Consider the following 54,397-nt stretch of genomic DNA (forward strand, 5'->3'; position numbering starts at 1 on the left):
GGAGCCCATCGCGCAGGCGAACCCTCTCAAGGCTCATGATCTCAACCTCGTACAGGCCCTAGCTCGCCCGTTCACTGCCGCGTCGTGGACCGCCGGACGGGCGCCCTGTGCCGGTTGCCGACCCCATCCCAGGACGTGTTCGGCCGATCAGCGGCCGGCCAGGCGGGAGACGCCGGCCGCGTGTTCCAGGATGCGGGCGTTGACCAGGTCCTTCCTGTACGGCGCGCTGACCGCGCTCCTGCCCACCGACGAGGAGAGCCGCCGCATCGTTCTGGCCTACACCGCCCACGTCACGTTCACCCTGACCGGCCCCGACCAGGCGGCGGCAGGCGTGTCGTACGCCAACGCCCTGCGGACGTCGTGACAGAGCGCGCTCGCGCAGGCGATGCCGGAGGCGGTCGAGGCTCAGGCCGCAGGCCTGGATGGCCAGCCGCAGCGCGACGCTGAACGGCCCGGCGGCCAGCGCCTCGTCGCGGGACCTGCGTAACTCGTCAGGCGACCGCTGGTTCACCGCCGCGCTCCCTTCCACCGTACCGGGCTACAGCCAGCCCCGCTGCGCGGCCGCGACGGCCAGCTGGAACCTGCTGGTCGTTGCCGTCATGGCCATGAGCTGCTCCAGCCGACGGTAGAACGTCCTACGGCTCATGCCCAGGCTCTGGGCCGCCCTGGCGTCGCTGACCCCGGCGTTGAGCAGGACGAGCAGCCTGCGATCGGCCGCTCTGATGGACGGTCCTGTCCCGGCCGCCAGATGCAACGGGATGGCCGCCTTCCAGCAGATCTCGAACAGGCCGACCAGCGCCTCCAGCAGGCCTCCCGAATAGACGATCGTCAGCGTCGCGTCCTGCCCGTCTTCGGGCCTGGTCAGCCACGCCAGATCCCTGTCGAGAATGGTCATGTTCACCGGCAGTTCCACCGCGGCCCGCGCCTGTTCCCCTGCCTCCACGCACGGCGTGACGTTCTGCTCCAGATACCCGGGCAGTTCCAGCGACTCCCTCGCGTAGACCACCCGGTAGGCGACACCCCTGCCGAGCTGCTCGATCTCGGCCCTGTTGACGGCCCCGAACAGGTGCGGCGGGCGGTCGAGCCGCCGGATCTCGTGCCGGACTCCGTTGACGAGTTGGCGGATGCGCAGTTTCACCGCCGGGCCGGTGACCACCTCGACCGGCGACTCGACGTCCGTCCTGCGGACCGACCTGCGATGGGTCTCGAAGGCGTGACCCACGGCGATGCGCGCCCGCTCGACGTCGGCCTGCCGCCGCCGTACCAGGGCGTCGAGGCCCACCTCGGGCACGACCGCGCGGAAGCAGTCGCCCGCGTCGTGCCGTCCCACCAGGCCCCAGGTGGTGAGCTCCTTGAACGCGGACCGCGCCTGCTCGGGTCTGATGTCCAGAGCTTCGGCCAGCGATGCCTCGGTCGCGTGCCGCATCGAGAGCAGGTGAACATAGACCCGAGCCACTTGGGGCTGTAAGCCGAGAATGACCAGGTGACTGCACAGATCATCCGGTTCCACGCGATCACTATAAGTAGTCCGATGGTCATATGTCGGCTATTTCAGCCGTGAGAGGGTGTGCCGTACCGCCTCGCCTGCCGTCGCCGTGGCCGGCGGTGGTCCGCCAACGCCTGGTCGGCCGCATTCAGGGCGAAACGCCTGGAGGCGCTCCAGCCTGGGCCGGGCGACCGCGGGGAGCCGGTGGTGGCGCTCGGAGATCCCGGGCAGCGGCCACATGGCGCGGGCGAGCGCGACAGGGTCGCCCCAGGGCTGAGCAGCACCTCATGAAGATCACCCCGTCCCGGAATCGCCGATCAGACACAGCGGCAGATGCTTGCGGCGTCGCGGCCGGGGCCCTGGCGCTCCCGCTCGGTCCCCTCTGACGCTCGTCACCGCGTCCCTCGGGATGCGGTGACGCAGGTCGCTCCGCGCGTCGGCAGGCAGGGCGCGAGGGAGGCACGTTCCGGGGGATCCCGGCGGCCGGCCGCCGGGGATCGCCTCCGGCGTGCCACAGCTCCTCTCACAGCCTGGGGGTCGAACCGACCGAGCACCGGACGCGCCGCCACCCGGACGGGCGGCCGTTGTTCACCGGGGCGATACCGACGCCGCCACCTGGGCGCCGGGGATTCTCCCGTCGCCGAACGTGGCCGTCGGCGATGGGCCGCCGCAGGCGTGTCCGCTGCGGCCTGCCCCAGGCGTCTCAGCGGCGGGCCGCCACACGCGTTGGCGGCGGCCACCTCGCGTGTGCGGCCCATGCCGGTCGACCACGTGCGCGTGCTCGCGAAGTAAAGCTCGCTTGACATCCGAGCGGTGTCAAGGATACTTTCCATCAGAGGGTCGAGGTAAAGGGAGCTTTACGTTTGTGGACAACGACATCAGAGAGTTGCGCAACGCCGCCGGGCTCTCCCAGCAGGCCCTCGGGGAGCGTCTCGGTGTCTCCAGGCAAACGATCAATGCCATCGAGCAAGGCCGATACGACCCTTCGCTTCCGCTCGCCATCCGATTGGCCCGGTTCTTTGGCCGATCCGTCGAGGAGATCTTCCACTGTGACGACTAACCGCTGGTTCTTCCCGGTGATCTGCCTCCTGCTCGGCCTGCTGATGGGCGTGCCGGTCATGGCCCGCGGTGACGTCGTCGTCGGGCTCGCGCTCGTCGGGGTCATGGTCGGTTACGCCACCTTCCTGCTGCTGACGCGCAAGCGCAGCGAGACCACCGCCATGCTGAGCGGGGAGTTGGGCGACGAGCGGCGCAGGCTCAACGAGCTGCGCGCCCGCGGCGCCATGGCCCATGTGCTCAGCACGGTGCTGATCGGCGGGTTCTTCGTACAGCTCTGGCGCGGGGAGGATGCCACGCCGTTCGCCCTCCTGGCAGCCGTCGCGGGGGTGTCCTATGTGGTCGCGCTCGTCTACTTCTCCCGTCGCGGCTGACCGCCAGAGCTGACCCGCCGCGTCCCGGCTGCCATCTCCCGCCGCGCCCTGGCGCTCCCCTGTGGCCGGTATCCGCCGAGCACGCATACCGCCTGGCCGGGGTGGTCAGGCGGGCGACCCCGCGCCGCCTGCTGGGAGGAGTCGCTGTTCCCGCGCCGCTCACCGGGTGAAGGTCGCGGTTCCGTCGCTCGCGGACCGGCTCCGGTGGCGAGCCGTGCCGCGTGGCGCGGACCGTGCGGTACCCCCTGGGGCCGATCACAGCAGCCGAAGCGATTCGATCCGATCTTGAGAGGGGATGCGTTCCATGTTTCAGCGGAGTGGCCGTGGGCTGACACCAGGCCGGCTGACGTCCGCCCTTGTCGCGGCGGGGCTGGCCGCCGTCGTGGCCTTCGCCGCCGCGCCAGCGCCGCCGCGGCTGGGGTCCGCGATGACCGGCGATCAGGCGCTGGGCGAGGCAGTACGGCGAGCGGCCGGATCCGACGGCTACCGCGCGCTGTCCGTGGCGCTGATCGAGAACGGTGTCGTCCGCACGGCGGGCGTCGGCGACATGGGCGGTCCCGCGCCACGCCCTGTTGACGCGTCCACCCTGTTCGAGATCGGCTCGGTCGGCAAGGTGCTCACCGGCATGGTCCTCGCCGACATGGTCGCGAGAGACGGACTCGACCCGCGTTCTCCGGTAGCCGGTCTCAAGGGCTCGATCACCTACGAGGAACTGGCCAGCCACCGTTCCGGCCTGCCCAGGCTGGCCGGTGGTCTCGGCCCGCTGGTACGGGGGGCCGCCGCGAACTACACCCACGGCAACCCCTACGCCGGACAGGGCGTCTCCGACGTGCGCGAGGCGGCCGGCACCGCCGAGCTCTCCGGGCGCGGCACGGTCGCCTACTCCAACCTCGGCATGTCCGTGCTCGGGCACGCGCTCGGCGAGCGAGCGAGGCTGCCCTATGCCGATCTGCTGAAGCGGCGGGTGCTCGAACCGCTCGGCATGAAGGCCACCACCACCTCCACTCCGCCGGCGGGCAGGGCGCACGGGTACGTGGAGGCCGGGCACGAGGCGGCCCCATGGACGAGTGACGGCTACGCCCCGGCGGGCATCGGCGTCTGGTCCACGAGTGCCGACCTCGCCCTCCTGATCGACGCGATGCTGAAGGGCGGCGCCCCGGGGGCCGACGCGGCGACGCCCCGCTTCACCGACGACGACACCAGCCGCATCGGCTACGGCTGGTACACGACGACGACCGCGAAGGGCCAGGTCACCTGGCACAACGGCGGCACCGGCGGCTTCCGCGCATATGTCGGATTCGACCGCGCGGGCGGGCGGGGCGTGGTCGTGCTGGGCAACACCGACAAGGACGTCGACCACGTGGGCCTGCGGCTGCTCGGCCACGACGGGCCCCGGCCCGCGTCCGGCGATCCGCTCCTCCTCACGATCACCGCCGGGCTGCTCCTCGCCGCGCTCGTGACCTCGTGGGAGTTGGCGACCCGCCGCACGCCCACCCGTAACCGCCCCCAGGCCGACCGGCTCGGGATCGTCAGCGCGACGGCCAACGCCGCCCTGATGCTCTGGGTGGCCTGGTTGGCCGGAGCCTGGGGCACGGTGCCTTTCGCCCTGTTCATCCTCGTGGCGGCGGCCACCGCGGCGGGCACGGCCCTGCATGTGGCCCGCTGGCGAGAGCTGCCCACGGCAAGGCAACGCGGTCGCTGGCTGCCCACCGCCTTCGGCCTCGTCCTCAATGCGGTGATCGTCGCGCTCCTCGTCTTCGTGACCTGACACCTGCCGCCCGGGCGATGTCCCGGCGATGTCCCGGAGCGTCTGGACGGGTCCACGTGGAACAGGCCGGAGGCTCGTATCCCCTGGCGTGGCGGCGGGCGATGGATATGGAATCTCGACAGGGTCGTGGGGGTGTCTGCCGAGCCGCCCCTGATGGTCTGTTGGAGCGAGCGACACCCTCCTGCCGCTGTCGGACAGGGTCAAGCCGATCCGCGGCGCCCCCACCGCGAGCCCGGCGGCCGTCATGCCGACCGCGGCCACGACCACGACCACGACAAGTACCGCCGCCTGCCGCGGCACCGCGGGATCAAACCGGTCATCGCCTGCCGCGGCAACCCGCACGGATCGGGGTCGAGGCGGACTGCGCGCGGGGTCGTGCCGCCGACCGCGACGAGGATGCCGACCGTGTTCGGCGCACACCCCAGCCCATCCTGCAGAAGGCGAACGGGCGTGTCAGGTCGGCGGCGGTCCCCACCAAATCGTAGGCATCCTGGCGGACGAGGCCGTCGACGGCAGGCCCGAGCCGAGGCCCACCGTAGGAAGGCTGAGCAGGAGCCAGGCACGATGGCTCGTATCGTCGCCGGCGCACGGCCCGACCGGCACGCCCCGTCACCGCCGACGGAAGTCGACATCGATCCGCTCAGCCGCGGCCCGGCCTCTGGTGCCGGTCGTGGCGGAACAGCGCGCAGAAGCCGGTCCGATGGCGTCCGACCCCGCGCGGCGGCGGCCCCGTCCACAAGACGGCGGCGCTGACGAACGCGGAGCACACCAGCAGGATGCCGAGCAGGATCTCGGGCAGCACAGCGAGCGACATCACGACTCTCCCTTCGCCTCGCGGTGGCATGCGATCACGAGGACGAAGGTCTTCCCGCACCCTGCGCTTCAGGCGGCAGGGCCACCCCGCCGGGCCCTTGGGAAAGGCCGTGGTGACGATCGGGGTGACGATCGGCTGTCGGACGGCGGGTACTCCCCTCCGTGCTGTTTTCCACTATCCGCCCGGCCCCCCGCGGGGTCAACGCCGCAGAGGCCGGATGGGCTGCCACGTGACGTCACGCCATCGCGGCGGCCGCGAAGCCGAGATCAGTGTTGGTCCTGCGCGGAGACGCGCCGGACAGAGCGGCCGTTGGCGTACACGCTCGTGACCGTGACGGTGACCAGGACCGCGACGATCACCGTCAGCGAGGCCATGGTCGGGATCTCCGGTACCCAGGTCCAGATGCCGTGGGCCCAGTGCAGGACGAGCTTGACGCCGATGAAGGCCAGGATGAGGCCGAGGCCGTGATTGAGGTGGCGCAGCTTGGCCAGAACACCCAGAAGCACGAAGTAGAGCGCGCGCAGGCCCAACAGCGCGAAGGCGTTGGTGGCGAAGACGAGGAACGGGTCTTCGGTCACGCCGTAGACGGCTGGCACCGAGTCGACGGCGAAGACGATGTCGGTGGCGAAGACGGCCACGATGGCCAGCGCCAGCGGGGTCAGGGCGCGGCGGCCGCCAACGCGGACGATCAGCTGGGAGCCGCGGTAGTCGTCGGTGACCGGCATGAAGCGCCGCAGCAGCCGGATGGTGCGCATGGAGCCGATGTCGACTTCCTGCTCCTTCCCTCGCAGCGCCTCCTTGAGGATCTTGCCGGCGGTGACGATCAGGATGCCGCCGAACAGGAGGAATGCCCAGGTGCCGCTCTGCAGGACGGCCGCGCCGAGCGCGATGAAGATCGCGCGCAGCACCAGGGCGCCGATGATGCCGTACAGCAGGACGCGCTGGGCCAGCTCGGCCGGGACCGCGAAGGCGGTCAGCAGCAGCATGAACACGAACAGGTTGTCCACCGACAGCGACTTCTCCACCACGTACCCGGTGAAGAACTCCACTGCCACCCCCGACCCGAACGCCTGCCACACGTAGAGGCCGAAGACCAGGGGCAGCGCCAGGTAGAAGACCGACCATCCGAGCGCCTCCCTCATCCGCACCTCGTGCGGCCGCCGCGTCAGCGTGAAGTCCATCGCCAGGAGCAGCGCGAGTGCGGCCAGGGTGACGGCCCACAGGAGTGGTGAGCCGATGGTTTCGAGCTCGGTCAGTACAGTCGTCCGCCCGGACAATGGAGCCTCCTCGAACGCGTTTGGCTGTTCGAGGTCTCCTTCACCCACATCAGGCGGGCGGCCGTCCGGGGACGCTGCTGGAGGTCCGTATTGACCGGGCCGGCGCTTGGGAAGTACTCCCCTCGCCTTTCAGGTTAGGCCAACCTTCGGGCACACTCCAACCGTTCGTGAAGGATGGGGATCGTCGACCGCGGTCCGCGACATGCCGCGGACGTACGTCCCAGCAGCAGTCCGATGGTCCTCACGCCTCCGTGCTGATCATGGAAGCCGGGGACGCCTCGACGTGTTGTGCGTTCGCGTGAGGGAAGGCCTCCGCCGATCGCAGAGCCGGGGCACGACCGCGCCGTCGACCGGCCCCTCACCCGGTCACTGATGGCCTACGAGCACTGACCGGGCTCAGGACTCACTCGCCGTCGACGGAAGCCGCGTTGTGGCCCCGTCACAATGAGCTCGAGCCCTCTTGTGGCTGACCATCTTGGCCGGTGTTCGAAGGCGGGACATAGTCGTGGTCATGTGGACTCAGAACGACGGACGTGACCGTGCGACACAACAGTGACTATCTGCTCGACGACGATGAGAGGATCAGGGCCTTCGTCCACGACCATCCGTGGGCGACACTGCTCAGCGGCACGCCGCGCGGCGGCCTCGTCTGCTCTCACCTGCCGGTCGGAGGATCCAGCATCAGCGTGTCCACCAACCAGGGGGAAGTTCCAACCCTTCCCTCATCCGTGCGGACCGCCAGCGTCCGGGAGTTGTACGGTTGATTGATCGACAAGCGCCGCTTTTGTTCGGCCCTATGCCATCGAGGCCGTCTCTCTGGCGAGACAGCGACTTCCGCCGCTATCGACTCTCCCGGACCTGGCCGCGATCCGTGCAGAGCTCATATGCGGGGCACCTGGCCGTGTTCGTAGGCCCATATGACCGCCTGGACGCGGTCGCGGAGCTGGAGCTTGGCCAGGATGCGACCGACGTGGGTCTTGACCGTGCCCTCCGAGAGGAAGAGGCGCCCGGCGATCTCGGCGTTCGTCTCGCCCTGCGCGATGTGCTGGAGGACCTCCCGCTCGCGGTCCGTGAGGGGAAGGGACGGATTGGCCTGCAGCGGCAGGGTGGGGGCGACGTGGTCGAGCAGCCGCCGCGTGGTGGAGGGTGCGATGACCGCGTCACCCTCGTGCACGGTCCGGATGGCCGCCACGATCTCCTCGGCGGGCGCGTCCTTGAGCAGGAACCCCGAAGCGCCCGCACGGAGCGCGGCGAAGGCGTATTCGTCCAGGTCGAACGTAGTGAGCATGATGACCTTGGGCCCAGCCCCGGTCCCGGCCAGGAGCCTGCGGGTGGCTTCCACACCGTCGAGGACAGGCATCCGCACGTCCATGAGCACCACGTCGGCGACGACCTTCCCGAGCCTGGTCAGGGCGTCGAGGCCGTCGCGCGCATCCCCCACGACAGTCATGTCGCCCTGAGCCTGGATGACCATGATCGTACCGGTACGGACGAGGTCCTGATCGTCCACCACAAACACCCGGATCGTCACACTGCGCCCTTCTGGTACGGCAAGCGGGCCGTCACCACGAAGCCCCGCTCCTCTGCGGCTCCGGCGAAGAGCGTGCCACCGACTGCCAGCACTCTCTCGCGCATCCCGGCCAGCCCGTTGCCCGGCGCCGTGCCCTCGGTCGGCACGGGAGCCCGGCCGTCGTCCGCCACGGTCACTTCCAGGTTCACCGGCGTCCACGACAATCTGACCGACGAGCTCGCTCCGCCGCCCGCGTGCTTGAGCGTGTTGGTCAACGCCTCCTGGACCACCCGGTAGAGCGCCAGCTCCGCCCCCGGCCCGATCGGCCGGGCCCTACCGGAGGTGGTCATGGTCACCGCGAGCCCGGCCGCGCGAGTCCGATCCAGCAGCTCCGGGAGTTCGGGCAGGCCCGGTTGCGGCCGGAGATCGCTGGCCTCGGGGCCGGCGGCGGTGTCCGCGCGGAGCACACCGACCAGGCCGCGCATCTCGGTGAGCGCTTGGCGTCCGGTCTCTTCCACCGTGGCCAGCACCTCGGTGGCGCGGTCGGGGATCAGTCGCCCACCTCTGGCCTGGGCGACGATGACGGCCAGGGCGTGGGCCACCACGTCGTGCATCTCGCGGGCGATCCTGGCCCGTTCCGCCAGGGTGGCCTGAGCGGCTGACACGCTGGCCTGTTCCTTGAGGAGCTTGACGTAGGCGAGCTGAGTCCTGCGGTACAGGCCAAGCCCCCAGGCCGCCACCACGATGGCCACCAGGAGACCCAGCAGCATCCACGGATTCGGTCCCAGATGGGCGGCCGCGACGCTGGAGTCTGTGGCGAACCTGGCCGCGGCCAGTCCCGCCCCCGCCAGTCCCACGACCACGGGTAGGTACGACCTGCCGTACGCGGTGCAGGAGTAGAGGGCGAGCGGGAAGATCACGACGGTCGGCAAGACGATGAAGAGCCCGGTCACGACTGCTTGTACGGCCAGCGCCACGGCGATCACAAGGAATGCGCGCAGGTCCCGGCGGAAGGCGAATGCCACATGCGCCAGCAGGCAGGCCGCCACCAGGATCGCTGCCCGCTCCCCTGGCAGCGACAGCACCGCCACCACGACCGAGAGCAGGAACAGCGGTACCCCGACCACGAACGCGGCCACAGCGTCGAACGTGTGCGCCCCCGCCACCCACCGCATCACCGCGTGAGCACCCTGGCGGTCTGCCGCTGGTAGGCCAGGGTGGCTCCGGCCACCGCGAGCCCGAACAGCAGCCAGCTCCCGTATACGCAGGAGACCATGACGACCGCTGAGGCGTCACCGAGCGGCACCGGCCCGTCGGTCACGCCCATGAGCTGCGAGAGGGTGCCGAACACGGACATGCTCCCCATGGTGCTCAACATAGCGGCTCCCGTCCAACCGCCGAACAGCACCAGCCTGCGCGGAAGCCGCCTCCCCCATGCCTGAACAAGGGCCAACGATCCGATCGCCCCGATGGCCAGCATGATCAACTCGCCGTACGGAAGTCCCTCGGAGTAGTCGGCGGGGCGCAGGAACGACCCGCCCAGCGACCAGTACAGCTTGACCGTCGGATAGATGAACCCGAGCGCGAATGCCGTGTAGCCGAGCCACGGCCCGCTCGGCAGCTGGGTGCGCCGCAGCACCAGCGTCCCAACGAGCCCGGTGGCAGCGAGACTGAGTGCTCGTCTCGCCATCCCAGGCCCGTCCACCCGGGCGAACTCCCCGGCCGGTATCTCGGTCACCACGAAGAATGCGCGGAAGCAGTCGAGCACCAGGCCACCCGCCGACCAGAGCAATAGCACCGACGAGAGCCAGCCCACGACGATCGGCCGTTCGAAGACAGCGAAGCCCGCACCGGCCAGGGCTGCGGCTGCCGTCACCCAGTGCGGTGCGAACCCGGTGGTGTAGGACAGAGTCGGCAGCGCGTCTGTGGCCAATGCGGCGATGAACGTGAACACGGACGCCGTCAACGCCGCCATTTGGAGTCTGGATAGTCGCATGCCTCCAACGATTCCGCCCGGGAACGGCTGCCGCGTCTGCACCGAGTCCACCAAGGAGGTGACTTGCGAGGTATTGACAGATCCGTGTTACAGCTCCAGGACCCCTGGGTTCGTCGACCGTGACGACCTGGCCGTAGCGACAGGGCCTGATGTGGCCGGTGCTCGTTGTAGTGGCGCCCGTATTCGGCCAGAACCTTGTCGCAGGTGCCGCTCACCGTGAACTAGCAGGTGATCGAGGCACTCCCGCCTGAGCCTGCCGACGCACCGCTCGGCGAAAGCGGTTGCCCATGGCGAGTGCGGCGGAATCTTGAGGACGTGTGCACATCCGCGCCGGCGAGCACCCCGTCACATCCCCAGCCGAACTTGCCATGCCTGCCGTGAGCATGCCTTGCTCGCGTACCGGCACCAGCTGCTCGATGGTGTCGATGCGCCGCTTCAGGTCCTGGTGCGCTTCGTGGTAGAGGGCCCAGGTCCGGTGGATCGCGGCGGTGCCCTGGCGGCCGACCCAGTCCTCGCCCGCCTCGGCGATGGCCGCGTCGAGCTCGGGGCGCGTCCTGGTCAGGGCCTATTTCCCGCCTCCATCCGGCGGATCAGCTCATGTGCGCCTCAGGGGTCGATCCCCACGAACTCCCCCATGAACCCTCCCAGAGGGTGTGGTTACGGGGCGGAAGTCAAGCACACCGGCGGTTCGGGGTAGACGCGTTCGAGATTCCCATAAACAACCGGAATCACGGGCCCTCAGCGGAACAGGGAGCGGAAGTTGCGGACCAGCGGGTTCGGGTCGCCGGTGCGCCAGGTCAGGTCCAGCGTCACCACCCGGGTCGGGGGGGCCAGGGGGCGGAAGGCCACGTCGCCACGGCGCAGGCGGGCCACCGACTCAGGCACGACGGATACGCCGATCCCCGCCGCCACCAGGCCCACGATGGTCTGCATCTGCACGGCCTCCTGCACGATCCTGGGCTCGAAGCCCATTGCTCTGATGATCTGGTCGTGTAGTGCGGGTCCGTGCCGGCGGGGGAACATGACGAACGGCTCGCCGGCGAGGGCGGTGGGCGGGAGTGACGCGCGCGGGGCGAGGGGGTGGTCGGTGGGGAGGGCGGCGAGGAGCAGTTCGCGAGCCACGGTGTGGGTGGTCAGGACCTCGGCGGCGGGTCCGGCGAGCGGAGCGTGCAGGAGGCCGACGTCGAGCAGGCCCTGCCGGAGCTCCTCGGCCTGCTGTGCGGTGGGCAGCTCGCGTAGCTCGACCTGGACGCCGGGGTAGCGGGCGCGGAAGCGGCGAAGCACGCGCGGGAGAGTGAGGTTGGTCGCCGAGCCGACGAATCCGATCAACAGCCGGCCTGCCTCTCCCCTTCCGACCCGGCGGGCCGACTCGGCTGCGAGGGCGGCGTGGGTCAGGCTCGCACGGGCCTCGGCGACGAACGCCTCGCCCGCGGGGGTGAGGCTTACCTGCCTGGTCGTGCGTTCGAACAAGCGCACGCCCAGCTCGTCCTCCAGCTTGCCGATCTGCTGGCTGAAGGGTGGTTGCCGCACGCCCTCGCGGAGCGCGGCCCGGCCGAAGTTGAGCTCCTCGGCAAGAGCGACCGCGTAGCGCAGCTGCTGAAGGTTCATATGTCACTGATATTAATCGGCCCGGATTTAGCTCTGGGTCGGGTCTAATCGTGTCGGGTGGTGAGGATGGCTGTCATGAAGTCGATGATTGTCGGAGGCGCTGCCGTACATCTCCTCCTCGGCACGTTGCATCACGGGTGGGAGGACTTCAGGACGGAGCGGCCACTGTACGTGTCCGGGACGGTGACGGAGGTCAGGTGGGGCAACCCGCATCCGGAGGTGCGGCTGCGAGTGGCCGCCCCGGTGCGGTTGCCGTCCGGGCTGGCCAGGCGCTCCATCCCGCCCGAGCTGGAGGAGCTCGGTGGTCGGGACGTGTTGCGGCGTGCCCAGCCGTTCGACGGTCGGGATGCGGAAGTGGTGCTGGTCCTCGCGCCGGTGGAGCGGCTGACCGCGTGGGGTATGCCGGACGAGGTGGAGGAGGGTGAGCGGCTTGAGGCCGTCGGGTATGTGCATCGCGAGCATGCCGACGAGATCCGGCCGGAGCTGCTGGTCAGGCAGGACGGGCGAGCGATCAGGCAGCGCTCGGTCCCGTTGCCGGAAGGCCCGCCGCCGGCCGCCGCCTCTTCCGGTTCGGCGACCGAACCCGCCGAGGCCGGCCCGGCTACCGGCTCCGGCAACGCCGGTTCGGGGCCGCTTCCCTGGCTCGTGGGGGGTGCCCTTCTGGTCGGCGGTGCCACAGTGGTGGCGGTGCGGGCAGGGAGGAAGGGCGGCAACGGCCGATGATGCCGGAGGCGGGCGGCTGGGTGGACGTGCTCATGTGGCTCGAGCAGACGTGGCCGGCCGAGTTCGTCAGGGTGACGCCGTGGGTGTATTCGTCGTTGGAGATCGTGCACCTGCTGGGGCTGGCGCTGCTAGTCGGCCCGGCCACCCTGTTCGATATGCGGCTGCTCGGTGCGGGCCAAGACGCTGTGTCTGTGGTGGCGGCGGCGCGGCGTCTGCTGCCGGTCGCGCGGGCCGGGTTCGCCGCGGCGGCGCTGTCCGGGGCCGCGATGTTCGCGGCCGGGGCCCGGGAGATCGCGGGCACCAGTGCCGCGCCGGTCAAGCTGACCCTGCTCTTGGTAGCCGGGGTCAACGTCGCGCTGTTCCACCTCGGTGTCTATCGCAGGGTGGGCGAGTGGGACGGCGTCCGTCGCGCACCGGTAGCGGCCAGGGTGGCGGGCGCCGTCTCGCTCGTCACGTGGGCAGGGGTGGTCGCCTGCGGGCGGCTGATCGCCTACACCTGAGCAAGCGTCCGGTGGCGTCCACCCCGATCGCCTGCACCTGAGCCGGCCCCCATCGTGTCCTCCCCGATCGCCTACGCCTCGGCCGCCATCCGATCCCGGCTGAACACTGCCGACAGCCTGTTCCCCTCGTGGGATCGCAGCACGAGCAAGGACAAGACGACCTGGCGCGACCCTGCCGTTGCCGACGCCTACGTCAAGGCGGCCCTCGCCTCCGACCCGACCAGCGCGAGCCGTACCCATGCCGAGGGGATCGCTAGAAAGGCGGGTCTCGCGACCTTCGGAAGGCCGACGAGTGGTCATGGTCTACGCCGGCAGGGTCCGTCGGCGTTTGCGAGCATCAGCTCGACTGGAAGAACTGCCCGGAGTTGGCGGCCAGGAACTGCGCGAACGTTCTGGGTTCGCGGCCGCTCAGTTCCCGCACCACGGTGGTCGTCGGCTCCAGCCTCCCGGTCGCCACCTGCCGGGAGAGCTCAGCGACGTCTTCGGCGAAGTGGTCCGCCAGCCCTTGTGCCCTCAGCGCGGCTGCCAGCTCTTCAGGAGTCAGGTCGATCTGCTCGACGGTACGGCCCAGCGTGGTCGAGAGCTGCTGAGCGATCTCAGCCTGAGTGAGCGCCCGCGGCCCGGTCACCACGTACGTCTCGCCTTCGCCGTCCGGACCAGTCAGCAGGGCGGCCGCGCAGGCGGCGATGTCGTAGCAGTCGACATATGACACGCCGGCGTCGCCGTACGCGCCGATGAGCTTGCCGTCGGCGGTGAAAGTACCGGCCCCGGTGACGAAATTCTGCATGAAACCGCTGGGCTGCAGAATCGAGCAGGAAAGTCCGGACGCCTTGAGGTATTCCTCAATCTCCCAGTGCGCACCCTCGGCCAGCCGCCCGCCCCGGTGGGCGTGCCAGACGGAGATCTTCACCACCCGGGACACCCCGGCGGCGCGGGCCGCATCGATGGCGGCACGCTGCTGGCGGATCATCGGCTGCTCGCCGTCCACCGGCTCAGCGCCACCCGCGTTGAGGAACAGCCGGTCCACGCCCTTCAGCGCAGGGCCGAGCGAGGCGGGATCGTCGAAGTCGCCCACCACGAAGTCGCAGCCCAGGGCTTTCCCCTTGGCCTCATCGCGCACCATCGCCCGGAAGGGGATGCCGCGGTCGAGCAGGAGACGGACGAGGTGCGTGCCGATGGAGCCGGTGGCTCCGGTGACCAGGATCATGAGCGCCTTCTTCCGGTAATCTGAGGCTGCCTCGAGAACATATACTGAGGATGCCTCGAATTACCAGTGGAGTCAGCATGACCACCGCCCGCAGGCCCCGAGCAGACGCCCGACGTAATTATGAGCGTGTTCTGGCCGAGGCCGACGCCGCCTTCCGTGAGCGCGGGGTCGAGGCCAGCCTGGAGAGCATCGCGCGCGCCGCGGGCGTCGCTATCGGCACGCTCTACGGCCACTTTCCCACCCGTCGGGCGTTGGTCGGCGCGCTGCTGCGGGAGCGCAACGACGCCCTTTTCGAACTGGGCGACAGGCTCATCGCTCAGCCGAGGCCGGACGCGCTGGCCATCTGGATCCGCAGCGTTACCGAACACGCCGCCACCTACAGCGGCCTGGCCGCCATGCTGGCGGACGGCCTGGATGACGAGAATTCGGAACTGCACGCCTCCTGCGCACGCCTGGCGGAAATCGGCGACCGGCTTGTCGCGCTGGCCCGCGAATCGGGCATCGTACGCTCGGACGCGACAGGCGCGGACGTGACCGCACTCACCACCGCCGCCGCCGCGCTCCACGACCACCTGTCGGCAGCCGACGCCGACCGCCTCATCACCGTCACCCTCGACGGCCTCGCCAGAACGGCTCGCTCCCCGGTCACCAGTTGATGTCGCAGAAAGATCAACCTCCCGGCGCCCGCCGTAGGCGATCACATCGAGGCCGTCGGAACGGTTGTGAAAGCCGGTCGCACGCTGAGCGTGGGTGTTCGGCGTCCAAGACGGGGGTCGCTGGTTGCGACTGGCCAGCCGACGCCGATGTGCGTGAAGAAGCGCCCCGAACAGCCTGTACCGCATCAAAATTCATCGCACAGAGCTGACCTGGCAGTCCGCCACATTGGCGCCATGTGGCTCGCACACCCCAGGGTCATGGATGCATGGTGCGCACCAACGGGTCAGCCGCGCTCGGTCCGTACTCGTTCGCCCCGGGACGTACCGACAGGTCCCGTCACGACCTGGCACCAAAACGAACCCAGTGCGGGACAGACCGACACTAGATGACACCACCGATCAGTAAACGATCTTTCTTCTCATCCGACGGCCGCAGACATCCGGTCTGCGTAAGGTGTCAACCCGAGTCGGCATCTGCGGGCCGTTGACTGTTTATTCATGTGGGAGTCCGATGCCAGACTGCCGATCATGAGTAGTGGACGGTCCTCTGTCGTCATCCGGCCCTACGGAGATGGAGATCGTGATGCCGTCGTCGCGCTGGCCCCACGCCTGACCGAGGGCGTCGCGGCCTGGCGGGATGCCGACGCCGTCGCCGTCGCCGTGCGCGGCTGGGTCACCGGCTCCCTTGACCAGGGTGACGGCGACAGCCACGGTGTGCTGGTGGCGGTTTGCAGTGGCCGTGTCGCGGGCTTCGTCACCATGACCACCCGCCGGCACTTCACCGGCCAGATCGACGCCTACATCGGCGAACTTGTCGTCGCCGCCGAGGCGGAGCGCATGGGCGTCGGGCGCGCTCTGGTGGAGGCCGCCGAATCCTGGGCATGCGACCGGGGCCTGCGGCACATCACATTGGAAACCGGTGGGGCCAATGTCCGAGCTCGGAGCTTCTACCGGACGCTGGGTTACGCCGAGGAGGGGGTACGGCTGACCAAGCCGGTATCAGCCGGCGATCAGGCAACCTCAGCAGTGCCCGATCTCGGTCGCCCATCTACGGCAGGAAACGCCGCGAACTCGTCGTCAACCTCGCGTCCTGGAGGCACTGTCGAGCAGAACAAGCCAGCCACACACTCAGGCGAAGATCAGGTAGAGCAGACGACGGGCCTTCACTCCAGATCTTGGACACAGGTCATGCGGCATCGGTCAGAGTAGTTGATGTCGCGATGAGGCTGTTCTCGTAGGTGATCGGGCCGCGCTGTCCGAGCCGGGAATGGCGACGGCGAATGTTGTGGCGGTGGAGCCGACGATGCCGGTCTTGCGGCAGGCTTCGGCGAACGCTGCGCTGGTGTGAATGCGTCCGCCATCCTCGCCTACCTGAACGCCAACAGCGATATCGCGGCCGCCTCCCATCGGCTGCCCGTGCACCCCGAACACGATCTGGAACCGGCTTTCCCGCGCCGAGGAGATCTTCGGGTTCGATTTCGCCAACCCGGACGAGCACCTGGTGATGTGGCTGCGGTTGCGGCTCGGCGACCAGCTGGGCTGGTGAGCCCTGTCGGCGACGGCGGGCGAAGGTGCTCCAGGGGCGGTCAGCTACCGCTGGGCCTTGCTGAGCAGCCGCTGGGCGACAACGACCAACGCCAGGAAGGCCCCGCTGACCACCTGCTGGATCGAGGAGGTGAGGTTGCCGACCTGGTTGATGAGGCTCTGGATCACGCCGAGTAGCAGCACGCCGGCGACGGTTCCGGTCACGCCCCCCGCTCCCCCGGTCAGGAGCGTGCCGCCGATCACCACGGCGGCGATGGCGTCGAGTTCCATGCCGATGCCGAGAATGGTCACACCGGAGGACAAGCGGGCGGCGTTCAGTGCCCCTGCCAGGCCCGCCAGCAGCCCGGACATCAGGTAGACGTAGATCTTGGTGCGGGCGACGGGCACGCCCATGAGCGCCGCCGCCTGCTCGTTGCCACCGATGGCGTAGACGTTCTGCCCGAATCCGGTCCGCTGGAGCAGGACCATCGCGGCGAGCGCGAGGGCGATCGTCAGATAGACCGGATAGGTCAGGCCGAGGATCTCACCCTGCCCGAGCGCGGCGAAAGCAGGATTCTTCACGAGATAGGTGGTGGCGCCCTCGTTGGAGATCGTCAGCATCATGCCCCGCACACCGAGCAGCCCGGCCAGCGTGACGATGAAGGGAGCCAGGCCCGTCCTGGCGATGATCAGACCTTGGACCAGGCCGACCAGGCCGCAGACCGCGAGGGGCAGCAGCAGAGCCACGGCGAAGCCGTACTGGGAGCCGAAGGCCGCCAGCACCCCGCCGAGCACGAACAACGAGCCGACCGACAGGTCGATGCCGCCGCTGATGATCACGAAGGTCGTGCCGATCGCGACGACGGCCAGGAAGGAAGAGGAGACCACGATGCTCGCGGCGTTGTCCGGGGTCGCGAAGGAGTCGAAGCCCAGGGTGCCCACGACGACCAGCATCCCGAGCACCATCATCGCGCCGTGGTGCTGGAGCAGGCGGCCGAGCTGTTCGCGGTTCATCGCTTGCCACGCTCCCTTGTCAGGTAGACGGCGGCGAGGATGATGACCGCCTGGACCATCTGTGTCCACGACTGGGGCAGGTTGTGCTTGATCAGCGTGGCCGACAGCAACTGCATGAGCAGAGCCCCCATCACGGTGCTGGCGACCCTGATCCGCCCGCCGGACAGCGGCGTGCCGCCGACCACGACCGCGGTGATCGCCGACAGCTCGATGAACATCCCGAGGGAGGTGGGGTCGCTGGCCTGCAGCCGGGCGGTGGCCAGCACCCCTGCCAGCGCGGCCAGCACCCCGGAGATCACGTAGACGAGCACGAGAACCCGTTTCACCGGGAGTCCGGAGAGCTCGGAGGCGGCCCGGTTGCCGCCGATCGCGACCACCTGCCGGCCGAACGTGGTCCTGCGCACCAGGAAGGCGAGCAGGAGTGTCAGCACGGCCGCGATGATCACGATGAGCGGGACGCCGAAGAGCGCGTTGCTGCCGAGGGCGATGAGGTCGGGATTGCGGAACTCGACCAGTTGCGGCACCAGCACGTTGGCCAGCCCTCGCACCCCGACGAGCAGGGCCAGCGTGGCCACGATCGGCTGGATGCCCACGTAGGAGACCAGCACTCCCCCGGCCGCGCCCGCCACGGCCCCGCCGATCAGGGCGACGACGATGGCGACGGCCGCGCCGTACCCCAGGTAGAGGGCGGTGAGCGCGGCGGCGAGGGCCATGACCGAGCCGACGGACAGGTCTATGCCCTTCGTGCCGATCACCAGCGCCATGCCCAGCGAGACGATGACGATGGGCGTCACCTGGACGAGCTGGGTACGGAAGTTGGCCACGTCGAGGAAGTGCGGGGTGAACAGCACGTTGAACACCAGCAGCGCGAGCACGGCCGCGTAGACGCCGTAGTCGCGGATCCACCTAGTCATCGGCGCGCTCCGCGATGGCCGCCATGATCTTCTCCTCGGTCACGTCGTCGCCTGACAGTTCGCCGACGACCGTCCCCTCGCGCAGGACGAGGATCCGGTCCGCCCCTTCGACCAGCTCCTCCAGGTCCGACGAGATGAGCAGCACGCCCAGCCCCTCCTCGGCGAGCTCGTCGATGAGGGCCTGCACCTCCGCCTTGGCGCCGACGTCGATGCCGCGTGTGGGCTCGTCGAGGAGCAGGACCTTGGGGCGTACAGCCAGCCACCGCGCCAGCAGCACCTTCTGCTGGTTGCCTCCGGAGAGCTCAGACACCGCCTGGTACGGCGAGGCCGCCTTGATCCGGAGCCTCTTCATGAAGATCTCCACCACCCGGTCGATCCTGGCGTCGGAGACGACCCCCGCCCTGGCCAGCGCGGGCAGCGCGGCCAGGGCGATGTTGTCGCGCACCGAGAGCCCGGGGATGATGCCCTCGGCCTTGCGGTCCTCGGGGAGCATGCTGACGCCCGCGCGGATCGCCGCCACGGTCCTGCCGGTGGGCAGCGGCTGCCCCGCGACGAGCACCCGCCCGCCGTCGAGGGGCAAGGCGCCGACGATGGCTTTCGCGGTTTCGGTACGGCCGGCGCCCAGCAGCCCGCCGAGCCCGACGACTTCGCCGGGCCGGACGGAGATGGTCACATCGGTCAGCACGTGGCGCCGGGTGAGGCCGCGGGCCTCGACCACGGGCGCACCGCCCACGCGGTCATGGTCGCGATTGAACCGAGTGAGACCGCTGCTTTTCACCTCGGCCAGGTCGCGGCCGAGCATGAGCGAAATGAGCTTGAGCCGATCGAGGCCGGCCAGCGGCCCGGTGTGCGCCACCCGGCCGTCGCGCAGGACGGTCACGGTGTCGCACACCCGGTACAGCTCGTCGAGCCGATGGCTGACGTAGATCACGGCGATGCCGGCCTCGCGCAGCCGCCCGATCACGCCGAACAGGGTCTCGACCTCGCGCGGCTCCAGGGACGAGGTCGGCTCGTCCATGATGACGACTTTGGCGTCCACGGAGACGGCCCGGGCCAGGGCGACCATCTGCTGGGCTCCGACGCCGAGGCTGCGCAGCGGCCGCCTGACGTCGGTGTCGATGCCGTATTCGCGCAGGATGCCGCGGGCCTCGCCGTACAGCCTGGCGGTGTCGATCACCCCGAGGCGGCCGCGGGGCTCGCGGCCGAGCAGGAGGTTGCGCGCGACGCTCATCATCGGGACAAGGTTGACCTCTTGATAGATGGTGGAGATTCCGACTTTCTGCGCGTCCAGCGGGGTGTCGAAGCCGACGGCGGCTCCGTCATAGGTCAGGTCTCCCTCGTCGGGCTGGTAGACGCCGGTCAACACCTTGATGAGAGTGGATTTGCCGGCGCCGTTCTCACCCACGAGGGCGTGCACCTCGCCCGCGCCGAGGGCGAGGTGCACGTCGTCCAGCGCCACCACTCCGGGAAAGCGCTTGGTGATCCCCCGAGCTTCGAGCACGGCTTCAGTACGCTTCACCGAGCGAGTCCTTGGCGTTGGCCTGGTCGTATTCGCGGTCGGAGATGATCACCTTGTCGGCGATGCCCTCACCGTCGAGGAATTTCTTCGCCGTCTCGAAGGCCAGCGGGCCGAAGCGCGGGTTGGACTCGATCACCGAGTGGAGCCAGCCGTCGACGATGGCCTGGACCGCGCTCCTGGTCCCGTCGATGGAGACGATCTTGATATCGCCCGGCTGCTTGCCCGCGCCCTTCAACGCGGTCACGGCACCGAGGGCCATCTCGTCGTTCTCGGCGTAGATGCCGTTGATGTCGGGGTTGGACTGGATGAGCTGCTCGGTGACCTGCTGGCCCTTCTCCCGGGCGAACTCGCCGGTCTGCTCGAAGCTGATCGTGACTCCGGGTGCCTTCTCCTTGAGCCGGTCCTTGAAGCCGTTGGTGCGCTCGGTGGTGACGTTGTTGCCCGGCGCGCCGAGCAGGATCGCCACCTTGCCCTTGCCGCCCAGCGCCTCGATCATCTTGTCCGCGGCCCGCTTGCCCTGCTCGTAGAAGTCGGAGCCGATGAAGGTCAGGTAGTCGGTGCAGGCCTTGGCGTTGATCTTGCGGTCGACCGTGATGATGGGGACCTTCTTGGACGCCGCCTGCTGCAGGACCGGCTCCCAGCCGTCGGAGTTCAGCGGGGCGATCACCAGGAGCTTGGCACCCTGCGCGATGAGCTGCTGGACATCGGTGATCTGCTTGGAGAACTGCGACTGGGCGTTGGTCACCTTCAGGTTGGCGATGCCGAGCTTGGCCGCCTCGTCCTTGATCGACTTGGTCTCGGCGATGCGGAACGGGTTGGCTTCCTTCTCCGACTGGGAGAAGCCGACGGTGGCGCTCTTGAGGTCGAACTTCTCGCCGCCGAACTGGCTCAGCGTGCAGGTGGGGCCGGCCGTACCGGTGGGGGTCTGGACGATCTGCTGACCGGCCGTGCCGGTGGGGGCGGCGGCGGTCTGCGGCGCCTCGGCCTTGGCGCAGCCGGCCACGGTCACGAGAACGGCCAGCGCCAGGATGGTTGTGCGGGGGGTCATGGTGGGTTCCTTCCTAGCAGGCGGGCGAGATCTCGTCGATGAGCGCCCTGTTGGCGGCCCTGACCCGCGCGAGGTCGGGCTTGATGACCGCCCGGTCGTAGGTCATGAGCCCGTTGAGCTCCACCTCCACGTCGGTGGTCTGGGTGTAGATCGCCGCGCTGAGCCCTTCGCAGGCGTGCAGCCGCCGGAGCGTCCGGTCCATCTCGACGTAGCGGTTGGTCAGCGTCTCGGCGTCGGGTTCGACGCGGTAGCCCCAGCCGCCGCCGGAGTAGGTGTGGCCGAGGACGAGCAGGCCGAGCCCGCCGTACTCACCGAGGACCGAGGCCCTGGTCGCGCTCGGCGGGGAGACCGGCGCGGGGCCTGGGTACATGTGCCAGTCGATGACGTCGCCGTTGCCGCCGTCCTGGGCGCCGCAACAGTTGACGCCGCTCTGGTTGTCGACCAGCCGGGACGGGTCCCAGCTCTTGACCATGTCGGCCACCCTGGCCACCTCGTACTGGCCCCAGCTCTCGTTGAACGGCACCCACATGACGGCCGAGGGGCTGCTGCGGTGCTGGTCGACGATGCGCCTGAACTCGGTCTCGAACTGCGACTGGTTGGTGTTGCCCGAGGTCGAGGGCATGTCCTGCCAGACGAGCAGGCCGAGCTTGTCGGCGTGGTGGAACCAGCGGTCGGACTCGACCTTGACGTGCTTGCGCACGGTGTTGAACCCGGCCTGCTTGGTGACCTCCAGGTCGTAGCGCAGGGCCGCGTCGGTGGGCGCGGTGTAGATGCCGTCGGGCCAGTATCCCTGGTCGAGCGGGCCGAGCTGGAAGACCGGCTTGCCGTTGAGTAACATCCGCGTCTTGCCGTTGACCTGGCCGACCGAGATCTCCCGCATGCCGAAGTAGGACTTCACGCGGTCGTCGCGGGTCGTGACGGTCAGGTCGTAGAGGAAGGGGGTGTCCGGGGTCCAGAGCTTGGGGTTGCGGACCGGCAGGCTCAGCTCGGTGCCCGAGCGCCCGCTCGCCTGGCCGACGATCTTCGATCCGTCGCGGGCCACCAGCTCGACGCGGGTTCCTGCGAGGGGGGTGTCGACCGTCACCTTGAGCTTCTGGCCGGTCAGGTCGGGCACGGAGTCGACCGACAGGATCCGGTTGGGTGCCACCGGCTCTATCCAGACGCTCTGCCAGATGCCCGAGTTCGGCGTGTACCAGATGCTGCCCGGGGTGAGGCGCTGCTTGCCGGTCGGATGGTTCCCCTTGTCCGTGGGGTCGAAGACACCGACGATCAGCTCCTGCCGGCCGTTGCGCTTGAGCGCGTCGGTCACGTCCACGCTGAAGCGGTCGTAGCCGCCGCGATGGGTGGCCAGGCGGGTGCCGTTGACGTAGACGGTGGCCTCCCAGTCCACGGCGTCGAGGTGGAGGATGATCCGCTCACCGCGCCAGTTCCTCGGGACTTCGAAGGTCCTGCGGTACCACATCCGGTCCTCGTTCCTGCCGATGCCGGACAGGGCGGACTCGACGGGGTACGGGACGATGATGCGCTCGGTCAGGTTCTTGCCGATCGGGGGTTGCTCTCCCGCCTCGGCGGCGGCGAACTGCCAGGGGCCGTTGAGTCCGTGCCAGCGGTCGCGGACGAGCTGCGGGCGCGGATATTCGGGGTGCGGGTTGGCCGGGTTCACGTCCTTGGCGAACTTGCTGGCCAGGAGGTATTCGGAGCGGTTGAGCACCATCGCGCGGGGGAAGGCGCCCAGCGCGGTGCCGTCGGTGAACGCGATGCCGCCCGTGCCGTCATAGGAGGCGCGCACGCTGTTGCCCGCCTTGAGCGGGATCTTCTCGCCCAGTGTGAGGGTCAGGGTCGCGCCGGAGGAGGAGGCGGACTTGATCGGCCAGACCGACCCACCCGTGGTGATCCTGAAGCCGGTGTGGGAGGTGGTGGGCTTGAGCTCCTTGGCGAAGGTCAGGGTGGCGATGTCGCCTGACTTGCCGATCTCGGCCAGGGTGGGACCGGGCGGGTCGAAGCCCTCGGGCAGGTAGAACGCCTCCGTGGGCACGATGGCCTTGGCCAGATCGGGGCTCTGCCAGCGCAGGCGCAGGTTGGCGCCGCCGTAGTGCTCGAAGTACTCGAGCTTGACGTCGTACTTCCGCCCGGCTTCCAGGGCGATCGGGGTGCCGACCTGCTCGACGTCCCAGATGTCGCGCCAGTTGTCGATGATCAGCTGGTTGTCGACCCACAGGCGGAAGCCGTTGTCGCCGATCATGGAGAAGGTGTACGTCTGGGAGGCCGGGACCTCGATCCGCCCGGTCCACCGTACGGTGACGTCTTCCTCACGGCCGGTCAGTTCGGTGAAGGTCGGGTTGAGATCGGAGAACTCGATGTTCGGCTCGACGACGGTCGCCTTGAGCTCGCCGAAGTCGAACCTGCCCGGGCCGGTGCTCAGGTAGTAGTCGCCTTTGAGGCCATGCCGCTCCGCCTGCGCCGTCGCCGGGGAGGGCAGCCACAGCATGCCGAGCAGGACGGCCAGGACTAAGGGGAGGCGTGTGATCACGGAACTGCCTTCCGATCGAAACGAGCGCCATCTCGACCAAAGAAAGCATCGTTCTGACCGTCAGGTCAAGAAAAACCGATCAGATTCGTTCTGAGATGGACACAGATGGGCAGACCTCGGTCCTTCGACTATGATCGGGCCACGTGAGCGACACGCAGAGTGAGAGCCGCAGGCCCGTGTTCGCCGCCGAGCGCCGCCAGCGGATCCTGGAGCTGGTCCGGGCCAACGGCGCGGTCTCCCTGCGCGAGCTCGCCCAGGCGGTGCGCTCCTCCGAGGTGACCGTCCGCCGCGATCTGCGCGCGCTCGAGTCCGAGGGCCTGCTCAACCGCCACCACGGCGGCGCCACCATGCCCGGCGACCTCACCCGCGAGCCGAGCCACACGCAGAAGGCCGCCGCCGCCTCAGCCGAGAAGGCGGCGATCGCCGACCTGGCGGCCTCGCTCGTGGAGGACGGCGACGCGATCGTCATCGGCCCAGGCACCACCACGCAGGAGTTCGCCCGCAAGCTGACCAGGCACACCGAGCTGGCCGTGGTGACCAACTCCCTGCTGGTGGCCCAGGCACTGGCCGCATGCCCGCGCATCGAGGTGGTCGTCACCGGCGGCTCACTGCGCGGCACCATCCTCGCGCTCGTCGGCAGCGCCGCCGAGAGCTCGCTGGCTGGGCTGCGCGTGCGCCGCGCATTCATCTCCGGCAACGGCCTGACCGCCGAGCGCGGCCTGTCCACACCCAACCTCCAGGTGGCCGCGGTCGACCGCGCGCTCGCCGCGGCGGCGGAGGAAGTCGTCGTCCTGGCCGACCACACCAAGATCGGCCACGACACCATGGTCCAGACGATCCCGGCCGAGCGCATCGCCCATCTGGTCACGGATGACGACGCTCCCCGCGACGTGCTGGACGACCTGGCGGGCAAGGGTGTAAGGCTGCACGTTGCCCAGACCTGACCGAATGTGATTGTTTCTTACTGTGGCCACCATCGGGTGGAGGCAACCGTGCTTCAGCTTGCAGGCGTTCTCAAGACATTCCAGGGCATCCCAGCTCTCGACCACGTGACGCTCGCCGTACGCCCCGGGTCGGTCCACGCTGTCATCGGCGGCAACGGGGCGGGCAAGTCCACCCTGGTAAAGGTGATCTCCGGCGTCTACCAGCCCGACGCGGGCCAGGTGCGCTACCTGGGTGAGCCGGTCAGGTTCGCCTCCCCCGCGCAGGCCAGACAGGCCGGCATCGCCACGATCCACCAGGAAAGCGGCCTCGTCCCCACCATGAGCATCGCCCGCAACCTGTTCCTCGGCACCGAGCCGCGCGGGCGGTTCGGGCTGATCGACTTCACGGCCATGCACGCCCGCGCCGACGAGCTTCTCTCCCTGTACGGCTTACACGTCAACTCCCGCCACCCGCTCGACTCCCTCACCCCCGGCGCCCAGCAGCTCGTCGCCCTGGCGAGAGCCGCCTGCGCGGACGCCAGGCTGGTCATCATGGACGAGCCCGCCACAGTCCTGGAACACGGCGAGCTCCAGACCCTCCTGGCCGCCGTGACCCGCTTACGCGAGGAGGGCCGGGCGGTGATCTACGTGACACACCGCCTGAAGGAGCTCTACGAGATCTGCGACCGGGTCACGGTCCTGCGCGAGGGCCGCGTGGTCCACACCGGCCCGCTGGCCGGACTCGACCGGGTTCGACTCGTCTCCCTCATGCTGGGCCATCCCTTCCACCCCCTGGACGCTCCTTCGGAGAGCTGGCCCGTAGACGAGCCCGCCGACCAGCCCGTCTTGGAGGCCAGGGGCCTCACCAGGACAAACGTGCTCGCGGGAGTCTCCCTGGCCATGCGGCCCGGCGAGGTCGTCGGCCTGAGCGGCCTGCTCGGCGCCGGCCGCAGCGAAACGGCCAGGGCCATCGCCGGCGCGCTGCCCGTCGAGTCCGGCCAGGTCACCGTGTCCGGCACCGCCAGCAGGAAGTGGTCCATCCGCAACGCCATCCGAGCCGGAGTGGGCCTGGTGCCGGAAAACCGGATCACCGAGGGCATCGTCCCCGGCCTGTCGGTACGCGACAACATCGCCCTGGCCGCGCTCCCCCGCCTATCCCACATCGGCATCGTCGCCGACGCCCAGATCGACAGGATCGTCTCCACCTTCATGAAACGGCTCGACATCAAGGCGGCCTCCCCCCGCCAGCCCGCGGGCGAGCTCTCGGGCGGCAACCAGCAGAAGGTACTGCTGGCCAGGTGGCTGGCCATGCAGCCCAAGGTCCTTCTGCTCGACGAACCGAGCAGAGGCGTCGACCTGGCCAGCAAGAGGGAAATCCAGACCCTCCTCGACGAACTGGCCGTCGACGGCCTGGCGATCCTCCTGATCTCCTCGGACGTGGGCGAGCTCGCGGACAACTGCGACTCCGTCGTAGTGCTCCGCCACGGCGCCATCACCCACCAGCTCACCGGCCCCGACGTGACGGAGGACCGCCTCCTGGCAGCCCTCGCGGCCGGCTAGCGACAAGGGGACTCCGCCGAGCCGGTCTCGTCGGCCTGCGTTCAGGTCGACGATTCCGGCTGGATCGGTGATCGGATCTGGGAAGGCGCGTAGCGGAGCCGCCTGGCCCAGGGCTTGACGGATCGACTGGGCGAAACGGTGCGCAGCTGCCCTCGATCCCCTCCTCAAGGTCCCGCCGCCAAGCGAACCCGTCATCCGCGCTGGTCCGCAGCCTCAGCACTTTCCGCGCGGGAAGTTCGAGCGGATTCCCGGTGCCGCGCACGGTGGTCTCCGGCCACGATGCTGGATAGCCGCTTCGCTGAGATCGCTGGGCACATGGTCAGGCTGGGGGCCGCATCGGCTGACAGGGCCTGGTTGATCGTCGAGAGCGCGTCGCCCATGTCCCCCGAAGACCCGCCGGCGACCTACGTCGTGTCCACCTGGGACGGCCAGGCGTGGCGGAGTGAACGGGTGGACCTGGGCGTGCAGTCCGCCAGCGGCGAGCGGCTGGCGGCACAAGGGGCGTGGGTGCTGCTCGGCGATCGCGCGATGCGCTGGAGCGGTACGGCGTGGCAGACCGCGCCCCTGCACTCCTACAGCGACAAGGTGGCGGGCACCACCGAAGAGCCGTGGGTGATCGCCGCTCCCTACCCGGACGACGAGGACGAGGCAGCGCGGATCCAGCTGTCGAGATGGACGGATCGGGGCTGGCAGGCCGTCCCCTTGCCTGGAGGGATGGCCCTGCCTCCGGGCACCGAGGCCATCCACCCGGATGAGCCCTCGACGGACGTCGCCGGTGTGGCGCGGACCGGGCCGGAGGAGTTCTGGGTCGCGGGCACGTTCAGCTGGGGCGAGCACGAGTCCGTCGACGAGGAGGACATCACGGTCTCCAGGAGCCTGGTGATGCGCAATGTCGCCGGCCAGTGGAGCTGCTGGTGGGGCCCGACCGACGACAGCGACCAGCCTGACTCGTTCGTCGACGCGGTGCCCGACGGGCGGGGTGGGCTGTGGGCGGCCTCGGAGCTCGGCATGTTGTGGCATCTGTCGGACGGGCGCTGGACACGCGAGCAGGCGCCCGTCGACAAGGGTGTGCCGGTGATCAAGGATCTGGCCGGCTCGCCGGGCGGCGAGATCTACGCACTCGGCGGCATCGACTCCGAGCGGTGGGCCGAAAACACCAGGCCCGCATTGTGGCGGCTCGAGCCGTGAGTGAGGCGTAGAGCTCCATCGTCTGCTCGGCGATCCTGCCCTAGGTGTACTGACCTGAGAGGTCAGGTACACCTAGCACCGCTCAATTGCGACGACGCCGCGACAGCGGTGCCGTCGATTCTCTGACGATGAAGGTCGTCGGGAGCCGGACGCGCTCGGCGACCGGCGTGTTGTGGATCAACCCATGGAGCATCTCGACGGCGCCTTCGGCGGGCCGTTCGGGGTGCATGTCGATCGCGGAGATCGTGGGGGCTCGGTCTTGGTGGCGGGCACCGACACCAACGGCTGGAACCTGGATTGCGAGGCCGCCTACATGGTCGGGATCACCGAGCACGGCATCCTCGGCAAGATCGGCGTCAACAGTGCCGGGCTTGCGCTGCACTTCAACATCCTCGGGCATCGCGAGGACGGCGTCGGGGGCGTCCCCGTGCACCTGCTCGCCGCGATCGTGCTCGAGGAGGCCGGGTCGGTCACAGAGGCCCTCGACCTCGTGCGATCGGCGCCCATCAGCGCATCGAGCTCCTTCACCCTGTTCGACCATGAGACGGCCGTTACCACCGACATCACTCCGGTCGGGGTGTTCGCCGTCGAGCCGGTCGACGGGACCGTCATCCGCACCAACCACTTCCTCGCGCCGGCGCCCCGCGCGGGCGAGAAGAATGAGCTCTACCAGCCGGATTCGGGCGAGCGCTACGACCTCGTGGCGTCCCGTTTCGCGCGTGGTCCAGAGCCGCGAAACGCGACGGAACTGCTCGGCTTCCTGTATTCCGCTCCTGGCCAGCCGCACCTGTGCTGCGTGCCGGACATGACGTTGCCGCTCGGTCAGCGCTGGGCCACCCTCGCCACGATCATGCTCGAACCCGGCAGCCGGACGGCGCGCGTCGCTGATGGTTCGCCACTCGAGGCACGTAACCGCCCGTGGCGGACGCTCACGGCCTAACCTCCAGCGGACAGCCCGACGGAACGGGTCTGCAGCGGGCGGCCTATCTCGAGAACTTCCCCGGTGCTCGGGGCGGCCAGCCCCCTGAGCCTCACGAATGCGCGTGGGGTGTCCAGCACGTTCGGACGCTCGCGGTGAGATCGCACCGCCGTGCGACCGCGACCTTCGGATCGTCGTAGCGGACCTTGCCAGTCGGCACCGTCCCACCACACTGAAGGCGTGCACATGTCCCAGGAACGCTTCCTGTCCGCAGGACAACGAGACTCTTCTCCGCACCACGGTGATCGGCACTGGTTCGTTCTATCGGCTGTCAGCGGGCTCGATGTCGATCACGACCAGCTTGTCGAAGCGGTAGCCGTCGAGGTTGGACATGTTCCAGTTCTCGCCTGGTCTGATCTGGTGGAACCTGAAGGTCGCATTGGTCTCGTTCGCGCCCAGGATGCACCGCACCCGGCTGGGCGGGTCGAGCGTGTAGACGCACTTGCTGACCTCCAGGGCGAACGCGACACCGTGCAGGAGCAGGGTCTGCTGGTCCTCTTCGCTGATAACCGGTGCATCATCGACGGTGGCCACCTCCACCGAGACGAAGTCCTCCAAGTGGAAGGAACTGTGAGAGCACTCCCAGGCGGTGAGCTCCGGGAAGAACGAGGGTGCGTCTGCCGCTCCTCCCGTGGAGTCGGCCCAGGTCAGGACTTCCCCACATCGGACTATGCCCCGTGCCGCGCGTGCTCGAAGATCCGGTGAGAGGCCACCAGGCGGCGCCAAGGCCTCCAGACCGTTCGGCAACCTGAGCGCCTTCACTGCGGCGTCGTTCATTTTCAGGGAAAGCACGCCACTTATGATCGCAGTGGAGCCGCCGCATGAGCACGGCGACGGGATTTGGGCGTCCGGGCTATCTGGAGGAGGTGCGCCGCCTACTGGAGTCGGGCCCATTCCGCCCGCTGCTGGTGCGTGAATGCAACATCCCCCAGGGTCACGTCCAGCAGGAGGGGAGACCGCGGCGAGAGGAACTGGCATCACTGGCTGACGGGAGCATGGGCATTGTGTAGGCGGCGGTCGTCGGCGAGGGTCAGTTAGGCGCGCAGGCTGGCCAGTACCTCGTTGGCGGCACGTTCGCCCTCGGTGGCACCGCCGTTCATGAAGCCCTGAAAGTCGTAGGAGCAGTGCTCGCCCGCCAGGTGGACGTTGCCCTGACGGGTGCCCTCGTAGCCTGCGTATTTGTGCAGGTAGCCGACGGGCCAGTAGGAGTAGGCGCCCAGGGAGTAGGGGTTCTTGTGCCAGGCCGACAGCTGAGCGCGGCCGCTCCATGCGGCCTTGGTGCCAGGGAAGACCTGGTCGATATGCGTGAGCATGCCCGCTACCAGGTCGCGGACGTAAGGGTCTGTGTGGGTGGCGAAGGGGGTGGAGGGGTTGAGAGCGCGGGCCAGGCTGCCTCCGCCGTACTGGATGAGGATGCCGCCGACGCCCTGCTGTCCCTTGGTAGTGTCCCAGCACTGTTGGAAGGGCAGATCGGTGAAGCAGTCGCCAGCGGACACACCCGGCCAGGGCCCCGTGCCGATCCACGGACGGCCGGTGAATTGCATGTTGAGCTTGGTGACGTGACCCATCCGGGCATCGCGCAGCAGGTTCGTCATGCGGGCGTCCAGGCCTGCCCTGGACATGTCGAGGTCCTGCAGGATGGGCAGCGGCACGGTGAGGATCGTGTGGTCAGCGGTGACGGTCTTGGTGGTGCCGCCGTTGTCGAAGGTGAGCGTTTGGGTGCCGTCGGAGTCGGCCCGTATGGCTAGCAGCTTCCAGCCCAGCTGGAGCGAGCCCGAGGGCAGCGACGCGGCGATGGCGGCGGGGAGCTGGTCGTTACCTCCGACGATGTGGTAGCGCTCGTCGGACAGGCCCCACACGTTGAAGTGGCCAGGATTGGGCTGGTAGCCGAGCAGCAAGATGAGCGCCAGCGAGGACTGCTCCACCGTGTCTGCGCCGTACTCCACGTTGTAGGCCACATCGAGGAAGCGTCCCAGGTTGGAGGCATGGCCGCCAGGCACCCGAGAGTCAATCCAGTCGTAGAGCGACATGTTGTCCAGCGCGGTACCGGCCGCAGTGGTGCTGTTCCACTTCACCTCGCCCGCGGCCTGCAGGTCAGCGTGGAGCGCCTGGTAGATCTCCTTGAAGTCAGCGTCCGCCTGAGAGCGCGGATAATAGCCGCCGTTGAAACGCAGAATCTCCTCGGCACCGTTGGGCCCCGCTGCGGCGAAGTTGACCGTGGGAAGGCCGAAACGGCGGCACAGCTCCCGCATCTTCCGGTGCTCCTGGTCGATCAGCTCGCCGCCGACCTCGGAGGTCTGGCCGCCGGACCACAATGAGCGCTGGGAGTAGATACGCCCGCCGACCCGGGTGGGGTTGGCCTCGTAGATGACGGGCGTCGCCCCGGCGTCGCGTAAGGTCAGCGCGGCGGTCAGACCGGCGATGCCGCCGCCGACGACCGCCACTCGCGCGGGCTTCGGCGGTTTGGCGACGTCGGCGCGCGCGGCCCTGGGTGTCGCGGTGAGGGCGGCCGCGCTCAGGCCGGCCAGGGTGACTCGTTTGAGCAGTTCGCGCCTGGCCATGCCGCCGGGCTCTTCGGCGGCTTCAGTACGTAACCCGCGCAGTTCCTCGACAGGGATGCCCAACCGCCTGGCGTCGCCGTGTTCGGCGACCAGGCGCTGGAGCGCGCGAAGGGAAGCGGTTCGAGGCATGACAATGACCTCCTGATCGTGTTAGCGATCAGCTTGAGGTCCCGCCGCATCGCCGACCAGCCGCCAAGCCGTAATCGATCATGGACTTCAGGTGACACAGTGCCATCCTTCAGTGGACCGTCAGCGCTCCTTCTTGCTCGGCCGAACGGTGTTCCGCAGCGATGTCGAGGCTCCGGCACAGCAGCAGGTAGGCCACCGCGGAGACAGGCAGGCCGACGAACATCGAGCAGTCCACGCCGCCCGAAGTCATCGCGGCGAATCCGGTGAAGGGAGCGCTCACCATGACAGCAGGTACGCCAGGTTGCCGCAGAAGGCGTTGAAGCGCTCCTCCCCCACGGGTTGAGCGTTGGCTCGGACGGCTACCGCCATCGCCGCAATCGTGACCGCCCGAACCCGCCTTGTTGGGTTCACCGGGCGGAAGGAGTCCCGAATGGAGATCATCGTCAGGCTGCCGGCGCACTGGTTGATCGCCATGACCGACGGCAGGTCGACGAGCATCGCGGCGATCGCGAACCAGCCGAGGCCGTAGCCGTACCGGGCTGACGTCATGGGGTCGGCGCGGCGGCGTCGCAGGGCTCGAGTGTCTCCGATGAGGACGACGGAGACGGCCTGGCGGCGGGTGACCGGCGCGAGAGCAGGTATCCCGCCAGTGCGGCGAGCAGGCCGGCCAGGCCGGCCGCCGCGAAGCCGCCCGCCGGCACGGACGCGTCGATCGCCACTCCCGCGACCGGGGAGCCGAGCGCGAACCCCGCGCTCAGCGCCGAGGACTGCAGGCCGGTCGCCTCACCTCGCACGCCGGCCGGCGTCAGCCGGCTCACCGCGTCGGAGACCGTGGAGAGGGTCGGTGCGGTGAGCAGCCCGGCACCGATGACGGCCACACACAGCCAACGCCAGTCATGGGCAAGTCCGGCCGGAATCGTCACCAGCCCGAGCAGGCCGAGCAGCAGCCAGATGGGCATCGGCCGGGGCAGCGCTCCGTACACCAGACCGCCCACGACGGACGTCACCCCGAACACGGCGACGACCACGGCCGCCAACGAGACCTGACCGGCTTCTTCGAGCGTGGCGATGATGGCCAGATCGACGCCGCTGAGCAGCATCGCGACGCCGAACCCCATCGTCAGAACAGCGACCATGCGCGTTCCCAGCCACTCCCGGCGCCGGGGCCGGCCTGCTGCGTCGCCGTCCGCCTCGTCCTTGGCCCGCAGCGGCGGGTTGAGCAGGGCGATCCCTGCCCCGCCGGCGACGATCGCGGCGCCCACGCCCCATGCCACCACACCGGGGGACACCTTCGCCGCGCACAGGATCACCACCGCCGGGCCGACCATGTACGACAGCTCGCCCACCACCGACTCCAGCGCGAACGCTGCCCGCCGCTGCTCTGCCGTCGTCATCGCGGCGATCGCCTGCCTGGTAACCGGTTGGACCGGCACCATCAGCAGACCGGCGGCGAAGGATGCGCCCAGCAAGATCACGTACGGCAGCACAGGCACGGTGAGCCAGAACACGATCTGCGGCACAACCGTGGCCAGCAGCACGGTACGCAGGCCCCGCCGGTCGATCATCCGGCCCAGCAGCGGCCCGCCCAGCGCGACACCGGCGGTGAGCACCGCCGCCACGGCTCCCGCCGCCGCGTAGCTCATGTCGAGCGCGAGCACGACGTACATCGTCAGCGCCATCACGTCCGCCGTGATCGCGACACGAGCGAGCAGCGAAATGCCCAGCAGTGGCGTCATCCCTGGCACCGCGAGCACCTGTCCGAATCTGATCACCGGTTTGACGCTAGATCGTCCGTCATGCCATAGGAAGTCGTCATTTCGTTGGACCAGGCATAATGAACGCTTATGGCACGTGATCTCGAGACCGCCCTGCTGCGGTCGTTCGTCACCGCCGTGCGAGCGGGCAGCATCAGCCGTGCGGCGGCGGCGCTCGGCCATACCCAGCCTGCGCTCAGCCAGCAGTTGCGCAAGCTCGAGAGGGCCGTCGGCAGTCCGCTGCTGCATCGGGCGCCGTCCGGTGTCTCCCCGACCCGCGCGGGCGAGGAGCTGCTGCCGTACGCCGAGCGCATTCTCGCGCTGTCGGCCCAGGCACTCGCCGAAACGGGACGTGCGCTCACCGGGCGTTGCGGCGTGGGACTCCTCGAAGATCTCACCGTTTCCCGCCTTCCTCAGGCACTCGCCGACCTCGCGCGGCTGCATCCCGACGCGACGCTGGAGGTGCTCAGTCTTTCCAAGGCGACAATGCGGGAGGCCTACGACACGGGCCGTGTCCAGCTCGTGCTCGACGAGGTCCCGGATCTTCCGTGGCCGCCGCGCTGGACGGTGCGTCTACCCCTGGTCTGGGCGGTCGGGCAGGGTGTCGCCGCCGACGCCGATCCGCTGCCGGTGGTGCTGTTTTCGAACACGTGCGCGTGGCGGACGTCGGTACTGCAAACGCTGGAAGGCACCGGGCGCCGCTGGCGGGTGGCGTTCGAAAGCAACAGTCTCGCCGGAGTGCTCGCTGCGCTTCGGGCCGGGCTCGGGGTCGCGGCGCTCATACCCGCCAACCTCGAGCCGGCCATGGCCTGCCACGACGCGGCCGCGTTGCCTGCTCTGCCGGACGTCGAACTCGGCCTTGCCCGCCACCCGGGAACCGAAGGCGATGCGCTCATCGACGCCGTGGAGACCGCCCTGCGGCGGATGATCTGAGCCCATGGGCGAAGGTCTCGGCCGTCACGGTGCGCTGGCCACCTACCTCCGCGCGGCCTCTTGCCGCCGCGAACTCGGCGCCATGCCTGTACGGCCTGCCGACCCCAGGGTCATAGCGTCGTGGTGGGCGGGCAGGCGCAGCACCCGGTCGCAGCGGATGCGGACCAGCAGTTCGACGGGCAGGTCGCGCAGGACATAGGCCAGAAGGTCGATCGGCGTGGAGTCACGACACCTGGAGGCCCTGCCGCCAGGACGGGTGCGCCGGGCGCCAGCCCAGCTCGCGCTTGGCCTTCGCGTTCGACGCGCCGCGAAGCTCGGTCATCAGCACGACGCCGGCCTCCCCGGCGGCCAGCCGCCCGACGAACCGCGGCACGCGCATCGGCTTCTTGGCGCCCAGCATCCGAGCCAGCTCCGGCAGCCACTCGGCAACCGGGGCGGGGTCATCGTCGACGATGTTGTAGACACCGCGGGCGCCGTTCTCGACCGCCGCGGCCGTCGCCTCAGCCGCGTCGGCGATGTGGATGAACGACCACACTCCGCTGCCCCCGCCGACGACCGGAAACTTTCGCTTACGGATCATCTCGAGTTGCTCGGAGCCCGGCTCCATCGAGGTGCCCGGTCCATAGAACGCGCCGTAGCGAAGCACGATCCCCTCGGTCCAGTCGGCGCCCAACACAGCTCTCTCCAGATGCCCGATCGCGGCGATCATCGGGGCCATCCGGCTGACCGGCGACGGGTCCAGTTGGTCCTCTTCGTTCTTCACCGGCCCACCCGTTCGGGCATAGGTGAACGCACCATTGCTCGCCGCCACGAACCGCTGCACACCTGCCGCGCGCCCTGCCGCGAGGAGATTGTCGGTGCCCTCGATCCGCAGCCGGTCGGTGGCGGCGAAACTGCGATCGAAATGGCGGGCGTCTACGTGGCCGATGGCGGTCAGCTGATGAACGATCACATCCGGCTTCGCCTCGCGCACGGCCGTCTCGACCTGGCCGCGATCGAGCGCATCGGCGACGATCGGCACCGCGCCCAGCTCGGACAGTCTGGTCTTGTTCGATTCGTTGCGCGTCATGGCGACGACCTGGTGCCCCGCGGCGACCAGGCGCGGCACCAACTGCCGGCCCATCACTCCGGTCGCTCCTGCTACCAGCACTCTCATGGTCAGCTCCTGGTTCACGTGCTCTTGGCTTCGATTGCGGTGCCGCTCAAGAACCACCCGCACCTGCGTTCAGCCCTTGAGCCGAGCCGCGAGCTGGGTCGCCGCAGCGGCTCATGACCGCCACCATATGCAGTCATTGCACTCATGTGCAACCAATGCACATCGATATACTCGCGGTGGAAGCGCAGTCAAGGCAGTCCTGACCAACAGACCCAAGGAGGGGCAGCACCCGATGACGACTGACAAACCAGCACGCGGCGGCGGCCGGGAGGCGCAGCGTCGCCGCACCCGCAAGGCGATCGTCGATGCGGCGGTACGCCTCAGCGCCGGCGGAGCGACGCCATCCATCGACGAGATCGCGGCCGCCGCCGACGTGTCGCGCCGCACGATCTACATGTACTTCCCGGCCCTGGACCAACTGCTCATCGACGCGACGGCCGGCGCGCTCAACGAGCCACCGGTCGAGGCGGCGCTGTCCGATCCCGCGCTCGCCGACGACGCGGCAGGCCGAGTCGACGCCCTCATCCAGACACTGCTGAAGTACTCGCCACAATCGCTACCCCTGGGGCGCCGCATGATCCGCTTGACCGTCGACCCGCCCCTGAACGGCGCGCCGGAGCCGACCGGCCCACGTCGCAACCAACGCCGGATCGAATGGCTGGACAAAGCCTGCGAACCACTGCGCGACACCCTGAGCGAGCGGTCCTACCAGCGCCTCATCTCCGCGTTGACCATGGTCGTCGGATGGGAGGCGCAGATAGCCCTGCGTGACGTCCGCGGACTCGACCCCCAGGCCGAGCAGGACGCCATGACCTGGGCCGCCCGCGCCCTCGTGGAAGCCGCGATCAGAGAACACGATCACCAACAGTGAGCGTCCATGGGGTGCGCGCTGCGGTAAACCTCCCCGCCATGTCGCCGTGGGAGTACAGGTCCGAGCAATCTACTCGCCGGTAGGGACGCGCCTCTGTCGCCTATGTCAGCCACGTCCTGGACCCGGCCCGGATCTCACCGCGGATGCTCCGCTCCACCCGCCTGGTCGACCTGGTCAACACCATGGACCTCAAACTTGTCGCGGCGCCCTTCGGGATGGACCCCGAGGGCGTCATGACCTATCTCGCCGACCATGTCCATGAGGGCCGCCTACTCGACCAGAACGAAATAGGATCATGATGCGATCTCCGCTTGCGGGCCGCGTGTTGACCCCGGCACCGGTGACGTTGATCAGTGCCGTGTCAATCACCGTCCTTGCTCCGCGGACTTCACCGGCCACGACACCGACGTCCTCAAAGTCCGCTTCACCTCGGCCTGGAATCCGTACTGAGCGGCTGGCCGTCCGGTACCCCAACGGCCCCAATCCATCCAGAAAAGCGCCGTTTGGCCGCCCTGCCTGCGATGAGTTCCGGCGCTCCATCGGGTCTCCACTCCGGACGACCTCTACGACCAAGGAGGAGTTTATGGGCAAGGTCATCTACTGGATGAACACCTCGATCGACGGCTACATCGAGGATCCCGACGGTGGCATGGACTTTCTGGACCAGGCCGAGGACTTTCAGCAGGCGGCGAACGACCATGTTCGCCGGACCGCGGCGTTCCTGTTCGGGCGGCGGCTGTATGAGGCGATGGAAAAGCCCTGGACGCAGGACCTCGGCAAGGAAGGCGCCCCGGCCATCGAGCGGGAGTTCGCCCAGCTCTACAAGGAGACCCCGCGGTACGTCTTCTCCGACACCCTCCAGACCGTCCCCGAAGGGCTCACGATCGTTCGTCGCAAGGACGCCGTGTCCGTGGTGACGCGCCTCAAGCAGGAGATCGACGGCACCCTCCAACTCGGCGGCCCCGAGGTGGCCGCCTCCCTGCTGGACCTGATCGACGAGTTCTGGGTGTACGCGTTCCCCGTGATCGTCGGGGGCGGCAAGCCGTACCTGCCCGTGAGAGAGGAACTGCGGCTGCGCCTGGTCGAGCACCGTTCCCTCGCCTCAGGAACCACGTTCCGGCGCTATGCACGACCCTGACCGACCAGGAGCGGACCCCACGCGGGCGCAGGGTCCCCGTGGCCGTACGCCCGTGCGCGATCCTCGACGAAGTGGCGCCCGCGTCACTGAACCCGACCTTTCGGCACCACCTTGCACAGGTTCGCTTTGCCGAAGGGCTTGTTCGAGGTCGCGATCAAGGAGTTCGTGTCTGAATGAAACGAGCTGGAAGAACAGGTTCGCGGCCTCGGACTCGAACGGGATGTAACCCGCCTCGTCGAGATCAGCAGCGGGATGCGGCCAAGGCGGACGGGTTCTTCTTGAGCGACTTGCGGCTTGACGCGGCCTTCACCGCCGTGGGCTTCGCGGGCTGCGACCTCGCGCTGCAGACAGGCAGCCAGAAACTCCTCGTGCGTCCATTCCTCAGCCGGGCCCGCTCGACCGAGGCCGCCAGGGACGGGGCCTTCAGCGCGCGAGTCAGGTAGGCGATCTCGGAGGCGACGTTCCTGCTGGTCTTGGCGGCCATCAGACGGCCACCTCCTCGTCGCTCAGGCCGAACATGCGGTCGTGGTCAGTGAGTTTGCGTTGTTCGACCTCGGTCATCACGGCGGGGACACCGACCAGCCGCTGGCGCCGGAAGGCGCGATCGGCCTGGGCGTCGGCGTCGTCGGTGAGGGTCTGGTGGGCGGCCCAGCACCGGTCGTGGCGGGCGACGTTCTTGCCGCCGCAGGTCGCCGTCACCTGGTCGAGACCAGCGGTGACCTCGACTATCCGGCCGATCACGGCCGGATGGACGGAGTGGTCGTCGGCGTCAGACGGACGTAGTGGTCGCGCGGTGGCCGGACCAAGGTCTTCCAACCGATCTGTGGCGGGGTTGCCGGGGTCGCGACCATCGCGGCCAGATCGGCCGAGAACCGGTCGACCGGGCGGCACTCGATCCTGCGGTGACGCCGCTGGTCGGCCCGTTCCAGCCAGTTGATCAGCTGAGCGTTGAAGTCTGCCGAGGGCCTGGCGGCGTGTGACCACGACCAACCGCGGCGTCGAACGCTGCGGCGTCCACTGAGGATGCGCCCTACAGCGGTACGGTCGGTTGACCCCCGAACGGGCCGGTTCAAGGGCTCTGAGCGGGTGGTTTATGGGGTGATTATGAGTTGATGATCTAGGTGGAGCACCTTTGCGGCATGCGGAAGAAACTTGCTCCCATCGCATCCATCGCGGCCGTCGCGGCCGCCCTGACACTGCTCGCCGCTCCGGCCGGCGCCGCGGTCGGTTCCCCGGCCCCGCCGCCCGGCCATCCTGCGCAGGTGCCCACCCCGCCCCCGCTCACGCCGGAGGAGGCCGAGAAGCACGACGAACAGGCTTCCGTCACGCAGGCCGCCGAGGCGTGGATGTCCTGCGCCCGGCTCTGGAGGAACTACTACCTGAACTGGAAGCAGCCCGACTCGGTCGGCTACTACGACTTCGTGGCTCTGTATGACCATGTTCCCGCCGATGGGGACGACGCCGGCAAGAACTACCTGCCTGGGCAGTGGCAGTGGGCCACGAAGGGGACGAACTGGTACACCGGCGTCTCCAACACCACCGAGGGGCTCACTGCCGCCTACGTGTCATGGGACTACGGCGCGGGCAAGTGGAAGGTACTCGACACCAGCTCCACACGCTGGTGGTGCTGACCTGGCCTGAGAGACGCCCCCCGCCCGGCAGACGGGCGGGGGCCGTCGGCTCGTTGACCGAATTCTCAGTAGGTTTGTTGTCATTATGCGACTCGGTAGGGTGCCGAAGTGAGACGCGGCGGGAGGGGATCCTTGCCACCCCCCTCCTCGAGTTCGCGGAGAACCGCGGCCCATCGATCGCCCGCATGAACGGGTCGAGATCTCCCAAGCCGGGCTAATCCACCACCACTGCTGCTCGCCGTCTTGGACTACCGCGACGACGTGGACATGCGCCGCTTCGCCTTCGACGGCACCGGCGGCATCGCCCCTGCGCGCGCTGGCGGACATCGTCGAATACAACTCCCGGGCGCCCGGCCTGGTCCAGCTCCTCTTGGTCATCAGCGGCGAAGCGGTGACCGCCGACCATCCCGCTCACGAGTGGGCCAAAGCCCGCTTTCGCGTCACGGATGCCTCGTGCGTGGACGCGCCAGAACCGGATCGGGCGCGCCGGCGGAGCACGGAGCGCGCGGCGTTGAGCACGCAGGTACGGATGTAGGGCAAGGTGAGCGCTTCCGTGGACCTGCCGTGCAACCTGGCGAAACGTCCTGCACGACGTCCTCGGCACTCCCCCGGTCACCGACGAGCAGCAGCGCCAGGCGTACCGGGGCGAGCCAGTGCTCGCGGTACAGGTTGGCGAACACCGCCTCGGCGTCGGGCGTGCGGCACGGACAGGCGCGGGAGGGTCTCACCGTTCATACCAAGCGAACGCGCGCCGCCGCCGATCTGCTGCATCGGAAGTCTCTATCGCCGAGCCGAGGCAGTGGCTTACGTTCTCGAGATGGCCTACGACATCCTCGAGCTGACCGCGAACCCCGCGCTCGCCCTGACGCCGACCACGACGGTCCACTCCGGTGTCGTCCGGGTGGGTCACAACGCCCGCATCCAGGTGTGGCGATCGAACGAACCGGCCACGGAGTTCGGCTTCTATCCGCCCGACGTGCCGCCGCTGGCCGAGGGTGTGCCGGCGCCGCTGATCTGGGCAGAGGCCCAGGTGATGTGGTTCGTGCCCGGCACGCAGTCGTCCGGGCACTTCCCGATCGGCGTGGAGCGGATCTCCGCCGCCTACACGCCCGATCCTCGTGGCGGCCCGGCGCGCTGGCTCCTGGTCAGCGGCGCGGCCCACGCGTCGGCCGGCCTCCGGCTGGCCTACCGGATCACGGTCCAGGGGCAATGAGCGGCCGGGGAGCGCGTCAATGCTCGGTGACCCCGGGCTGGGTCAGGAATATCTTGCCGTCGCGCAGCTCTGCCACGTTGCGGGAGGCGATGGCGATGCTCCCCTCAGAGCCGCAATCAGTGGCGAAGGACGCGGAGATCATGGTGTTGCGTCATGAGGTGGCGGTGCTGCGACGTCAGACCGGACGGCCGAAGCCGGACGGCGGACTGGTCTGCTGCCGAAGATCTGACTTCCGTGGCCTTTCTTGAGACCTGGCCGTGGCGCGCGCAGGTGGCCCCGCGACCTGAGAGGAATCGGCCGGCGGGCGGGAGAAACGCCCCGGGATGGGTGCCCGGTTGACATCCCCCCGACTGTAATAGAGGCTGTTACAGCAGGAGGGATGATGGCAGCGAACAGCCGGCTCACGATCGCCGTGCACATTCTGACGTGGTTGGCTCTCGCGCACCGGCGCGGGATGGAGCTGCTGACCTCTGACCAGGTCGCCGCAAGCGTCAACACGAATCCGGTGATAATCCGGCGCAGTCTCGGTGACCTGCGGCGGGCGGGCCTGGTGACCGTGCGTCACGGCGCGGGGGCGGGATGGAGCCTGGCCCGCGCGCCGGAGGAGATCATGCTGCTCAACGTGTACGACGCCGTCGAGCGGGAGCCGTTGTTCGGCATGCACCACACCGAGCCCAACCTCGAATGCCCGGTCGGCAAGGGGATCCGGCCCGCACTGGGCGATGTGTACGGGAGGGCCGAGCTGGCGCTGCGTGCGGAGTTGGGGCGCACGTCGATAGCCGACGTGCTACGCCAGACCCTGCTGGTGAGCTAGGACCCCTGGGCCCGGCGGCTTTCGGCGCCCTTTGCTGTAACAAAAGTTGTTCTAATAACAGAAAGAGATCCTCGTGTCCTACGTACGATGCCCGGTCGTCGAGCTGAGGCAGTACACGCTGCACCCTGGTCAGCGCGACGTGCTGATCAGTCTGTTCGACCGGGAGTTCGTCGAGTCGCAGGAGGCGGTCGGCATGACGCTCCTGGGACAGTTCCGTGACCTGGACGACCCGGACCGGTTCGTCTGGCTGCGGGGATTCGACGACATGCCGCACCGCGCCGAGGCGCTCGGCCGCTTCTACGGCGGGCCGATCTGGAAGGCACACCGCGAGCAGGCCAACGCCACGATGATCGACTCGGACGACGTACTGCTGCTGAGGCCCGTCACGGCGCGGACCGGCTTCCCGTCCCCCGCCGCCGCCCGGCCGCCGGCCGGCGAGACGACCCCGCCCCCCTCGGTCGTGCTCGCGACGATCTACTACGGCGCCGGCCCGTTCGACGAGACGTTCGTGGAGTTCTTCGACCAGGAGATATGCCCTGCCCTGGCAGAGGCGGGAGCCACGCCGCTGGCCTGCCTGCGGTCCGAACACGCCGCGAACACCTTCCCGGCGCTGCCGGTGCGGACCGGAGAGAACGTCCTCGTGTGGTTCGCCCGGTTCGCCGACGAGCGGCACCTCATCGAGCATCTGGACCGTCTCGAGCACTCGGATCGGTGGCGCGAGAAGGTGCTGCCCACCTTGTCGGCGGCGCTGGCCAGAACCCCGCAGCGGTTGCGACTGGCTCCCACCGCGAGATCCCTGCTGCGCTGACTGCCGGTTATCTATTGTCCGTATTAGCTTGATGGCGCTGCGTAACCAGCCATGGCCTTCGCCGGCGATCGACAAGCGTGAAGCCCGTACGACCCTGCTGGTCAACTCGGATTGCTGGCTCCGGTTCATGATCTGATGGCGCCTACGCTGATCATGAAGGCTGTGGCAGCCGTCGTCATCGTCTTCGTCCTGACTGCCGGGGCGAATGGAGGCGGCGATGTCGATGCGACCCGCACCGTGACCAGAGCCGGCACCCGAGGTCGCGGCGGCGATCCGGATCACCTACCGAGGTAAGCGTCACGTGCCGTTACCGATGCGGATGCGTGATGAGTTGGGCGAAGTGTTCGCCGACGAGGCGTTCGCAGGCGTCTTCGGCAAGGGGGGCAAGCCGGGCTGGTCGCCGGGGCGGGCGGCGTTGATCACGGTGGTGCAGCGGGTGGACAACCTCACCGAGGCGGTCGCCACCGATCTGACCTGGAAGTACGCGCTCGGTTTGAGCCTGGACGACCCGGGCTCGACGCCAGCGTGCTGAGTGAGTTCCGCTCCCGGATGATCGCGCATGAGCTGGAGGAAAGGCCACTCGACCTGGTGTTGGCGGCGTTGCAGGAGCATGGCCTGCTGGCGGCGGACGGCAAGCAGCGCACTGACTTGTACCGCTCCAGAACTCATGCACAAAAGCTGAGCTCGCGTTTCTTCGGGTGAGCCAGGGAGTGCCTGACATGTCGGCGTGACGGAGCCACAGCATCGAAGCGGCGATGGCGATACCCGCGAGGGAACGGCTGGTGAGCTTGTCGAAGCAGGTGGCGATGCCGCGCCATTGCTTGAGCTTGCCGGTGCAGCGTTCGAGGAGGTTGCGCTGCTTGCAGGCGAGGGCGTCGAAGGCGGGCGGGCGGCCTCCGGGACCGCCCCGACGTCGCCGGTTGGCGATCTGCTCGCGACCGGTTGCCCCGATGAGTGGATCACCTCGCTGTGGACTGTGTCGCCTCGAGTACGTAAGTCGGCGGAACTGAGCTGATCACTCTATCGAAGGAAGCCCTCACAACTGCGCCGGCACGGCAACGATCGTTTGTCGGCTCGCATGTCAGACCTGCTTCGCGGCCTCCCGACGCGCGCTTGCAGCTTGGCGCGACAAGCTGCAAGCAGTTACTTCGCACAAATGTACGACAATCGTCGCAAAGTCAAGAAGAAACACAGGTAAACGTGTTACGGTTATTTCATCGGACTCGTTGGGGCCGCTCGCAGGAGGTGATTCCCTGCTGGAACGACCGAGCGCGACTAAAGAAGAGACCTCATTCCCATGCCACAATCCATGCGCGCGCTCGTAGCCGGAAAGGTTGGCGAGCCGGCCGATGTCCTGCGGATTGAATCCCGGCCTATTCCCATGCCAGAGGCCGGTCAGGCGTTGATCCGCGTGAAGGCGACTCCGATTCACGCCAGTGATCTGCACGTGCTGCGCGGCCGCTACGGTTTCTCCCCCGAGTTTCCCACTGTCGGGGGTCACATGGAATGTGTGGGCCGTATTGAGGCCCTGGGCCCGGATACCGAGGGACTGAAGATCGGCGAGCGCGTGGTGGCCGTTGCCGTCCCGGCGGTGCCCGGGCCGCATATGGCCGGCACATGGCAGGAATACCTTGGTGCCGACACACGAAGGCTCCTGCCGGTCCCCGACCATCTGAGTGACTCCAGCGCCTGTCAACTCGCCGTCAACCCGTTGACCGCGCTGCTCCTCGTGTCTCGCGAACTCGACGTACAGCCGGGTGAATGGTTGTTGCAGACGGCCGCGGGCTCCACCGTCGGCCGGCTCGTCATTCAGCTGGCCAGACATCTGGGTATTCGCACGATCAATGTCGTACGGCGGCGCGATGCCGTCGAGGAGATCAAGGCGCTTGGTGGTGACGAGGTCATTTGCACTGAGGACGAGGACCTGTTGCAGCGGGTGACCGAGATTGCAGGATCGACCGGCGTGCGCAAGGCCATCGACTGTGTCGCGGGCCACGTGGGCGCCCAGGTATCCCAGGCATTGACTCCGGGAGGAGAGGTCGTGGTCTACGGCGCGCTCTCCACCCATCGGCAGACTGATTCGGCAGCACTGACGATCCCGCTGCTGGCACGCTCGGTCATCTACGAGACCAAAGCAGTCCGTGGCTTCTGGCTGAACCGCTGGTTCGGCACTACCTCACCTGCGGATACGCTGCGCGCGCTGTTCGAGGTTCGCAGTCTCGTCGCCGATGAAGTGCTGAGCATCCCCCAAGGCGAGCCGTTCCCGCTCGAGCGCTTCATTGAAGCCATCTCGTTCGCCGAAGCACCCGCACATGGCGCAAAACCGCTCTTCGTCTTCGAGGATGGCCGGGACGAAGACAGCAGGTAGGACGCGGTAGGTGTCTTCGCCGTGCGTGCCGCTGTGGTCGAGCGCTTCCGCCCCATGGTCGACGTGGGCGCCGGATGCGGTCACGGTGATTGCCGTACTCTGCCGCCGTACAGTTTGGAAGATTGCGTATGCGGATGCGGCCTGGACCAGGAAGATGCTCACTTTCGGCTTCTCGTGACGGCCTCTGCTACTCCCCGCGGTTCCACTCAACTTCCTGCCTGATCGGGCACGCGAGGCTTTTGATAGCGTATTTGACAAGTGTACGACTGGAATCGTGTGGCCTATCTTGAGGGTTGGCTTGTCCATCTTAAATCTTATTGCATATTTTTCGATTTCCAAAGCGCTCATAAACCCTTCAGGTTGATGTTCAAAATATTCAAGACGGATCTGCGAAATGAGGGATCTCGCCTGCTTTAGAAGTCCTAACAAAATGATCTAGGAATACGTGGAAGGGCGAGCAGGCACCATGGGCCGTTCCCGACGGGCTGTGGGCGCGGATCGAGCCGTTGTTGCCGGTCGTGCCGCGCCGGGTCGATCACCCGGGACGCAAGCGTCTGGACAACCGGAGGTCCTGTCGGGCATCTTGTTCGTGCTCTATACCGGCATTGCCTGGGAGTTCCTGCCGCAGGAGCTGGGCTTCGTTTCGGGGATGACCTGCTGGCGCAGGTTGCGGGACTGGCATCATGCCGGGGTCTGGGAGAACCCGCACCAGGTGACCGCCTTCGCCGCTGACGACGTGTGGGTGGCCGGTGTCGACTACGGCGACGACGAACGACCCACACAGGTCACATTGCCGCACTACAACGGACGACGATGGGCCCGCGACTGCCGCGACGGCGGCGGCGAGATCTGCGGTGACGGCTTCACTATCACTCGTGTCCCCACCACCTCCCGTCTCCTCCGGGCCGGGAGGGCGCACTGCGGCGACGAAAACACGTCCTCCACATCCGCCGCTAGAAGGGGATGACACGCTTTGCAGGCAACGCCTGACGGCGACGAATCATGACATCTCGATCTCAACGGCACGATCAGGCTCCACGTCCACGACCAGACAGCATCCTGAACCACTCAAACCTCGCTCCCGTCGTGGCGGGGTCCGGCGGGCAGGACCTGAGTACCTGGCCACTGGACAAGATCGACGCCCGCGAGCAGGCCCTGACCAGCCAGATCGAGCAGAGCAAGGTGGCGATGCTGTCTTCGTACGAGCCGCTCCCGTCTGCATTCTTCACCTGCCTGATTTCCGGCTACGACTGAGTGGTGCGCGGCGTTATGCCGAATGCCGTTGCCGCACTGACGGCGGCCACGATGGCGATGAACCACCAGCCGTGCTGGAAGGCGGTCAGCAATCGATCGGAGGCGACATTCAGCGACCCGACGATGGCGACCAGAACGGCGACGCCCAGCACGTAGCCGAGCTGGCGGGCGGTGTTCACCACCGCGCTGCCGGTGGCGGACTGCTCCGGCGGCAGATCGACGGCTGCCGAGGCGATCATGCTGGGCAGGGCGAGGCCGATGCCGACGCCGGAAATCATCCAGCCCGGCAGCACCTCGGTGGCGTAGTGCACAGGCGTCGCAGCGGTACCCAGCACCAGCACCACCCCTCCGGCGAACAGCAGATTGCCCATGGCCACAACGACACCCACCGGCACCCACTTGATCAGTCGTTGGCTGACGGCGGCGAAGATCGGCACCATGATCGGCCCTGGCACGATGGCGAGCCCGGTTTCGATGGTGTTGAAGCGGGCCGCGTTCTCCAGCCACATAGCGATACTGAGGAACCACGCCCCGAACGCGGTGCAGAACGCCAGCACGGTGGTGTTGGCCCACACGAACGTGGGCACCCGGAACAGGGCGGGCGATACCACCGGATCGGGATGCCGCACCATCCGCACCACGAACAGGACCAGGCCCGCCACCGCGACGGCGAGGACACAGAGTGTCGCTCCGCTCGACCACGACCATTCGCTGCTCTTCACCAGACCCAGCGACAGCCCCCCGATCACCACGACCAGCAGCACCACTCCGAGCAGATCGGGCACCCGCGCCTGCACCCGCTGCCGCAGATCCGGAACCAGGCGCAGGGCGGAGATTCCGGCCACCACACCCACCGGCAGATTGATCAGGAAGATCCAGCGCCAGGACGCCTCGACCAGCGCCCCGCCGACCACGGGACCGAAGGCCGCGGAGAAGGAACTCGTTGTGGCCCAGATCTTTACCGCAGCCGACACCTTCGCCGGCGGCAGCACCGTGAGCAGCAGCCCGAGGCTCGCCGGGGTGAGGGCGGCGGCACCGATTGCCTGCACGACCCGGAATGCCACGAGCGCCCACAGCGACGGCGCCAGCGCGCAGGCCAGGCTGGCCAGCGTGAAAATGCCGAGCCCGACCAGGAATCCGGCCTTGCGCCCGAATCGATCCGAGAAACGCCCGGCCGGAATCAACAGCGCCGCATAGACGATCGCGTACCCGTTGAGGACCCAGCTGAGGTCCGCCAGCGAGGAACCCCGGTACGACTCACCGATCTTGATGAACGCGACGTTCACCACGAACACGTCGAGCATCGCCATGAACGCGGCCGAGCAGAGCACCCACACGACCGCGGCCGAATGATCCCGAGTCGGCCGTAGCGTCGTCGCCTTGGTTATGTCATGCATCAAGCATCCCTTCTTGTCCACACCGGCCAACCTCGACCAGGCAAGGCCATCAAAGCATACGTTCGACCGTATGTTTACTTCAATCACACAGATCGGGGTGCGCAAGGTCTGAAGGGCAGTGGCGGCACGGCGGGCAAACAACGTGGGCCGGACCGACGGCATACGATCGACTGTATGGTGACATCTGGGCGACAGGCTGCCGAGGAAACCACCGACAAGCGTTTGCTGCGCGGCGCGCAGTCGCGGCGGACCGTGACCCGGCGAGCGGTCGACATCGCCTCGCTGGACGGGCTCGACGGGCTCAGCTTCGGCCGTCTGGCCGAGGATCTCGGCATCAGCAAGGCCGGAATCCAGACCCTGTTCCGGACCAAGGAGGGGCTGCAGCTCGCCACCGTGGAAGCGGCCCGCGAGGCGTTCGTCGACGCGGTCATCCGGCCCGCCCTGCGGTCCCCCGCGGGCGTCGCGCGCATTCGCGCCCTGGTCGATCGGTGGATCGAATACGCCGTACAGCCGCTGTTCTCCGGTGGCTGCTTCTGGGGCGCGAACCTGCCGGAATTCGACAGCCGCCCCGGGCCTGTCCGGGATGTACTGCGACGGCAACAACGTGCCTGGCACACGACCCTCGCGACGCAGTTCCGGCGCGCCGTCGCACGCGGTGAGATAGCCGAAATCGATCCCGAGTCTGCCGCCTTCCAGGTGAGCGCCTTGCTCAGCGCCGTCAATCTGGCCGTGCGCCTCGGTGACGACGACCGGGTAGCGATGGCGCGGCACGTGATTGATGGTTTGCTCACGCACGATTCGCGGCATGCCGTCGGCGCGGCTCCTCTCGGGTGCCCCCAGCAGGAACCGAACATGCGAGGACGCCGCTGAATCAGGCTTGTTTCGGGTGCCGCCAATGCGCGACGGCACTGCCACGTGGACTCATCGAAAACGCCCGCGTGGCGACCATCGTCACCTCAGCGGAGAATGCCCACGCGGCGGCGTGTCCCCGCTGGTTGGGGCGGTGGCGGCGCTACCTGACCCCGATACAAGGGCTGCGACACGCGCTACGGCACTGCCGCGCCGGTCGGCCTCGAAGGCCGGCAAGGCGGCGACGCTGTCGTTCTGAAACTGACGATCATCGTGCCGGAGATCCGCATCAGGCGAAGAACCGTGCCAGGTGTTCGATGACGATCTCGGGTTGTTCCTCGGGGATGTAGTGGCCGCTGTCGGACACCTTCACCACTTCGACATCGGTGCCCTTGTCCGGTAGCACCGCCTGCAGGAGCATGTGGCCTGCTTCGCCGCCGCCCAGGCCTAGCAGGGGGACGGTGACCTTGCCGTAGGTCTTCTCGTCGGCGATGTCCTGTCCGAACGATCGGTACCAGGAGTTGCCCGCGCGGATCGCGTCCGGTGCGGCGTAGGCGCGGGCGTAGATCTCGCGGTCGCGGTCGCTGATGGCGGAGGGGTCTTCGATCAGGTAGTCGCACATCCAGTCGATCAGTTCGCGGGACTTGCCGGCGAGCAGGCGCTCGGGCAGGTCGGGCACCTGGTTGAAGGCGAACCACCACAGGAAGCGGCCGGGGCCGGCGTGAATGTCGCCGTCGATCTGCTGGCGTCCGGGCCGAGGGAGCAGGGAGTGGTTGTAGAAGCGCACGTCGGGGTGCGCGATGTCCAGCAGCGCGATGCGCCGGGCGTGGGTGGGATGGTTGGCGGCGAAGGCGTAGGCGACCATGCCGCCGATGTCGTGGCCGGCGATGTCGACGCGGTCGTGGCCCAGGTGGAGGACGAGCTCCAGAATGTCGGCGGCCATCGTCTTCTTGTCGTACCCGTCGCGGGGCTTGTCCGAGCCGCCCATGCCGCGCAGGTCGACGGCGATCACCCGGTGCCGTTCGGCCAGCGCCGGCATGATCTTGTGGAACTCCCACCACGTCTGCGGCCACCCGCCGAGCAGGAGCAGAGGCTCACCCTGCCCGCCCGCCACGTAGTGCAGACGGGTCCCGTCGACGTCGGCGTGCCTGCTGACGAATCCGCCCTCGAGCGAGCTCGCCAACTCCGCGTCAGACAGTACTTCAGCCACGATGATGCCTCCTTCGTTGTCGATCTCATAGTTCAGTGGCGCGCAGCCATACGCCGGGTACGGCAGGTTCCCCAGGAACTTGTCGATGCCGGGCGCTATGCGTGGAAGGCGTCCCAGCGCGAGCCCGGCGTCGGCGAGATGGACGACCGCCTCGACCAGCAGGCGGCGCGGGTAGAAGCGCACATGCTGGTCGGCCCCGTGGGTCCAGTTGGGTGCGTCGGGGGCGGGCGCTTCGGAGCGGGTCCAGCGACAGTGTCACGCTCTCAGCCATCTTGAGGCAGGTCGAGCGGTACGTCCCTGGACCGGACGCGCTCGGTCGCGCGGCTTCTTACCAACGGCTCCATCCATCGGTAGGTGGTGCCGTGATGCTTGGTCAGATCGGCGAGCGTCCAGCCGGGACAGGTGGGCACCTGCGGCTCCAGATCGGAACCCGCCAGCAGTTCGACGTAGCGCGCGTCCACGGCTTCGACCGCATCGCAGTACTGCTCGTACGTCAGACGACTCATGAGGACGGACGGCACCTCCCGATCGCCGATCTGAATCCCGGCGCCGGTCACACGGCTTGTCGCTGAATCCATCGCCGGTTTCGCTGCTGTGAGGGCCAGCGAGGGTATTCCTTGACACCAGCGTCAAAGTCAAGTGCCGCGCTGCCTACCAAGCAGGGAGAGATCTTCCGCACGGTCAGCGGGCGCCCGGGTCAGGCGTTCGTCTCGATGACACTCGGCTGGGACGCTGCGGAGAGGCGCGAGCGGCCCGCGATCGTGGCGATCAGGGCCGCCGCGGCGCACAGGGCCGCGGTCCACGCCAGGGTCGCGTTGGTCGAGGTGTGATCGGCGAGGAGTCCGGCGAGCCAGGGGCCGGCGGTCTGGCCGGCCGCGAACAGCGTGGTGAAGACCGCCAGCGTGGCGGTCCAGTCGGCGGGTGGGGTGTTCGCCTTGATGAGCGCGGTGACGGCGGCGGGGACGCCCATGAACGTCGCCCCGTAGACCACCGCTGAGGCGAGGATGACCGGTGGTGCGGGTGCGGCCAGGGCCAGCGCCGCGCCGCCGGCCAGCAGGCCGAGCAGGGTGGTCAGGGCGCGGGTGCCGGGCCAGCGTGCGGTCGGGCGGCTCCACAGCGCGGGTGCCGCCACGACGGCCAGGCCCAGCGCTGTCCAAGTCAGCACCACCAGTCCGAGCGGGGCGTGCCGATCGGCGAGGTAGGCGGACAGGAACGTGATGTAGGTGATGTAGCCGGCGGCGAACAGCAGGTAGGCCAGGGCGATCCCCCACAACGGGCGCACATGGGCCCGGCCGGCGCCGGCGGCCGTCGCTTCCTCACTGGTATGGGCGGCGCGCCAGCTGATCAGCGTTGCCAGAGCGGCGGCGGCGCTCAAGCCGAGCCAGATGGGGCGCCAGTGGTCGGCCAGCGGCGGGATGGTGAGGCCGCTGAAGACGATGCCCAGGCCGGTGCCCGCGAAGTAGATGGTGATGGGCGCGCCGGAGGCGGCGCGGGTGGCGATGTGCGATGCGATCACACCGCCGGTGATGAACACGGCGGCTCCCGCCACCCCGGCCGCGGCTCGCGTGGCCAGCAGCGCCAGGGTGTGGTCGCTGGCGGCGGTGGTGGCCAGCGACACCGCGGTGAGGATCATGCCCCAGCGGAAGGTGACGGCGGCGCCCATGCGGTGGACGGCGACGGCGGTCAGCAGCGCGCCCAGCAGGTAGCCGAGCCCGTTGGCGGCGCTCATCGTCCCGGCTTCGGACAGGGTCCAGTGCAGGTCGTCCCGCATCGCCGGTAGGAGCAGCCCGTACGCGAAGCGCGCCAGCCCGAGCGCCGAGGCGGTGCCGAGAGCCAACCGGAGCGCCTGCCGCTGCGCGTGCCTCATGGGCACCGTGCCAGGAAGCCCAGGATCGTCCGTGTCAGGGTCACGCGATGGTCCGACAATGCGTGGTCCGTCGCGAAGAGGTGGTGTTCAAGGTGTTCGACGGGCTGCGCCTGGTAGGCCGTGACGACCGGTTCGTGATGCACGTCGTACGGGGTGACGGTGTCGAGGCCCGTGCCGATCAGGAGCACGGGGCGGTTCGCCAGCAGCGGCGCGAGTCCGGCCAACCGCCACGAGTCGCCGGCCGCCTCCATCTCGCTGACGAGCGCCTCCCCGCTGGTGCCCCGGAGGGGACCGAGTTCGCCGGCGAACGCCTCGACATAGCTCGCCCGGACACTCGGGTCGGTACGGCAGAGCGCCGCCGCCGCGCCGAGGTCGAATGCGGCCACCGTGGCGACGGCGGCGACGGACGGTTCGGCGGCCGCGGTCATCAGCGCGGCGAAGCCGCCCAGGCTGTGACCGATCAACATCAGCCGCTGCAGATCCAGCCGGTGAGCGGCGGCGAGGCCGCGCAGTCCGGCCACGACCGCTGCCGTGTCCTCCAGCACGTGCCCCCACGACCACGAGCCGCCGACGCCCCACGAACCGCGATAGTGGAACACCAAGGACGCGTAACCCGCACGGCGCAGCACCTGCGCGAGATCGAAGTTGCGTTCGTTGCCGGGGAATCCGTGCAGGAGCACGACGACAGGGTGTGGCCCTCGGCCTGCTGGAACGTGCAACACACCGAGCAGCGACGCGCCCCCGCTGTCGAACGTCAGCGCCGGTGTGGTGGCCGGGAAGTCAGGGTCGCGCGGAGAGTCGGCGGCAAGCGGGTCAAACATGGAAGAACTCCCGAGGTCGAACCGTTCGGTACGATCCGGAACATTAACACCGGATCGAACCGACCGGTACCATCTACCCATGCCAGTTACCAAAGGCTCGACGATCGACCCCGCACGCACCCGCGCCACCATCCTCGAAGCAGCCACCGCGGTGCTGTACGAGCGCGGGCTCGACGGCATCGGCGTCGCCGAGCTGTGCACCCGCATCGGCGTATCCAAGGAGACGCTCTACCGGCACTTCGGCACCAAGGAGGGCCTGGTCGAGGCCACGCTCCGGCAGCGCAGCGAGCGGGTCACACAGTGGCTGACCGCGGCCGTGGAAGCCGCCGGCCACGACCCCCGCGACCAGCTCGCCGCCGTGTTCGAGGCCCTCCAGCAGTGGTACGACGCTCCGGTCTTCCGCGGCTGCGCGATGCTCAACGCGGCCGCCCAGCACCACGTTGAGCCTGTACGCACCATCACCGCGCGCCATCTCGACCGCTACCTCGAGCTGCTGACCAGCATCGCCGAGCGGGCCGGAGCCGACGATCCACCGGGCCTGGGGCGGCAGCTGTTGATGCTGGTCGAGGGCGCGACCGTCGTCGCCGCGCACCACGACAGCGTCGGCGCGGGTGAGCACGCCCGCAAGGCCGCACTCACCTTGCTGTCCGCCGCCTCCGCAGCCGGCCCTTGCGACCAGGCCTCTTGCGAGAACCTGCCTGCCACAGCGGCGACCGCCCACCGGAGGTAAGGAGAGGCCGAGCCGGACACCGAGCCAGGCATGGCCTGCCACGGCGGTCCGCGCCCTGAAGGCGCGGCCGTCTTCGAGCCCGAACTGGGCCTTGAACAGACGGAACAACGTCCGCAGCGCGACGAGCCCGGTCACCGCGGCAGGCGGGGCGGCGTCACGCGACGGCAGCCGCCCGAGCAGGTCCTCCACAGGGGCTGCCTGGATGAGTCCGGGGCGAGCATAACCGGATCGCCCAACCGTTGGCGTGATCGCGGACGCCTTCTCGCTGGCCCGGCTTCTTGGTCTACCGCTGCCCTGACGACTTCGCCGGGTCCTCGGGGGTGTGCTCCCAGCGTTCGGTCAGGAGGGCGGGAGCGGGTTGGGCTCCCGGCAATCGGGGATGCCCGGAGCGCAGGCCGTCGAGAGCGATGGCGATCGTGCGCCGGCGGGCGTTGCGGGCCGCGTCGATCAGGTCGGTACGGCCCTGCCGGTCGAGCTGGTCGATCAGGGGCGACTTGCCGAGTTGCTCGATCAGCAGCGAGATGTCCATCTTCCCGGCGTCAGGTCGGAGCACTCCTGCCTGGTGCGCCCGGTCCACCAGTTCCCTCATCAGCTCATCCGACCTGGTGAACTTGGCCGCCATCTCGTCCGTCACGGCGATCGTGCCTGCCAGCGGCCCGAGGGAGCCGCCGCTGAACTCGACGCAGGCGCCGATGTAGTGGGCCAGTCCCTCCCATGGGTCGTCGTGCTCCAGGCCGTTTTCGGCGGCCTGGATCCACTGGTCGAGGGAGAGCGAACACAGGTGCTGGAAGAGCTCGTCCTTGGATCGGTAGCGGCGGTACAGGCTCGCGATGCCGACTCCGGCGTGAGCGGCGATCGCCGCCACCGACGCGTGCGCCCCGTCCACGGCCAGGACCTTCTTCGCGGCCTCCAGGAGAGCCTGATCGTTGCGTTCGGCTTCGGCATGCCGGGGAGCTTTGCGGGTCATGTGCTCAATGTAACCACCTTGCGAATCGATTCACTCCGTTACAGCTTCCCTAAACGAAGCGAATCTATCCGTTTGAGGAGTGACATGCGGGCCGTGGTGAGATCGCTGGTCGCGATGGGGACGGTCGGTGACCGTCTCGGGCACGAGCGGATCCTGCTCCTCGGTCCCGTCGCCTTCACCGCCGCGTCCGTCATCGCCGCCTGTTCCCCCAGCGCCAGCCCGCTCATCGGGGCACGGGCGGTCCAGGGCGTCGCCGCCGCCGCGCTGGCGCCGTCCTCGCCGGCGCTGATCCGCACCTTGTTCACCGACGTACGGCAGCGCACCCTGGCCATCACGATCTGGATGATGGCCTTCATGGGCGGCGGTGCGCTCGGCCCCCTGGTCGGTGGCGTGCTGCTGCAGTACTTCTGGTGGGGCGCGGTGTTCCTGCTCGCGATTCCTGCCATGGCCTTGCTGCTGGTCACCGGACCCTTCCTGATCCCCGAATCCCACGCCTCGAACTCCGGGCGGCTTCAGCAGCGCTGCAGCTGGTGCTCGACCTGTCCCCGCTGGAGGCCGGCCTGTGGCAGCTGCCCACCGCGGTCACCGGCACCATCGTGGCCCTGGTGGTCTCCGGCCTCACCGGCCGGATCCGCCCCGCCGCCCTCATGAGCGGACTGGCGCGGGCAAGCGGGAGTTCATCCGGAAGTGCTGGAGCGAGTACTTCTTCGCCGATGCCTCGATCGACGGCGAGTTCGTCGAGCCGTTCACGCCGGCGCGGGAAACAGGGCCTTCACCGAGGAGGAGCCGGTCCCCATGCTTCAGAGGTAGACGAGCCCCTCGGGTACGTCGGGGCGCACCTCGGTGCCGAGCGCCCGGCGAGCAGGTCGTCGAGCCGGTCGAGCGGGCCGATGAGGGCGCGCCCGCCCGCCTTCGCGAACCGCACCGCCGCGTCGATCTTCGGCTTCATGGAGCCTTCCTCGAAGGGCAGCTCGGAGATGGCCTCCGGCGAGGCGGTGAGGATGTCACGCTGCGCCGGGGTGCCCCAGTTCTCGCTCACGTACGCGGCGTCGGTAAGCATGATCAGCATGTCGGCCTGGAGCTCGGCGGCGAGGGCGGCGCTGGCCAGGTCCTTGTCGACCACGGCCTGGACCCCGGTCTGCCGGCCCTTGCCGTCGGTCTTCACCGGCACGCCGCCACCGCCGACGCAGACGACCAGCTGGCCGGCCTCCAGAAGTGCGCGGACGAGCGGCGCCTGCACGACGCGCAGCGGCATCGGCGAGGGGACCACCCGGCGGAAGGCCGAACCGTCGCGGGCTATCGTCCAGCGGTACTCGGCCGCCGCCTCAGCCGCGTCCTGGGCCGAGTACCAGCCCGTTCGCCACGGAGAGCGCTGCGGGCCCGCCCTCGCTCAGGTGGATGTCGTGGCGGGCCGCCGGCGCGAAGGGCACGTCGGGGTCGCCGACGGCTTCCGTGCTGGGGCGGCGCGTCGCTGCCAGGATCAGGTCCGCCACTCCGGGCCCCGAGACGATCCCGCTCTGCGGAAAGACGACGGATCGCGCGTTCGGGTAACCGGCCATCGTCTCGCGAGGCTGCGGCATCCGGTCGACACACCCGGGCTCTCCCTCGACCAGCTGGCTTACGAGTGGGTCCGCGACCGGATCATCGACGGCACGTTCAAACCGGGCGCGCGCATCCGAGAGCGCACGGTCGCCGCAGAGCTCGGCATCTCTCGCATCCCCATCCGCGAGGCGTTCCCGCGACTGGAGAGCG

The 54,397-nt window shown here is 68.6% G+C and carries 60 protein-coding genes and 1 pseudogene (1 of these 61 cut by a window edge); 32 read left to right on the top strand and 29 right to left on the bottom strand.

Going from position 1 to position 54,397, the window contains the following annotated elements:
* Positions 1-199 precede the first annotated feature (199 nt).
* Entirely contained in the window at positions 200-364 is a 165-nt protein-coding gene (locus ACFSKW_RS28035; RefSeq protein WP_379575450.1) for a hypothetical protein, read from the top strand.
* 174 nt (positions 365-538) lie between these two features.
* Here ACFSKW_RS28035 and ACFSKW_RS28040 read toward each other — a convergent pair whose 3' ends face one another.
* On the bottom strand, positions 539-1,426 hold the full coding sequence (locus tag ACFSKW_RS28040; protein ID WP_379575451.1) for a TrmB family transcriptional regulator: 888 nt from the start codon (positions 1,424-1,426) through the stop codon (positions 539-541).
* Positions 1,427-2,351: 925 nt separating this feature from the next.
* Here ACFSKW_RS28040 and ACFSKW_RS28045 point away from each other — a divergent pair.
* The 3 genes from ACFSKW_RS28045 (at position 2,352) to ACFSKW_RS28055 (ending at position 4,684) form a co-directional block, all read left to right on the top strand.
* A complete protein-coding gene (locus ACFSKW_RS28045) occupies positions 2,352-2,546 on the top strand; it encodes a helix-turn-helix transcriptional regulator (RefSeq protein ID WP_379575452.1) in 195 nt (64 codons plus the stop codon).
* On the top strand, positions 2,536-2,916 hold the full coding sequence (locus tag ACFSKW_RS28050) for a hypothetical protein (RefSeq protein WP_379575453.1): 381 nt from the start codon (positions 2,536-2,538) through the stop codon (positions 2,914-2,916). The genes ACFSKW_RS28045 and ACFSKW_RS28050 overlap by 11 nt, the downstream gene beginning before the upstream one ends.
* A 304-nt stretch (positions 2,917-3,220) precedes the next feature.
* Positions 3,221-4,684: a serine hydrolase domain-containing protein gene (locus ACFSKW_RS28055; protein WP_379575454.1), complete on the top strand. Its 1,464-nt coding sequence runs from the start codon at positions 3,221-3,223 to the stop codon at positions 4,682-4,684.
* 640 nt (positions 4,685-5,324) lie between these two features.
* On the opposite strand, the gene ACFSKW_RS28060 is transcribed toward ACFSKW_RS28055, so the two are convergent.
* Together ACFSKW_RS28060 and ACFSKW_RS28065 are read right to left on the bottom strand one after the other, a co-directional pair.
* Positions 5,325-5,498, bottom strand: coding sequence for a hypothetical protein (locus ACFSKW_RS28060; protein WP_379575455.1), 174 nt, complete (start codon positions 5,496-5,498; stop codon positions 5,325-5,327).
* A gap of 266 nt (positions 5,499-5,764) precedes the next feature.
* Positions 5,765-6,775, bottom strand: a complete 1,011-nt coding sequence (locus ACFSKW_RS28065; RefSeq protein ID WP_379575456.1) for a TerC/Alx family metal homeostasis membrane protein — start codon at positions 6,773-6,775, stop codon at positions 5,765-5,767.
* Positions 6,776-7,314: 539 nt separating this feature from the next.
* Here ACFSKW_RS28065 and ACFSKW_RS28070 point away from each other — a divergent pair.
* Positions 7,315-7,539: a hypothetical protein gene (locus ACFSKW_RS28070; protein ID WP_379575457.1), complete on the top strand. Its 225-nt coding sequence runs from the start codon at positions 7,315-7,317 to the stop codon at positions 7,537-7,539.
* Positions 7,540-7,655: 116 nt separating this feature from the next.
* Here ACFSKW_RS28070 and ACFSKW_RS28075 read toward each other — a convergent pair whose 3' ends face one another.
* The 4 genes from ACFSKW_RS28075 to ACFSKW_RS28090 form a co-directional block, all read right to left on the bottom strand.
* A complete protein-coding gene (locus tag ACFSKW_RS28075; protein WP_379575458.1) occupies positions 7,656-8,306 on the bottom strand; it encodes a response regulator in 651 nt (216 codons plus the stop codon).
* Positions 8,303-9,460, bottom strand: coding sequence for a sensor histidine kinase (locus ACFSKW_RS28080; RefSeq protein ID WP_379575702.1), 1,158 nt, complete (start codon positions 9,458-9,460; stop codon positions 8,303-8,305). Before ACFSKW_RS28080 ends, ACFSKW_RS28075 begins: the two co-directional genes overlap by 4 nt.
* The gene (locus ACFSKW_RS28085; RefSeq protein ID WP_379575459.1) at positions 9,460-10,281 is read right to left on the bottom strand and encodes a hypothetical protein; all 822 of its coding nucleotides are present in this window, start codon (positions 10,279-10,281) and stop codon (positions 9,460-9,462) included. The genes ACFSKW_RS28080 and ACFSKW_RS28085 overlap by 1 nt, the downstream gene beginning before the upstream one ends.
* A 738-nt stretch (positions 10,282-11,019) precedes the next feature.
* A complete protein-coding gene (locus ACFSKW_RS28090) occupies positions 11,020-11,889 on the bottom strand; it encodes a LysR family transcriptional regulator (protein ID WP_379575460.1) in 870 nt (289 codons plus the stop codon).
* A gap of 75 nt (positions 11,890-11,964) precedes the next feature.
* On the opposite strand from ACFSKW_RS28090, the gene ACFSKW_RS28095 reads away from it, so the two are divergent.
* Positions 11,965-12,612 carry a hypothetical protein gene (locus ACFSKW_RS28095; RefSeq protein ID WP_379575461.1) on the top strand — a complete coding sequence of 216 codons (648 nt, stop codon included), beginning with the start codon at positions 11,965-11,967 and terminating at the stop codon, positions 12,610-12,612.
* A complete protein-coding gene (locus ACFSKW_RS28100) occupies positions 12,609-13,112 on the top strand; it encodes a hypothetical protein (protein WP_379575462.1) in 504 nt (167 codons plus the stop codon). Before ACFSKW_RS28095 ends, ACFSKW_RS28100 begins: the two co-directional genes overlap by 4 nt.
* A 337-nt stretch (positions 13,113-13,449) precedes the next feature.
* Here ACFSKW_RS28100 and ACFSKW_RS28105 read toward each other — a convergent pair whose 3' ends face one another.
* Positions 13,450-14,319 carry an SDR family oxidoreductase gene (locus tag ACFSKW_RS28105; protein WP_379575463.1) on the bottom strand — a complete coding sequence of 290 codons (870 nt, stop codon included), beginning with the start codon at positions 14,317-14,319 and terminating at the stop codon, positions 13,450-13,452.
* Positions 14,320-14,396: 77 nt separating this feature from the next.
* Here ACFSKW_RS28105 and ACFSKW_RS28110 point away from each other — a divergent pair, with 77 nt between their 5' ends.
* Together ACFSKW_RS28110 and ACFSKW_RS28115 are read left to right on the top strand one after the other, a co-directional pair.
* Positions 14,397-14,975 carry a TetR/AcrR family transcriptional regulator gene (locus ACFSKW_RS28110; protein ID WP_379575464.1) on the top strand — a complete coding sequence of 193 codons (579 nt, stop codon included), beginning with the start codon at positions 14,397-14,399 and terminating at the stop codon, positions 14,973-14,975.
* Between the two features lie 528 nt (positions 14,976-15,503).
* Positions 15,504-16,184, top strand: a complete 681-nt coding sequence (locus ACFSKW_RS28115; RefSeq protein ID WP_379575465.1) for a GNAT family N-acetyltransferase — start codon at positions 15,504-15,506, stop codon at positions 16,182-16,184.
* Here ACFSKW_RS28115 and ACFSKW_RS28120 read toward each other — a convergent pair.
* Positions 16,176-16,460 (bottom strand): hypothetical protein, encoded by a 285-nt coding sequence (locus ACFSKW_RS28120; protein ID WP_379575466.1) that lies wholly within the window; start codon positions 16,458-16,460, stop codon positions 16,176-16,178. The two genes, ACFSKW_RS28115 and ACFSKW_RS28120, sit on opposite strands and share 9 nt — an antisense overlap.
* On the opposite strand from ACFSKW_RS28120, the gene ACFSKW_RS28125 reads away from it, so the two are divergent.
* Positions 16,438-16,521, top strand: a complete 84-nt coding sequence (locus tag ACFSKW_RS28125; RefSeq protein ID WP_379575703.1) for a hypothetical protein — start codon at positions 16,438-16,440, stop codon at positions 16,519-16,521. The genes ACFSKW_RS28120 and ACFSKW_RS28125 overlap by 23 nt on opposite strands.
* A 44-nt stretch (positions 16,522-16,565) precedes the next feature.
* On the opposite strand, the gene ACFSKW_RS28130 is transcribed toward ACFSKW_RS28125, so the two are convergent.
* Genes ACFSKW_RS28130 through ACFSKW_RS28150 form a run of 5 tightly spaced genes read right to left on the bottom strand, consistent with a single transcriptional unit; the run spans position 16,566 to position 23,524 of the window.
* A complete protein-coding gene (locus tag ACFSKW_RS28130; protein WP_379575467.1) occupies positions 16,566-17,513 on the bottom strand; it encodes an ABC transporter permease in 948 nt (315 codons plus the stop codon).
* Positions 17,510-18,427, bottom strand: a complete 918-nt coding sequence (locus ACFSKW_RS28135) for an ABC transporter permease (RefSeq protein ID WP_379575468.1) — start codon at positions 18,425-18,427, stop codon at positions 17,510-17,512. The genes ACFSKW_RS28130 and ACFSKW_RS28135 overlap by 4 nt, the downstream gene beginning before the upstream one ends.
* The gene (locus ACFSKW_RS28140; protein ID WP_379575469.1) at positions 18,420-19,946 is read right to left on the bottom strand and encodes a sugar ABC transporter ATP-binding protein; all 1,527 of its coding nucleotides are present in this window, start codon (positions 19,944-19,946) and stop codon (positions 18,420-18,422) included. The genes ACFSKW_RS28135 and ACFSKW_RS28140 overlap by 8 nt, the downstream gene beginning before the upstream one ends.
* Positions 19,933-20,994, bottom strand: a complete 1,062-nt coding sequence (locus ACFSKW_RS28145) for an ABC transporter substrate-binding protein (RefSeq protein WP_379575470.1) — start codon at positions 20,992-20,994, stop codon at positions 19,933-19,935. Before ACFSKW_RS28145 ends, ACFSKW_RS28140 begins: the two co-directional genes overlap by 14 nt.
* A 13-nt stretch (positions 20,995-21,007) precedes the next feature.
* Positions 21,008-23,524 carry a PA14 domain-containing protein gene (locus ACFSKW_RS28150; RefSeq protein ID WP_379575471.1) on the bottom strand — a complete coding sequence of 839 codons (2,517 nt, stop codon included), beginning with the start codon at positions 23,522-23,524 and terminating at the stop codon, positions 21,008-21,010.
* Between the two features lie 143 nt (positions 23,525-23,667).
* Here ACFSKW_RS28150 and ACFSKW_RS28155 point away from each other — a divergent pair, with 143 nt between their 5' ends.
* The 4 genes from ACFSKW_RS28155 (at position 23,668) to ACFSKW_RS28170 (ending at position 28,135) form a co-directional block, all read left to right on the top strand.
* Positions 23,668-24,468: a DeoR/GlpR family DNA-binding transcription regulator gene (locus ACFSKW_RS28155; RefSeq protein WP_379575472.1), complete on the top strand. Its 801-nt coding sequence runs from the start codon at positions 23,668-23,670 to the stop codon at positions 24,466-24,468.
* 48 nt (positions 24,469-24,516) lie between these two features.
* Positions 24,517-26,007, top strand: coding sequence for a sugar ABC transporter ATP-binding protein (locus ACFSKW_RS28160; RefSeq protein WP_379575473.1), 1,491 nt, complete (start codon positions 24,517-24,519; stop codon positions 26,005-26,007).
* Positions 26,008-26,322: 315 nt separating this feature from the next.
* On the top strand, positions 26,323-27,195 hold the full coding sequence (locus ACFSKW_RS28165) for a hypothetical protein (protein WP_379575474.1): 873 nt from the start codon (positions 26,323-26,325) through the stop codon (positions 27,193-27,195).
* A 184-nt stretch (positions 27,196-27,379) separates the two neighbouring features.
* A complete protein-coding gene (locus ACFSKW_RS28170) occupies positions 27,380-28,135 on the top strand; it encodes a C45 family autoproteolytic acyltransferase/hydolase (RefSeq protein WP_379575475.1) in 756 nt (251 codons plus the stop codon).
* Between the two features lie 300 nt (positions 28,136-28,435).
* On the opposite strand, the gene ACFSKW_RS28175 is transcribed toward ACFSKW_RS28170, so the two are convergent.
* The 5 genes from ACFSKW_RS28175 to ACFSKW_RS28195 form a co-directional block, all read right to left on the bottom strand.
* Positions 28,436-28,732: a hypothetical protein gene (locus ACFSKW_RS28175; RefSeq protein WP_379575476.1), complete on the bottom strand. Its 297-nt coding sequence runs from the start codon at positions 28,730-28,732 to the stop codon at positions 28,436-28,438.
* Between the two features lie 476 nt (positions 28,733-29,208).
* Positions 29,209-30,864, bottom strand: a complete 1,656-nt coding sequence (locus ACFSKW_RS28180) for a flavin monoamine oxidase family protein (protein ID WP_379575477.1) — start codon at positions 30,862-30,864, stop codon at positions 29,209-29,211.
* A 109-nt stretch (positions 30,865-30,973) separates the two neighbouring features.
* Positions 30,974-31,147 (bottom strand): hypothetical protein, encoded by a 174-nt coding sequence (locus ACFSKW_RS28185; RefSeq protein ID WP_379575478.1) that lies wholly within the window; start codon positions 31,145-31,147, stop codon positions 30,974-30,976.
* Positions 31,141-31,413, bottom strand: a complete 273-nt coding sequence (locus ACFSKW_RS28190; RefSeq protein WP_379575479.1) for a hypothetical protein — start codon at positions 31,411-31,413, stop codon at positions 31,141-31,143. The genes ACFSKW_RS28185 and ACFSKW_RS28190 overlap by 7 nt, the downstream gene beginning before the upstream one ends.
* Positions 31,410-32,636 carry an MFS transporter gene (locus tag ACFSKW_RS28195; protein ID WP_379575480.1) on the bottom strand — a complete coding sequence of 409 codons (1,227 nt, stop codon included), beginning with the start codon at positions 32,634-32,636 and terminating at the stop codon, positions 31,410-31,412. Before ACFSKW_RS28195 ends, ACFSKW_RS28190 begins: the two co-directional genes overlap by 4 nt.
* Before the next feature lie 72 nt (positions 32,637-32,708).
* Between ACFSKW_RS28195 and ACFSKW_RS28200 the strand changes: the two genes are divergently transcribed.
* The gene (locus ACFSKW_RS28200) at positions 32,709-33,551 is read left to right on the top strand and encodes a LysR family transcriptional regulator (RefSeq protein WP_379575481.1); all 843 of its coding nucleotides are present in this window, start codon (positions 32,709-32,711) and stop codon (positions 33,549-33,551) included.
* A gap of 223 nt (positions 33,552-33,774) precedes the next feature.
* On the opposite strand, the gene ACFSKW_RS28205 is transcribed toward ACFSKW_RS28200, so the two are convergent.
* The gene (locus tag ACFSKW_RS28205; protein ID WP_379575482.1) at positions 33,775-34,707 is read right to left on the bottom strand and encodes an NAD-dependent epimerase/dehydratase family protein; all 933 of its coding nucleotides are present in this window, start codon (positions 34,705-34,707) and stop codon (positions 33,775-33,777) included.
* Positions 34,708-34,939: 232 nt separating this feature from the next.
* Here ACFSKW_RS28205 and ACFSKW_RS28210 point away from each other — a divergent pair, with 232 nt between their 5' ends.
* The 3 genes from ACFSKW_RS28210 (at position 34,940) to ACFSKW_RS28220 (ending at position 36,716) form a co-directional block, all read left to right on the top strand.
* Complete coding sequence (locus ACFSKW_RS28210) at positions 34,940-35,578, top strand: TetR/AcrR family transcriptional regulator (protein WP_379575483.1); 639 nt, start codon at positions 34,940-34,942, stop codon at positions 35,576-35,578.
* Positions 35,579-35,721: 143 nt separating this feature from the next.
* A complete protein-coding gene (locus tag ACFSKW_RS28215) occupies positions 35,722-35,877 on the top strand; it encodes a hypothetical protein (RefSeq protein WP_379575484.1) in 156 nt (51 codons plus the stop codon).
* 284 nt (positions 35,878-36,161) lie between these two features.
* Positions 36,162-36,716 (top strand): dihydrofolate reductase family protein, encoded by a 555-nt coding sequence (locus ACFSKW_RS28220; protein ID WP_379575485.1) that lies wholly within the window; start codon positions 36,162-36,164, stop codon positions 36,714-36,716.
* Between the two features lie 241 nt (positions 36,717-36,957).
* Here ACFSKW_RS28220 and ACFSKW_RS28225 read toward each other — a convergent pair whose 3' ends face one another.
* Entirely contained in the window at positions 36,958-37,200 is a 243-nt protein-coding gene (locus ACFSKW_RS28225) for a P-loop NTPase family protein (RefSeq protein WP_379575486.1), read from the bottom strand.
* On the bottom strand, positions 37,200-37,883 hold the full coding sequence (locus ACFSKW_RS28230) for a Mu transposase domain-containing protein (protein ID WP_379575487.1): 684 nt from the start codon (positions 37,881-37,883) through the stop codon (positions 37,200-37,202). The genes ACFSKW_RS28225 and ACFSKW_RS28230 overlap by 1 nt, the downstream gene beginning before the upstream one ends.
* Between ACFSKW_RS28230 and ACFSKW_RS28235 the strand changes: the two genes are divergently transcribed.
* The 10 genes and pseudogenes from ACFSKW_RS28235 (at position 37,856) to ACFSKW_RS28280 (ending at position 44,804) form a co-directional block, all read left to right on the top strand.
* Positions 37,856-38,347, top strand: coding sequence for a hypothetical protein (locus tag ACFSKW_RS28235; RefSeq protein WP_379575488.1), 492 nt, complete (start codon positions 37,856-37,858; stop codon positions 38,345-38,347). The two genes, ACFSKW_RS28230 and ACFSKW_RS28235, sit on opposite strands and share 28 nt — an antisense overlap.
* 817 nt (positions 38,348-39,164) lie before the next feature.
* Positions 39,165-39,560 carry a hypothetical protein gene (locus ACFSKW_RS28240; protein WP_379575489.1) on the top strand — a complete coding sequence of 132 codons (396 nt, stop codon included), beginning with the start codon at positions 39,165-39,167 and terminating at the stop codon, positions 39,558-39,560.
* Between the two features lie 382 nt (positions 39,561-39,942).
* On the top strand, positions 39,943-40,374 hold the full coding sequence (locus tag ACFSKW_RS28245) for an Rrf2 family transcriptional regulator (protein ID WP_379575490.1): 432 nt from the start codon (positions 39,943-39,945) through the stop codon (positions 40,372-40,374).
* Positions 40,375-40,447: 73 nt separating this feature from the next.
* Positions 40,448-41,182, top strand: a complete 735-nt coding sequence (locus tag ACFSKW_RS28250) for an NIPSNAP family protein (RefSeq protein ID WP_379575491.1) — start codon at positions 40,448-40,450, stop codon at positions 41,180-41,182.
* 319 nt (positions 41,183-41,501) lie between these two features.
* On the top strand, positions 41,502-41,714 hold the full coding sequence (locus tag ACFSKW_RS28255; RefSeq protein ID WP_379575493.1) for a transposase: 213 nt from the start codon (positions 41,502-41,504) through the stop codon (positions 41,712-41,714).
* Positions 41,708-41,884: a hypothetical protein gene (locus ACFSKW_RS28260; protein WP_379575494.1), complete on the top strand. Its 177-nt coding sequence runs from the start codon at positions 41,708-41,710 to the stop codon at positions 41,882-41,884. Before ACFSKW_RS28255 ends, ACFSKW_RS28260 begins: the two co-directional genes overlap by 7 nt.
* A gap of 25 nt (positions 41,885-41,909) precedes the next feature.
* Positions 41,910-42,197: a hypothetical protein gene (locus ACFSKW_RS28265; protein ID WP_379575495.1), complete on the top strand. Its 288-nt coding sequence runs from the start codon at positions 41,910-41,912 to the stop codon at positions 42,195-42,197.
* A gap of 294 nt (positions 42,198-42,491) precedes the next feature.
* Positions 42,492-43,550 (top strand): zinc-dependent alcohol dehydrogenase family protein, encoded by a 1,059-nt coding sequence (locus tag ACFSKW_RS28270; protein ID WP_379575496.1) that lies wholly within the window; start codon positions 42,492-42,494, stop codon positions 43,548-43,550.
* 485 nt (positions 43,551-44,035) lie between these two features.
* Positions 44,036-44,265: pseudogene (locus ACFSKW_RS28275) on the top strand (transposase); the annotation flags it as partial.
* Positions 44,266-44,636: 371 nt separating this feature from the next.
* Entirely contained in the window at positions 44,637-44,804 is a 168-nt protein-coding gene (locus ACFSKW_RS28280; protein WP_379575497.1) for a hypothetical protein, read from the top strand.
* On the opposite strand, the gene ACFSKW_RS28285 is transcribed toward ACFSKW_RS28280, so the two are convergent.
* Positions 44,795-46,222, bottom strand: coding sequence for an MFS transporter (locus tag ACFSKW_RS28285; RefSeq protein ID WP_379575499.1), 1,428 nt, complete (start codon positions 46,220-46,222; stop codon positions 44,795-44,797). The genes ACFSKW_RS28280 and ACFSKW_RS28285 overlap by 10 nt on opposite strands.
* 153 nt (positions 46,223-46,375) lie before the next feature.
* Here ACFSKW_RS28285 and ACFSKW_RS28290 point away from each other — a divergent pair, with 153 nt between their 5' ends.
* Positions 46,376-47,071 (top strand): TetR/AcrR family transcriptional regulator, encoded by a 696-nt coding sequence (locus tag ACFSKW_RS28290; protein ID WP_379575501.1) that lies wholly within the window; start codon positions 46,376-46,378, stop codon positions 47,069-47,071.
* Positions 47,072-47,339: 268 nt separating this feature from the next.
* On the opposite strand, the gene ACFSKW_RS28295 is transcribed toward ACFSKW_RS28290, so the two are convergent.
* The 4 genes from ACFSKW_RS28295 to ACFSKW_RS28310 form a co-directional block, all read right to left on the bottom strand.
* Complete coding sequence (locus ACFSKW_RS28295; RefSeq protein ID WP_379575502.1) at positions 47,340-48,443, bottom strand: alpha/beta fold hydrolase; 1,104 nt, start codon at positions 48,441-48,443, stop codon at positions 47,340-47,342.
* 80 nt (positions 48,444-48,523) lie between these two features.
* Positions 48,524-48,766 (bottom strand): maleylpyruvate isomerase N-terminal domain-containing protein, encoded by a 243-nt coding sequence (locus ACFSKW_RS28300; protein ID WP_379575503.1) that lies wholly within the window; start codon positions 48,764-48,766, stop codon positions 48,524-48,526.
* Positions 48,767-48,957: 191 nt separating this feature from the next.
* Positions 48,958-50,127 carry a YbfB/YjiJ family MFS transporter gene (locus tag ACFSKW_RS28305; RefSeq protein WP_379575504.1) on the bottom strand — a complete coding sequence of 390 codons (1,170 nt, stop codon included), beginning with the start codon at positions 50,125-50,127 and terminating at the stop codon, positions 48,958-48,960.
* Positions 50,124-50,948, bottom strand: a complete 825-nt coding sequence (locus tag ACFSKW_RS28310; protein ID WP_379575505.1) for an alpha/beta hydrolase family protein — start codon at positions 50,946-50,948, stop codon at positions 50,124-50,126. Before ACFSKW_RS28310 ends, ACFSKW_RS28305 begins: the two co-directional genes overlap by 4 nt.
* A gap of 79 nt (positions 50,949-51,027) precedes the next feature.
* Here ACFSKW_RS28310 and ACFSKW_RS28315 point away from each other — a divergent pair, with 79 nt between their 5' ends.
* Positions 51,028-51,678, top strand: coding sequence for a TetR/AcrR family transcriptional regulator (locus ACFSKW_RS28315; protein ID WP_379575506.1), 651 nt, complete (start codon positions 51,028-51,030; stop codon positions 51,676-51,678).
* Positions 51,679-51,961: 283 nt separating this feature from the next.
* Here ACFSKW_RS28315 and ACFSKW_RS28320 read toward each other — a convergent pair whose 3' ends face one another.
* Positions 51,962-52,645 (bottom strand): TetR/AcrR family transcriptional regulator, encoded by a 684-nt coding sequence (locus ACFSKW_RS28320; RefSeq protein ID WP_379575507.1) that lies wholly within the window; start codon positions 52,643-52,645, stop codon positions 51,962-51,964.
* Positions 52,646-52,729: 84 nt separating this feature from the next.
* Between ACFSKW_RS28320 and ACFSKW_RS28325 the strand changes: the two genes are divergently transcribed.
* Positions 52,730-53,296, top strand: a complete 567-nt coding sequence (locus ACFSKW_RS28325; RefSeq protein ID WP_379575508.1) for an MFS transporter — start codon at positions 52,730-52,732, stop codon at positions 53,294-53,296.
* Positions 53,297-53,417: 121 nt separating this feature from the next.
* Here the strand turns inward: ACFSKW_RS28325 and ACFSKW_RS28330 are convergent, their stop codons facing one another.
* Positions 53,418-53,915 (bottom strand): amino acid kinase family protein, encoded by a 498-nt coding sequence (locus ACFSKW_RS28330; RefSeq protein ID WP_379575509.1) that lies wholly within the window; start codon positions 53,913-53,915, stop codon positions 53,418-53,420.
* Between the two features lie 133 nt (positions 53,916-54,048).
* On the opposite strand from ACFSKW_RS28330, the gene ACFSKW_RS28335 reads away from it, so the two are divergent.
* On the top strand, positions 54,049-54,397 hold the 5' end (the start) of the coding sequence (locus ACFSKW_RS28335) for a GntR family transcriptional regulator (RefSeq protein ID WP_379575510.1). It continues 539 nt past the right edge of the window; 349 of the gene's 888 nt are visible here — the first part of the coding sequence; the start codon lies at positions 54,049-54,051; its stop codon lies off the right edge, out of view.

Source organism: Nonomuraea mangrovi (assembly GCF_042681425.1).
Taxonomy (GTDB): Bacteria; Actinomycetota; Actinomycetes; order Streptosporangiales; family Streptosporangiaceae; genus Nonomuraea; species Nonomuraea mangrovi.

Bases quoted from the DNA above. Each gene is read 5' to 3' on its own strand.
- ACFSKW_RS28080 (WP_379575702.1), bottom strand. From the start codon at position 9,460: ATGCGGTGGGTGGCGGGGGCGCACACGTTCGACGCTGTGGCCGCGTTC.
- ACFSKW_RS28100 (WP_379575462.1), top strand. From the start codon at position 12,609: ATGATGCCGGAGGCGGGCGGCTGGGTGGACGTGCTCATGTGGCTCGAG.
- ACFSKW_RS28215 (WP_379575484.1), top strand. From the start codon at position 35,722: ATGCTCCGCTCCACCCGCCTGGTCGACCTGGTCAACACCATGGACCTC.
- ACFSKW_RS28255 (WP_379575493.1), top strand. From the start codon at position 41,502: ATGCGTGATGAGTTGGGCGAAGTGTTCGCCGACGAGGCGTTCGCAGGC.
- ACFSKW_RS28240 (WP_379575489.1), top strand. From the start codon at position 39,165: ATGGCCTACGACATCCTCGAGCTGACCGCGAACCCCGCGCTCGCCCTG.
- ACFSKW_RS28205 (WP_379575482.1), bottom strand. From the start codon at position 34,707: ATGAGAGTGCTGGTAGCAGGAGCGACCGGAGTGATGGGCCGGCAGTTG.
- ACFSKW_RS28145 (WP_379575470.1), bottom strand. From the start codon at position 20,994: ATGACCCCCCGCACAACCATCCTGGCGCTGGCCGTTCTCGTGACCGTG.
- ACFSKW_RS28040 (WP_379575451.1), bottom strand. From the start codon at position 1,426: ATGCGGCACGCGACCGAGGCATCGCTGGCCGAAGCTCTGGACATCAGA.
- ACFSKW_RS28060 (WP_379575455.1), bottom strand. From the start codon at position 5,498: ATGTCGCTCGCTGTGCTGCCCGAGATCCTGCTCGGCATCCTGCTGGTG.
- ACFSKW_RS28290 (WP_379575501.1), top strand. From the start codon at position 46,376: ATGGTGACATCTGGGCGACAGGCTGCCGAGGAAACCACCGACAAGCGT.
- ACFSKW_RS28085 (WP_379575459.1), bottom strand. From the start codon at position 10,281: ATGCGACTATCCAGACTCCAAATGGCGGCGTTGACGGCGTCCGTGTTC.
- ACFSKW_RS28105 (WP_379575463.1), bottom strand. From the start codon at position 14,319: ATGATCCTGGTCACCGGAGCCACCGGCTCCATCGGCACGCACCTCGTC.
- ACFSKW_RS28225 (WP_379575486.1), bottom strand. From the start codon at position 37,200: ATGGCCGCCAAGACCAGCAGGAACGTCGCCTCCGAGATCGCCTACCTG.
- ACFSKW_RS28305 (WP_379575504.1), bottom strand. From the start codon at position 50,127: ATGAGGCACGCGCAGCGGCAGGCGCTCCGGTTGGCTCTCGGCACCGCC.
- ACFSKW_RS28310 (WP_379575505.1), bottom strand. From the start codon at position 50,948: ATGTTTGACCCGCTTGCCGCCGACTCTCCGCGCGACCCTGACTTCCCG.
- ACFSKW_RS28200 (WP_379575481.1), top strand. From the start codon at position 32,709: ATGGCACGTGATCTCGAGACCGCCCTGCTGCGGTCGTTCGTCACCGCC.
- ACFSKW_RS28110 (WP_379575464.1), top strand. From the start codon at position 14,397: ATGACCACCGCCCGCAGGCCCCGAGCAGACGCCCGACGTAATTATGAG.
- ACFSKW_RS28315 (WP_379575506.1), top strand. From the start codon at position 51,028: ATGCCAGTTACCAAAGGCTCGACGATCGACCCCGCACGCACCCGCGCC.
- ACFSKW_RS28325 (WP_379575508.1), top strand. From the start codon at position 52,730: ATGCGGGCCGTGGTGAGATCGCTGGTCGCGATGGGGACGGTCGGTGAC.
- ACFSKW_RS28115 (WP_379575465.1), top strand. From the start codon at position 15,504: ATGAGTAGTGGACGGTCCTCTGTCGTCATCCGGCCCTACGGAGATGGA.
- ACFSKW_RS28270 (WP_379575496.1), top strand. From the start codon at position 42,492: ATGCGCGCGCTCGTAGCCGGAAAGGTTGGCGAGCCGGCCGATGTCCTG.
- ACFSKW_RS28220 (WP_379575485.1), top strand. From the start codon at position 36,162: ATGGGCAAGGTCATCTACTGGATGAACACCTCGATCGACGGCTACATC.
- ACFSKW_RS28185 (WP_379575478.1), bottom strand. From the start codon at position 31,147: ATGGTGAGCGCTCCCTTCACCGGATTCGCCGCGATGACTTCGGGCGGC.
- ACFSKW_RS28165 (WP_379575474.1), top strand. From the start codon at position 26,323: ATGGTCAGGCTGGGGGCCGCATCGGCTGACAGGGCCTGGTTGATCGTC.
- ACFSKW_RS28170 (WP_379575475.1), top strand. From the start codon at position 27,380: ATGGAGCATCTCGACGGCGCCTTCGGCGGGCCGTTCGGGGTGCATGTC.
- ACFSKW_RS28235 (WP_379575488.1), top strand. From the start codon at position 37,856: ATGCGGAAGAAACTTGCTCCCATCGCATCCATCGCGGCCGTCGCGGCC.
- ACFSKW_RS28245 (WP_379575490.1), top strand. From the start codon at position 39,943: ATGGCAGCGAACAGCCGGCTCACGATCGCCGTGCACATTCTGACGTGG.
- ACFSKW_RS28090 (WP_379575460.1), bottom strand. From the start codon at position 11,889: ATGAACCTTCAGCAGCTGCGCTACGCGGTCGCTCTTGCCGAGGAGCTC.
- ACFSKW_RS28300 (WP_379575503.1), bottom strand. From the start codon at position 48,766: ATGAGTCGTCTGACGTACGAGCAGTACTGCGATGCGGTCGAAGCCGTG.
- ACFSKW_RS28210 (WP_379575483.1), top strand. From the start codon at position 34,940: ATGACGACTGACAAACCAGCACGCGGCGGCGGCCGGGAGGCGCAGCGT.
- ACFSKW_RS28180 (WP_379575477.1), bottom strand. From the start codon at position 30,864: ATGCCTCGAACCGCTTCCCTTCGCGCGCTCCAGCGCCTGGTCGCCGAA.
- ACFSKW_RS28130 (WP_379575467.1), bottom strand. From the start codon at position 17,513: ATGAACCGCGAACAGCTCGGCCGCCTGCTCCAGCACCACGGCGCGATG.
- ACFSKW_RS28320 (WP_379575507.1), bottom strand. From the start codon at position 52,645: ATGACCCGCAAAGCTCCCCGGCATGCCGAAGCCGAACGCAACGATCAG.
- ACFSKW_RS28055 (WP_379575454.1), top strand. From the start codon at position 3,221: ATGTTTCAGCGGAGTGGCCGTGGGCTGACACCAGGCCGGCTGACGTCC.
- ACFSKW_RS28230 (WP_379575487.1), bottom strand. From the start codon at position 37,883: ATGCGATGGGAGCAAGTTTCTTCCGCATGCCGCAAAGGTGCTCCACCT.
- ACFSKW_RS28190 (WP_379575479.1), bottom strand. From the start codon at position 31,413: ATGACGTCAGCCCGGTACGGCTACGGCCTCGGCTGGTTCGCGATCGCC.
- ACFSKW_RS28095 (WP_379575461.1), top strand. From the start codon at position 11,965: ATGAAGTCGATGATTGTCGGAGGCGCTGCCGTACATCTCCTCCTCGGC.
- ACFSKW_RS28135 (WP_379575468.1), bottom strand. From the start codon at position 18,427: ATGACTAGGTGGATCCGCGACTACGGCGTCTACGCGGCCGTGCTCGCG.